This is a genomic window from Microbacterium sp. bgisy189 (assembly GCF_057707225.1).
Genome location: NZ_JBYIPT010000001.1, coordinates 334,656 through 392,326, shown reverse-complemented (window position 1 = coordinate 392,326; position 57,671 = coordinate 334,656). Strand labels below are relative to the sequence as shown.

The following is a 57,671-nucleotide window of genomic DNA, read 5'->3' as shown; positions in this document are numbered from 1 at the left end:
CCGCAGCAACGCGTCGTCGACTTCGCCGACCTTGGGCGGTGTGGCCTTCTCATTGCGCGCGATGGCGCGAATGAGGTCGCGGGCGGTCTGCGACGGCGAAACGGCGAGGCCTGCCAGGCCGATGCCGCTGAGGCGGTGCCGCACGCCCTCGAGGGTGGAGCGTCGGGCGCTCACGACGAGCACGCGCTTGCCGGCGCGGACGAGTTCGCCGACCGCATTGATGACGGTCTGCGTGCCGCCGGTGCCCGGCAGGGTGCGCACGACGAGCGATTGGCCGGCGACGATGCGGGCGAGCACCGCTTCTTGTTCGGCGTCGGCATCGAGCAGCAGCCGGTCGGATGCCGGGGGCCGTTCGTCGGCCGACAGCGGCTCCGAAGAGCGCACGACGGTCGAGACCCGTTCGCGGTCGGCTTCGTGACCGGCGAGGGCGTTGAGCACGGGGTGGTCAAGGTCGGCGAGGTCGCGTTCGGTGCGCGAGGCGACGTCGGCGAAGGTCGAGACCGCCAGGCGCGGCTGCACCGAGAACGACTCGATGTGCGAGGTGAGGGCCCGCAGGTGGTCGATGACCGGTTGCGGCTTGAAGACGTTCTCGTCGTAGGCGAGCGCGGCGAGCGCGCGGCCGTCGAGGTCGATGCCGTAGTGCACGCGCACGGCTTCGACGAGTTCGGGGTTGATGGTGAACGCGCCGCGCAGCTTGAGATCGAAGTCGGCGTGGTGGCGGCGGATCGCGAGGGGACGCAGCAGCACGGGCGCGGTGTAGGAGACGCCGCCGACGCGCCAGGCGGCGATGCCGACGGCGAGGTGCACCGTATCGAGCCCGCGTGCGGTGCGCAGTTCGACGTCTTTCGCGGCGATGCGTTCGGCGGCCATGCGGGCGGAGCGCAGGGCGACCTCGTCGCGGAACAGGTTCGACAGCAGCGTCGAGCGGCCGGTGATGAACTGCGGCAGGCTGCCGGGGTGGGCGGTCGTGATGTCGATGCCGGCGTCGCCCGCGTCGCTGTAGTGCAGCAGCGTGGAGCGGCCACCCAGGTGCGCGGCTTCGAGTCGCAGGCGGGTGCGCTCGGGTTCGGCGACGTGTGCGACGTGCACGTCGGGTTCAGCCATGTCGAGGTCTCCGGGGGTCACTGAGCGAGCGTGCTCGGCCTCATTCGGGTCGGGCACGGCTTCGCCTTCTGCTCGCCACACACGAGACAGCGTAGGTCGACCGCCTGTCGTTTGCCCGGAGAACGGCAGGGTTTCGCACGATTCACCGCCTCGCCGCCTCCTCCACAGCCGCCCGATCCGGCCTGTTGTCCCCACCTGTCACACCAGTCACAGCGAAGGTCTGCGGCGACCAGCAGGATTGAGCCATGACCGACGCCTTCCACACCGTGCATGAGACCCCGATCGGCGACGCCCTCGTCGTGGTGACGGATGCCGGACTCGTCGCCCTGCACGTGCTCGACGGCCCGGACGATGACGAACTGGCATCCCTCAGCGTGCTGCTGGGCGCGGTCCCCCGCTCGGATGCCGCGGCCACCGCCGCCGTGTGCGAGCAGCTCGATGAGTACTTCGACGGCGAGCGCACCGACTTCGACCTCGCCGTGGACTGGCGGCTCGTCGACGGGTTCACCCGCGCGGCGTTGCAGGCGGTGCGCGAGATTCCGTACGGCCAGACGGCGTCGTACGGCGAGGTGGCGATCATGGCCGGATCCCCCGGCGCACACCGCGCGGCGGGGTCGGCGTGCGCGAAGACGCCGATCTCGATCGTGGTGCCGGCGCATCGCGTCGTGCGATCGGACGGGTCGATCGGCGAGTACGGCGGTCACCCCGAGATCAAGCGGTTCCTGCTCGACCTGGAGGCCAGGGTGGCAGAGGCCAAGGTCGCGACACCGCCGGTCGAAGCACAGACGTCCGGCGGCGAGTAGGCCGCCGCCGGCACAACAAGGCGCGGCCCCGAACCTCCCGCAGTGGAGTGGTCCGGGGCCGCGCCGCGTGCGGCATCCGATCAGTGTTCGGTGGCCTTCTCGGCGCCGTAGCCGGTGAGGGAGCGCACCTCCATCTCGGCGGCTTTGACCGGGTCCTCCTTCTTCTTGGCGGTGACCGACCCGAGCCAGCCGAGGAAGAACCCGAGCGGGATCGACACGATGCCCGGGTTGTTCATCGGCCAGATGGCGGTGCCGACGTTGCGGAACACGCTCGTCTCGGTGCCCCAGAACACGGGCGAGAGCACGATGAGGATGACGGCTGCGGCCAGTCCGCCGTACATGCTCCACACCGCGCCGCGGGTGGTGAACCCGCGCCAGAACAGCGAGTAGATGATCGTCGGCAGGTTCGCGGAGGCGGCGACCGCGAAGGCGAGCGCCACGAGGAACGCGACGTTCTGCCCCTGCACGCCGATGCCGCCGAGAATCGCGAGCACACCGATGACGATCACTGTGCGACGGGCGACCTTCACTTCACCGTCGGGCGGCACGTTGCCCTTCTTCACGACGTTCGCGTAGATGTCGTGCGCGAACGAGGCTGCCGCCGTGATGGTGAGGCCTGCGACGACCGCCAGGATCGTGGCGAACGCGACGGCGGAGATGAATCCGAGCAGCAGCGGTCCGCCGAGGGCGTTGGCCAGCAGCGGGGCTGCCGAGTTCACACCGCCGGGGGCGGCTTTGATGACCTCGGGGCCGACGAGGGCGCCTGCGCCGTAGCCGAGCACGAGGGTCAGCAGGTAGAACAGGCCGATCAGCCAGATCGCCCATACGACCGAGCGACGTGCTTCTTTCGCTGTCGGGACGGTGTAGAAGCGCATCAGCACGTGCGGGAGACCCGCGGTGCCGAGCACGAGCGCGAGGGCGAGCGAGATGAAGTCCCATGGGTTCGCGCCGTACTGCAGGCCCGGGCCGAGGATCGCGTCCTGCGGGTCGGCGGAGGCTGCCGCGACGGCCGACTCGAGCAGGGTGTTGAGGTTGAACCCGTTGATCGCGAGCACCCAGATCGTCATCGCGAGGGCGCCGCCGATGAGCAGGAACGCCTTCACGATCTGCACCCAGGTGGTGCCCTTCATGCCGCCGATGAGCACGTAGACGATCATCAGCACGCCGACGACGGCGACGACGAGGGACTGCCCGATCTGGTCGCTGATGCCGAGCAGCAGCGAGACGAGCCCGCCGGCGCCTGCCATCTGGGCGAGCAGGTAGAAGAAGCAGACCGCGAGGGTCGTGATGGCCGCGGCCATCCGCACCGGTCCCTGCTTGAGGCGGAACGAGAGTACGTCGGCCATCGTGAACTTGCCGGTGTTGCGCATGAGCTCGGCGACCAGCAGCAGGGCGACGAGCCAGGCGACGAGGAATCCGATGGAGTAGAGGAATCCGTCGTAGCCGTTGATGGCGATCGCGCCGACGATGCCGAGGAACGATGCGGCCGACAGGTAGTCGCCTGAGATCGCGAAGCCGTTCTGCGGGCCGGTGAACGAGCGGCCGGCGGCGTAGTAGTCGGCGGCGGTCTTGTTGTTGCGGCTGGCGCGGATGACGATGAACAGCGTCACGGCGACGAACGCGCCGAAGATCGTGATGTTCAGGATGGGGTTGTTCTCGACGGTGGATGCCGCCGCTGCGAGCGTCGTCATGCGGTGGGCTCCTTCGCTTCGAGCTCGTCGCGGATCTCGGAGGAGATCGGGTCGAGTTTGCGGTTGGCGAAGGCGACGTAGCCCATCGTGATCGCGAAGGTGGTCACGAACTGGCCGAGGCCGAGCAGCAGGCCGATCGTGATGTCACCGCTGACGCGGGTCGCCATGAACTCGGGGGCGAATGATGAGAGCAGCACGTAGGTGAAGTACCAGACCAGGAACGCGACGGTCATGGGCCAGACGAAGCTGCGGTGTTTGCGTTTGAGTTCTTGGAACCGGGGGGATTCTTCGACCTCGACGTAGTCGATCGCGCCCGTGGGGGCGGAGTGCGATCCGGACATGTGGCCTCCTTGCCTCATGAGATCTCGCGCACGCCGACGCTGGCGGACGCGATGGTACCGTTGACGATACGAGTGGGGGCGTCGTAGGAGTCACCCCCGGAAGTAGGTACGCGATGGCGACGAGCGGCCTCGCATCCGATGCCGACCTGCTGGCCCGCGCTGTCGGCGCGATGGCCACCCGCACCGGTTTTCCGGTCGCGTTCGGCGGATTCGAGCACGATGACACCGTTGAGGTGACGTCGGTCGCCGGTGCCCGCACGCCGTACATCGACGGCCTCGTGGTGCATGCCACGCGTGGCCTGGGCGGTCGGGCGCTCGTGGAGCACCGCCCGCGCCTGGCGCTCGATTACAAGTCTTCGCGGCACATCACGCACGACTATGACCGCGCGATTCTCGGTGAGGGCATCTCGACGCTGTTCGCGGTGCCCGTGATGGTGGCGGGGCGCGCCCGCGGCGTGCTGTACGCCGGTGCGTGGGGTCAGACGCAGTTGGGTGATCAGGCGGCGCGCAGCGCGCTGTCGGTCGCGTCGGACTTCGCGGTCGAGTTGCGGGTGCGCGATGAGGTGCAGCGCCGGTTGGCGCTCGTCTCCCCCGCGGCGCCCGCACAGACGGTGCTACCCGGTTCGACGCAGGAGTCGCTGCGCGAGCTGTTCGCAGAGTTGCGTGGCATCTCTGCCGATGTGCGGGATGCCGGCATCCGTGCGCGCCTGCAGCGTTTGGAGCGCCGCATGGCGGGGCTCACGCAGGAGGAGCCGCCGGCCGATGAGCTGCTCGATGTGCGGTTGTCGCCGCGCGAGGTGGATGTGCTGGCGTGTGCTGCGCTCGGTTCGACGAATGCCGAGATCGCCGCGACGCTCGTGCTGCGCGAGGGCACCGTGAAGTCGTACCTGCAGTCCGCGATGTCGAAGCTTGACGCCTCGACCCGCCACGCCGCCGTCGCCAAGGCCCGCCGCGCCGGCCTCCTCCCTTAACCGGTCGTTGAGCGCTCGAAGCGAGACGAAACGCCCCACCCCCGGTGGTCGAGTGCCGCAGCGAAGCTGCGGTGTATCGAGACCCACCCCCCCCCGCGCCGCGCTGGACTTCCGGTGGTCGAGTGCCGCAGCGAAGCTGCGGTGTATCGAGACCCACACCCCCCACGCCCTGCCCGTTGAGCGAGCGAAGCGAGACGAAACGCCCCACGATCAGTAGTCTCAGAAAATGGCCCGCAGAATCGTGCATCAGCTCGTCGACGACCTCGATGGGACCGTGCTGGAGGTCGGTGAGGGTGAGACGGTGTTGTTCTCGCTCGATGGCACCGCGTTCGAGATCGACTTGACGGATGAGAACGCCGCGTCGTTCCGTGACGCGCTCCAGCCGTATATCTCCGCCGCGCGCCGTGTCTCAGCATCCCGCCCATCGACACCGCGAGCATCCGGTTCGGGCAGTGGCCGGGTCCAACGCCGCGCCGGCCAGCGCGATTACGCGCCGATCCGCGTGTGGGCGGCGGAGAACGGCTACACCGTGTCTGAGCGGGGACGGGTTCCGGCGGCGGTGCTCGAGGCGTACGACGCGGCGCACTGACACCGGCGGGCGCGTGTGCCACGATCGGAACATGACACGCATCATGGTGATCACGGCATCCGTTCGTCCGGTTCGTCTCGGTGAGCCGATCACCCGGTGGGTGCTCGATCGCCTGGCAGAGCGTGACGATGTCGAGGTCGATCACGTCGATCTGCGCGAGTTGGCGCTGCCGTTCATGGATGAGCCGAAGCATCCGAGCACCCACGAGTACACGAAGCCGCACACGATCGCGTGGAGCGAGCGTGTGTCGAAGGCGGATGCCGTGATCGCCGTGACGCCCGAATACAACCACTCGTACGCGCCCGCGCTGAAGAACGCGATCGACTACCTCGCTCGCGAGTGGAAGCGGATGCCGATCGGCTTCGTCAGCTACGGCGGGCTCTCAGGCGGCACCCGCGGCGTCGTCGGGATGCTACCCGTGCTCGCCGTGCTCGGCATGGTCAAGACCATGCGCAGCGTCGAGCTGCCATTCGCCGCGAAGCAGGTCGTGGACGGGGTGTTTCAGGCCGAGGCGCGACAGGATGAGTCGCTGGATGGGGTGGTTGAGGAGTTGGTGGGGCTCGTCGAGACGCTGCTCGCGGCCCGCTCGTAGGCACAACGCGTCGGCATCTCGAACGAGGCCCGGTCAGCCTTCGGATTCCACCGACGAGTTTCCGTCACCGCCGGCACCAGATCGCTTGAGGCGCGCAGCCACACCACCTGCGATCGCCGACGCGGACTTCTTCACCCCGGCGAGAGCTGTGGAAGCACGAGACGGATCGGCGATGCCGTCCCCATCGAGGTCTACCTCGCGGAACACGCCGGCGACCCGATCGAGGGCTTCCGCGCCGGCTCGCCCAGCTGCCGAGGCGCCGCCGGCAACCGTGGTCAGAATCTTCTCGCCGGCCTCGCTCGCCGCCTGGTGCCATCGCTTGGCCTCGAGATCTGCGTCCTGCCCTTCGAGGCCGAGGCGGGTTCTGAAATCCAACAGTCCGATAGCGACCTGCTTGCTCGATCTGACCGCTGCTGGCGAATCGAGGGGGTTCAGCAGCATGCGACCGTTGGCCGCGCGGACCGTTTGTTCCATTTGTGCGATAAGTCTCGCTGTGCTCCGCCCGACGAGATCGAGCCGCTTCTCTCTCGCGGCCATCACACCAAGTCGGTGATCGTCGAGTTCCTCGGGAGACGCGTCGAAGACCCTGTCCAGTTCGAGCACGCCGACGCCATCCTGCAGCTGAAACGTGCGGGCGAGCACCGCCAACCACTCCCGCACCTGCGGTTCGGCAGCACGCGTGGCGAGGGCGACATCCCCGAAGTCCGACTTCTTCTTCAGTTTGTCAGCGATCGCATCGAGTTGGCGCAGTGCGTAGGCCTGTGTGCGCGCGATTGTCATGCCTGTCGCCTGCACCTTGGACCACGTCACGTCGGAGACGCGGCCCACATGACCGCGAACGGTCAAGGCCTCTTCGATGATGAGGTCGACACCGATCATGTCTGCGAGCACCGCGTCCTTCTGGGCGCGCAGGATGTCATCGACCTTCTCGTTGAGTTCATGGAGGTACTCAACGATCTCATCCATCTGACGCTGCATCGCCTGCTGCTGCATCATCGTGGCGATCGCAGTCAGTGCGAATGGCCCGGAAAGGAGCCCAAAGCCGACCATGTCGATCTGCAGCCACTTCTGGACCTCTCCGGGCTTGCCGATCATTGCGTGGCTCACACCCGGGGCCTTGGTCGGCATCAACCCGAACTCCTTGACTGCCTCGGCCGATTCCTTGGTGAGCTTCACCCATCGACCGGAGTTGGCAGCGGCCTCGGAGCCGACCTGCACGACTGCCCCGGCACCGCTTCCGAGCGCGTTCACCCGATGCAAGTCGAGCTTACGCCCGGGCAAGTTGGCAAGCCCCGACGAGAGCATGAAACGCTCGACATCGTCAGGCTGGCCCACGATCGCGAGGCTCTGACCGTCGCTGACAAGCTCAATCGCAGTCTCCATAGGTGTCCATTCCGCTCTGTTTGCGCATCAATGTTGTGCGGACCACCGCCAGACGCCCTCGATACGGTGACCGATGTTCGCCCGCTGAATGACGGCCCCCGCGCGCTGAGCCTCCGGGCGGCACGTCGCCCCCTCCCCCTGTGTCAGCGCACGTTCTTGGCGTCGCTGCTCTGTTTGAGAACTGTGTCCACAACGAGCGAGGCCGACACGACGAGGGACAGGAGAGGATCCTCGAGTGATCTGTAAATCTCCAACACATAGTTGTCCGCTTTGGTGAAGTTCTCCCGACCGAATCCCGCCCACGATTTCGTGATGCGGGCGAGCTCGTCTCCGTGCGGGTCCTGGATGCTGAAGTCCCACGCCCGCCAGTCCTCGGCGTTGATTGAGCCGATGACCTGCCCCGCGGACTCCATCCGGAATCGGACGTTGAAACGGCCACCGAGCACTGATGCCATGACGCCCAGGTTCTCCTGCGTGATCTGTCCCACCGCCGAGCCGTCGTCGCGCATGACCGTGACCTTGGACTTGAGCACGGTCGCGGGTCGCGTCAATGTGAGCACCGACCGTCCATCGCGGTCGACGATCTGGAAACGCTTCGTCGCGTTGTCGCGTCCGACAGCCATCCGCGACATGCTCCGCCCGAATTCTCGGACGCCGCCCACGCGGTGACCGTGCTGATTGAAGACCGTGTACTCGGCCTTCCGTTCGAACAGCTTCGCCTTCTGGTTCACCACGAGGACCCGCTCGGTGAATAGTGTGCCTCCGCCGGAGACGCCGGAGTCGCCCACCCCGAGCTTCTGCAGTTGTCGTTGAATCTTCCGATTGGCGAGGGGAAGCGAACCGCCAGCCTGATGGTTCGCCGCCGCCGCCTGGGGCACCACAGCAGACGGCGGCGGGATGACAGGAGCATCGACCGACTGGCGGCCATGGGAGCCGACATGTTCAGTCCACTGAGCTCCGTCCCAGTAACGGTGCTCGTGTCGCCCGAAGGGATCAGGGAACCATCCCGCCGGCGCATGTTCGGTCATGAGTGGAGGCTAACAGCGACTTGCGAGTTCATCGGGTTCAATCATGTGTTTCGAGGTGCGCGCGTCACTGCCCGCCATCAGCGCCGACCAGCGTGACGAACGCGCTCAGTTCCTTGAGCCCGTCGATACTCGCCGGCAGGTGTTCGAGCAGACCTGGTGAGTAGATGAGGACCGACGCCCACTGGGCACGCGAGATCGCCACGTTGAGTCGGTTTCGGTTGATCAAGAACTCCATACCTCTCGGCGCATCCGTTGCGGATGACGCCGACATCGACAGAATCGCAATCACCGCTTCGCGCCCCTGGAACTTGTCAACGGTCCCTACCTCAACCCCGACGTACCCAGCTTGCGCAAGTTGTGCAAGAACGAGCTCGCGCTGCGCGTTGTAGGGCGTCACCACGATGATGTCCTCCGCCCGGAGTGGGTCCGCCTCGCGTCCTGCCCCGAGGTCCGTCCACGGTGATCCCACGAGCGCGCGCACCTGGTCGACAACGGCTCCCGCCTCCTCGACCGAGGAGACGGCGTTCCCACGATGAGCGACCTGCTCAACATGGAGTCCCGACTTGACCCCGGAGAGGTGTCGGCCGGCATTGCCGTCGTACGCGTGCAAAGCCCCCCGATACGACAGGTGCGAGACATGTGCCGTAAGCGCCGCGTCCATCCTTCGGGTGAGCGGGAGGAAGTATCCGAATCGCGCCGGCAGCACCGACTCACCGCCCGCGATCCATCCGAGCGCGGACTCATCGATCGGCTGAGCGTGCACGCCCTGAGATACCTGCGGAAGCTGTTGCGGGTCACCGAGGAGCAGCAGCCGCTGGGCGGCGACCGATACCGCAATCGTGTTCGCGAGGGAGAACTGCCCCGCCTCGTCGACGACCAGGAGGTCAAGCTCGCCGCGCGGAACTTGATTGGCGTTCGAGAAGACCCAAGACGTCCCGCCGATGACGTATCCCGCAGGTTGGTCGGCCGCCCACCCCAAGATTTCGGCCGACTTCACCGCTGTCGAACTCTCGCCAGCGACGTGGGCGATTGCATCGACGTCCGCCCCGGCCCTGACGACCGCGTCGAGGAAGTTGTCGATCACCGCGTGCGACTGCGCCGTGACACCGACTCGCCATCCCGACTGTACGAGTTGCACGATCGCGTGAGCGCCGACATGCGTCTTCCCCGTTCCGGGCGGTCCCTGCACCGCCAGGTAGGAGCGGTCGACGCTTCGCAGGGCCGTCGCGAGTGTCGCGGCATCAAGAACGTCCGCTTGCGGAAGCGCCTCCGACGTTGTCCGCGGCGGCACTCGACGAAGGAGGTCGGATGCCGCATCCGCCGGCCAGTCGGGCAGATCGCTCGCGACTGCACGGCACCATTCCGCGATCGCCTGGCGTTGCACCTTGGTGTCGATCGGCGGCCCGGGCGTCAGCGCGATGGGGAGATCCGAGAAGGGCTCATCGTCCTTGCCCAGCACCTCGGTCACGGTCAGCCAATCTTCACCGACCGCGTCGATCGCGACCTTCCGGGCGACCCTGGCGCCCGGGTCGTCGAAGTCGGTTCGCGGCGCGTCGGAATCTACGTCGTACAGGAGGTACGAGTTGGGCTGAGTCGACGCCTTCAACAGAGACCCGGGCGCCGCTTGGCCCGTCAGCCGCAACCGACGGCGCAGGTTCCGTTGCCGACCTTCCTTGTACCAGTCGCGTTCAACTTCCGTGCGCTGCACGTCGAACACGCCGCGCTGATCGATCCATTCGTCGACGGGGGCGAGGAGCCGGCCGAAGTGCTCCCACCACGTCTTCTTGTCTTCCCGGGCGTGGTAGCCGACGGCAGCTGCGGCGAGCGCGATCGGCATCCGCTCAGGGTCCTGCTGCGCCGTCACGGGGTCGCCCGCGAGTGCGAGAAGCTCATCCGCCAGCTCGATCGCTTCGCGGGCTTGGTCCGAAAGCACTCGCGGCTCGGGGGCGGGCGACGGCTGCGTGCGGTCGCCGATCGGCGTCAGCGCGAGAAGCCAGTCACGCAACCGCAGCGTCGACCGGCAGTCATACGCGTTGTAGTCCTCGATGCTGCGGAGCTTCTGTGCATAGGCGTCCAGGTCGCCCGCATCCCGAAGCTCGACAGCGTGCGCGTATTCGACGATCGAGTCCCCGGCGTTCGTGACGCCATCGTCGTCGCGCAGATCGTCGCCCATGTAGAGCGGCTCGAGCTTCTTGATCGAGTACGACGGCGACCCCACCCTCACCGACGAGCGGACCACCGGGTACAGGTCGACCAGCACGTGCTGCCGAAAGAGGTCGTCGACGATCTCTTCGCCATAGCCGTGGCGAATGGCCAACTCCGCGAGGTGTGTCCGTTCGTAGGACGCGTAGTGGTAGACGTGCATCTGGGGGTGTCGCCGGCGCCGCTCGGTCAGGTACTCGAGGAACTCACGGAGCGCTTGCCCCTCTTCGGCGAAGTTGTGTGCCCAGAACGACCGGAACGTCCCATCCGCCTCCACGAGGCCGAAGAGGTAGTCGAGTCCCCATGCTGCGCCCCCGCCCTCGGTATAGAGGGGGTCGCCTTCGAAGTCGAAGAAGATGTCCCCCTCATTGGGGGCGGGCAGCGAGTTGATCGAAGAGGCGTCGACGAGGGAGAAGGGAGGAGCTTCGCCCTCGATCGCTTGCAGTTGGAGCGCGGCCTGAGCTCGCAAAGTCGCGAGCGTGCGCTGGCCGATCCCGTCGACTGGCCCGGAGCTCACCGCGAGGTCGTCGATCGTGCGGATGCCGGCGGCCAGGAGCCGCTCGCGTTGCGCGCGTCGAAGATTGGCCACCAGAAGCACGTCACGGTTCGTCGCGATCTCCGCGGCGCAGTGGTCACAGGCGCCGCAGATGGAGAATCTGGAGTCTGCCCAGGCCACCGGCGCACCGTCGCTGCCGGCAGCCTCGCGGTCGCGGAGCCGGATGAGCTCGAGCAGCCGTCGACGGCGCAGCCGGTACACCGGCAGCAGGTCATCGACGCGGTGCTCCGACGGGGTACCGTCGCCGAGCAGGAGGGAGACCGTCTCGTCGACGCGCACGCCGCAACGACTCAACTGGTCCGCATAGGCTGCGAGTTGCAGGACCGCCGTCACCTTGGGCGACCGGGCGAGCTTCGTGTCTTCGATCCGATAGGTTCCGTCTGGCTGGCGCACGATGAAGTCCGCGAATCCGACGAAGGCTGTGTTCGCGGCAGGGTCGAGATCGAACATCGTCGCTTGGAAGACGACGTCCTTCCCGCTGGCGAACGCGCCTAGGCTGGCGGAGGCGGCTTCCGACATCGAGTCGAGGGTCAGCGGATCCGGTCGCTCGATTTCAGCAACCCCGTCACCGAACTGCGCGCGGTATGCCTCGAGTACGCGCATCTCGTGTGCGCCGCCGAGCGCCGCCGTGCGGTCCAGGAGGGCGTCAACCTTTGCATCGATTCGCTCGATGCGGCCCCGGAGTTGATCGAGTCTGCGTAGGAACGCGAACTCGCAGTTCGACGCCAGCGTCAGGTCGCTTGCGCTTGTCACGAGGGTGCCGTCAGGCAGGAGAAACATCGCCATCCTTCGGTCGGACTACAGGAACGAGCACGGCTGTCGCCGAGCCCCAATCTGCCAACTTCTTTCCGATTGCATGAGATCGTCTGTTCTGAGAGCATAGATGCATGCCTTCTGACAGCCCCGAACCGCGCGCAACAGGTTCCTCCCCACGCACCGGGGATCTCGCGCTCGGCAAACGCATCGCGGCGCGGCGCGAGGAGCTCGGAATGAGCCGCAAGGAGCTGGCGGAGGCCACCGACCTCTCGTACCCGTACGTCGCGCAGATCGAAACGGGGTACCGGCTCCCATCCGCGAAGCACCAGGTGACGTTGTCGCGTGTGCTCGGGATGTCGCTCGACGACTTGTTCGACACCGCGGAGAGCCTCCCCACCATGCGCTCCGCTGGCTCCCCTGCCCGAACGGCTCCAACTTCGCTCGACGAAGCGATCGACGGGGCGGTCCACGCGCTGGAGTCACTCCCCTCCTCCGTGCGGATGGAGGCGCTCAACAAGGTGCAGACCCGGGTGATGCAGGGCGTCGTCGAAGACCGCAGCCGCACACAGCGCTGAGGCAGTCGGCTCACCCGGCGACCGACCCGTCGGCATCGGTCGCATCCGTGCGACCACGCTTGCGGTTCATCTGGTGGTACGACGACCGGCTGAGCTTCGACATGTACTGCGTCGACTGCTCGGCTGCCATAGCAGTCATGCGGTCGACCGATGAGATCTCGTCCCTGATGCCCAGCGCGGACTCCGCCGGCGCCAGCTCCAGGGCCCGGCTGAGGTGGGACTTCGCCTCGACGAGATGTGCACGGGCTGACGCGACCTGGTCGCGCTCGAATGCCTCGGAGGCGAGCTTCTTCGCCTGCTGCGCATCCTGAAACAGCTTCTCGGACTCGACCACCGGGTGAGCAAGTCGCCTCGCAGCCTCATCGCCGGGGACGACATTGACCACGACGGGCAGTTTCGCGGTGTACTCGACCATGGCGGAGAGTTCGACGTACGCGACCTCCAGCGACGCGATCTTCGCCGCTCCGAGTTCGGACTTGCCGGGCACCTTGAGCTTGATCAGGAGACGACGCTTCTCCTCCGCGTACAGGTCGCCGATCTCGATCATGATGCGACCGTCCGCAAGCGCCTGGCTCGGAAGGTCGTTGTACAGCCGCACCATCGCCACCGCAGGCTCGAGAACGAGGGTGAGCGTCACGGCCTGCGCGACCTTGGCCAGCAGGCCGTCGACCTCGCCGGCGATGGCAGCTCCCGCCGCGTCCGGGTCACTTGCGAACACGTGGTTGCCCGCACCGGAGCGCGCGAGCGCCGAAAGCAGCGTCTCGTCGTAGTGCTCTCCGTAGCCCAGTGTCGAGATCACGACGCCGGCCTCCCGCGCGTGCTCGGCGACCCGCGCGAAGTCGTCGACGTCGCGAAGCCCGGCGTTCACGTGCCCATCCGAGATGACCAGCAGTGTGCCGCCGTCGCGGGCGACTCGCTTGAGATCGCGCAAGCCCCTCAGCAGCCCCGACCCGAGGTCGGTTGAGCCACCGGGAGATAGGCTCCGGATGCGCGCGATCGCGTCTTCCTTGTCGAGCAGCGGTCCCGCGGCAACGACGATCTGCGCTTCGTTGTCGAATGCGACCAGACCGAAGTTGTCCGACGGCTCCAACCGCCGCACCAGGGCGATCAGCGCGTCCTTCGCTCCCTGCAACGGCGCACCCGACATCGAACCGCTTCGGTCGAGAACGACCTGCAGCGAGGCGACGGAGCGGGATCGCTGCGCATCGATGGCCGGCGCGTCGATGTCAAGCATGATCGTGACGTCGTCTTCGACGTCGAGCGCGACGGCGTTGACATCGAGTTGGGTGTTGAACTTCATGGTTCCTCGCATCGCAATAGGGGAGTTATGCTATCAGCATAGCTCATGCTCCCTGCGATGCGCAAGCACTAGCCTATGCTTTGCGAATAGAGATGTCACCGACCCGAGCACCGACACAAGAAACCCACCGCATCTACTCGGGCAGACTGCGGTAGACCGCGGAGAGCCGTGCCTTCACCAGAGCACCCAAGCGGACGATCCCGAAGACCTCCGCGGTTCGGCGAAGGACTCCTTCGTCGTCCAGCGTCGGTGCGAGCTGCCGGACTGCGATCATCGCGTTCCTGATTTCTTCAGGGGCGACTTCATCCAGTGACCGTGAGCCGTCCTTGTCGGCGCTCCGGTAGCCCTCCCACGTTTGCGGGTCGAGCACTTCGGGCCATGCGAATGCCCCCAGGCGGCTCTTCTTCAGGCGGTCGCGCGGTACGAGCCGCGCGATCTCCTCAGCGCGCGCTGCGCGGACCGCGTTGAGCCCGAACCGTCGAGCGACGATGCGCGTCAGACGAGCGAGTTCGACCGGACCCTCGGAATCGATCACATCGAGGATCTGCGCCCGAACTGCCGCGGCCGAGGAGCGCCGGGGCAGATCGTCGAGAACTTCGCGTGAACCGACGACGTTCGCGTGCGCGGGGACGAACACCCCGTCTCGACTCGCTCGAGCTGATTCACCTGATCCGCTACTCGAGGATTCATCCGCGACCGCTGGCTCGGCTACGTCGGGAGCCGGCTCGTCTGCGACCGGCTTGATGGGACGCACGAGGTCGACTCTCGATACGCCGACATCTATCGACCTGAACTGCGTGGGCTCCAACGCCGTCTCGTCAGCAGACACGTCCGCAGCGGGCTCCGGAGTCGGCGCAACGGGCGGAGCGGGGTTCGCCTCTGCATCCACCTCCGCGACGGTATCCGGCGTAGCGAAGGCTTCTTCGGCAGCATCCATCTGCTCGAGAATCTGTGCAACCACGGTCTCGCGGTTCTGCATCCACATGGGCCACCAGATGCGCGCAACCGCGGGCCACCCCATGAGGCCGCGCAGGACTTCCAGCGGCAGAACGTCACGATCCGACACGGTGGAGCGACGCGTCCAGCTCTCCCCGTCGAGGAGCACCGGGAGAACCGGCCGGTCGGGCGACTCGGGCCGTGCGAGCACGAGGTCGAGCCGGAAGTTCGACATTCCGACATCGGTCATGACGTGAAGTCCCGCCGCGCGTAGCGCCTCCGCGATGTCGTCACGGTGACGATCGCGAATCGCAACCCGACCGGGCGCCTCGATCGCGGCGCCTCCAGAGCGGGCCGCATCGACCAGGAAGTCCTTGAAGTGCTTCGGACCGTCGTATGCGGAGCCTTCCACGTTCAGGTCTGTGGGGTCGAAGCTGCAGAAGACGATGTCCTTCCGCCGCGCTCGCGTCACCGCGACGTTGAGGCGCCGCTCACCTCCACTGTTCGAGAGCGGGCCGAAGTTGGTCGGGATCCGGTTGCTGGGCTTCTGCTTTGAGAACGCCACCGAGAAGATGATGATGTCGCGTTCGTCGCCCTGCACCTGCTCGAGCGCCTTGACGAACAGGACGTCGTTGCGACCCATCTTCTGTTCGTCCATAGCCGCACGGATGCCGCGGTCGTTGCTCTGGATGAGCAGGTCTTCAATCAGTTCCCGCTGGCGCTCATTGAACGTCACGATCCCGATCGATGGCTTGCGCTCTCCCGCCGCGGCGATCAGTTCGCGCACGGCATCGACCACAGCGAACGCCTCTGCCGGGTTGGTGTTCGCTCCTGCCCGGATGCCGCCCGCCAGTTCGATCATCTTGCTGCCGGCGCGGAGGTAGCGACCGTCTTCGAAACCGGCGGGCACAGTGGTGTACCCACGTGCCTCGGCGTGGGCGTCCGGGCCGGGCATCGCCACCCGGCGGAACTCGATTCCCGTCTCGGATGACAGCAGCGTCGGCGTCGGGAAGCTCGACAGATCGCCCTTGTAGTACTTCCGGTTGCTGAAGGCGATGAGCTGCTCGTCCTGGCTGCGGTAGTGCCAGCTCAGGCTCAGCGTCGGGACGCGGGCGAGCTCGCACTCCGACAGGATCGATTCCTGATCTTCGAGGATCTCATCGGCGTCAGCGTCCTCGATCTCCTCGTCACTCGCGCCGCCACCCACACGACGCGTGGGCGGCATCTGCTTGCTGTCACCGACGATGATGGCCGCACGAGCTCGACCGAGTGCGCCGATTGCTTCGGGCACCGTGATCTGCGAAGCCTCATCGAAGATGACGAGGTCGAACTCCATCAGCTGGGGGTCGATGAGGTCGACCACCGACGCGGGGCTGGCGAGCACGAGCGGGGTAAGCTGCTGCACTGCGTCGCCGAACTTGCGAAGAATCGCCCGCGTCCCGAGCCGACGAGTCGTCTTCTCGAGCTCTCGCTCCAGCCCACCGGTGTGTGCGCCGCGACCGCCGCCCCCACGACGCTCGAGCATCGTATTCGGGGCGTCGGTGACCCACTGGGCGCGCACCTCCGTCTGTGCGGTGGCATATGCCTCGACGCGGTCGTCGTGAGCGACGGCGTCGAAGCGATCCAGCCCCGAGGTACGCGTACGTTCTGCCAGCGAGGCGGCCGCAATGCCGCGCGCGAGCGCGTCTTCGACCCCATCGGCAGGCAGTTTGCCGTTGAGCAACTGCGCGCGAGCATCCTGCAGCCTCGCGGCTCGCATGCACTCCAAACGCCTCACGAGCGCGCACCACTGCTGCAGACCCAGGAGCCGCTCGTAGTCGGCGTCGCGCTTCCACTCGTCGGCGTGGCGGCGTGTGGCCGCGCTCAGAGGCTCGCCGGACAGCCACTCTGCGAGGTCATCATCTTGAACGACGAGCTCGCGTATGACCGTCGCCCACGCGTCCGCGAATGCCCGCAGGTGCTCGAGCTGACCGTCGAGCTGGCCGGCCTCAGCGAGCGCGCGCACGCGTAGCGTCCAACCGTCCGATCCGCGAAGGCCGGAGGTCGCAGCAGCAAGCTCCGCGAGGCGCGCGCGCGCGCCCCCGAATGCACCAGGCGCGAAGGGGTTCGAGGGCACCACATTTGCGAATCCGGGGATCGCCGCGAGCGAGGCGCGAATCTGCGCCGCAGTGTCACGTGCGGCAATGAGACCTTTGAGCAGGTCGGGCGCGGACGCAGCGGTGACTTCGAGCCCGGCCGGAGCGATCGCCGCCAGAGGCGCGAGCGCGGCCGCTTGCCGCGCCTTCCGCCCCATGAATCCCGAGGCGGTCGCCGCTTCGAGCGCTGATGCGATCGAAGGAAGGTCGAGATCGATCACCCCGTGCGGGAAGCCTCGCAGGCTGGGGCGCCACCCCTCAACTGCCTGTTCGCACCCTGAGAGGGTGGACGGGGCGCCATCGACCCACTGAGGGTCGAGCACCCAACCAAGCTCTGCCCCGCGCGGCAACGCAGGGTTCGCGGCAAGCACGAGAGTCTCGAACTGACGCGGGTGCGTGATCTCCTCCAGCGCCGCTCGGAGGTCACCCTGCGCAGTATCGGCCCACCGGACACCGGCGAGGATCTGCTCGAGCGCACCGCGAACCAGATCAACATCGAACGGATCGCCCGCGCCCACTCCGGCGAATCGCCAGGGGTGGTGCGGCCGCACCCGCGCTGCACTCGTCCATCGCTGCACGTCATGGAACGTCTCGCGCACCGCTCCCAGGCTCTCCGCGTGGTGCGCGACCGACTCGATCGGCACGGGGATGACTGCGCCATCGCCGAGGACGAGGAGCTCGTCGCGAGCGCTGTACGCCGAGTGACCTGCCGCATTGCGCGCATGAAGGGATGCCGGGTACTGGGTGAGTTCGAATCGAGCGTTGCGGAGTCGGCGCCGCGCGCCCTCCATCGCCAGCGCATCGGGGTTCACGCTTGCGTTGAGCGCGCGCTGCAAAGACGCTCGCACTTCGACCGAGTTCGAGCCCTCGTGGTGCAGATTGAGCGTGAAAGGGCTCAGCCCGATGTCATCGAGGCGGCGTTGCACGACAGCAAGGGCCGTGCCCTTCTCGGCGACGAACAGCACCCGCATGCCGGATAGCACACACTCGGCGACCATGTTCGTGATCGTCTGCGACTTGCCGGTGCCGGGAGGGCCCTGCAACACGAACGTCCGACCCTGTTTGGCCCAGAGAACGGCGCGCTTCTGCGTCGAATCCGCGGGAATGGGGGTCTCGAGCTGCTCCACCTCGTCGACCGACGGATCCGCGGACGCCGCAGCGGCGGCATCCTGGAACTCCTCGGTCGGCGTCTCGACAAGGTGACGGATCATCGGTCGCTCGAGGTAGCGGTCCGCATGGGTGTTGAGGTCTTGCCACATTCGGAACGCCGAGAGGTCGAGCGTCGCGAGCCGGGCTTCGGCGAGCACCTGCGCCTGGAGCGTGCCGCTGTGCCCGAGCAGCGCATCGCGAACGTCCGCGATGACCGCCTCGACGTCGATGCCCGCTCGGTCGGCGATCGGCTCTGCGAGCCCCGGGATCGTCAAGCCGTGTTCGCGGCGCAGCCATTCGATAAGCGCTGCGTTCGTCGTCGTCTGCTGTGTTGCGTCGAGCGACAGCGTGAACTCCTGACCACCGCGGGTACCTACCAAGTTGACAGGAACCAGGATCAGAGGCGCGTCGGCACTCTTGCCCGGCGAGTGCTGCCACCGAAGGATTCCGATGCACAGGTAGAGCGGGTTCATGCCGCGCTCTTCGCGAGCGGTCTTGGAGTTGTGGGCCATCGTGCGCAATTCGCGGACGGTCGGCGTACCTGTCACCCGGTTGTCGACGATGCGAGTCCGCTGCACGTACAGCTTTCGATCCCGCATGGCGCGGGTGAGGTCGGACTCGTCGTCCGAGTCACCGGAACGCAGCATGTTGTGGGCATTCACTCGCCCCTGAGCAAGCCAAACTTCCGGCAGGTCTGAGCCACCCCGCACCGTGAAGGTCTTGTCCTGGTTGAGCATGTCCTCGAGCTCGCCGAGTGCCGCTGCGGGTACCGCGACCGGCTGCACGCGTGCGTTGCTTCCGAGGTTCAACAACGCGTTCGTCGCGTTGAGACTGAACAACGACGACTTCCAGGTGCGGTAGCGCGGCGGGTGCGCGTCAATGCGGCGCTCCCGGACTGCCGCCTCGGGAGCGTCAGCCTCAACGACGGTGACGGCGGCGGGGACGTTGACGCGGTACTCATATATCTCCGTGTCCCCGTCGGGCCGTTCGATCACGGCAGGGAGCGGTGACACGCCGAGCCCGCGCGCCAACGCGACATCGATGAGCGTCACGTCATCCGTCGCGATAGCCATCCGCGCTTCGGTACGCGCGGCCGACGCATCGAGGTTCTTGCCCACGGTGAACGCAGTGGTCTCGATCACGCCGAGGTATCCAGAATCGACGAGGTTCGTGATTCGAGAAGCGTCATCGACGATCGCCTGACCTGGATACCACGGGGGCACACCGTTCTTCCCGCTCGTTTCGGGATCGCGTCGCCAGAAGCCGACGAAGATGTGCCCGGGTACAAGCAGGAGGACAGGGTTGAGGCCGACATCCTCGATGACTGCGGCAGTCAACACGGTACTGTCCATGCACGTCGCCAAACCTCCGTGCGCTACATCGCCGTGGTCTCGGATCCGCTGACCGACACCCTTGTAGTCCCAATGGGGCGGAGGTTCTGAGTACGCGATACGGCGCGCGCGAAGCGTCTCGTAGATAGCCGTGATGGACGCGTCTACTGCCCGCGGGACATCATCGCCGATCAGCTGGAAGGCGTGGAAGGATGCCTCGCCTGCTTGACGCCCGCGCAGGTCAGCCGCCTCGCGCGCGAGAGCGGTGATTGAAGGATGATTCGGCCGCACGAACGATGCGAGAAGAGATCGCGCGAGCCCGCTGCCGCGCACCCGCCCTTGCCGTGCCCGAAGCGGATCCCCACGCCAGTTCCACAAGTCGCGCGGCTGAACGTCGACGGCTTCGTCGATACGAGCGACCGGTTGATCCTCAACCTCGAGAACGATCTCGCAAATGGCGCCGCGCCGGTCATCGACCTGCGACATCACTCTTGCTGACAGAGGTACGCACACGTCGCGGACTCGAACGGCGCCCGCCGGCAGCTCGCCATCGTGCACAACCGTGGTCCCAAACACGATGTCTGCATCGCGAAGCGTCACTGTGAGCCGAGCGTGTTCCGCGGGTTCCGCGAGCTCGACGACGACATCGGCGATCTGCGGGATGCGAGCATTGGCCGAAGCCCACGACCACTCCGGACTGATGTCCGCACGCAGTCGCGCGATCGTGGCGGGCTGCGGGACCGAAGGGGCCTCGGTATCCGGCGCTGTCGAATCCGTGACCACCTCAACGGCGGCAGGCTCCGTCGAGGGCGCGTCGACCTCGGATCGGGCAGAAGGCGACGCCGGCACGACTGTCCGGTACCAATGCTCGCGGGCACGCTCAAGGCATTCATCGATGAACCGCGCGCTCTCGAGTTCGCGCGCCGCAGTTCCATGGATCACGATCTCGTAGGAACCGTCGAGCCAGGACTCATCGATCGACTGAACGAAGGGCAACGCGCGCGCCACATCGACGTCGCCAAGGAACGGCAGGACCCGCAGTTCATCGCCCTCGACTTCAGCGAAGGCGAAGGTGCTCTGCGACTCCTCGAGAGCCATCCATCCGCGCGCGTCATCGCTGACCACGTCGACTTGACCGGGGCGCGAAGCCCCGAACTCGAACACGCGGAGCGCGAGCTCCGGGTTCACATTCCCTGTCACGCGCTCCGCCTCGGTCACTGGTCTCCCTCAGCGCTTCCCGAAACCGCCATCCAGGCGATCAAGCGAATGTCGTCGAGCTCGATTACGGGCAGAGGCTCCACCTTCGCCGCCGGCTGGATGCCGAACTCGTCGAGCACACCGATGATCCGGTCGACCTTCTCGGCGTTCGTGCCGCTTTCCTGCAGCACGTTGCGCATGCGGTTCTTCGCCTTGGTGCTGGGCACGGAGTTCAACCGTCGCAGCACCTCTCCCTGCCTCGCCGCACCAAGGTGCTGTCCATGCCGGAGCACGAGACCGGATGCCTCACGGAATGCCCGCGGAATCGCGCCGGCGATCGCATTGGGGTCCGTGCTTCGCATCCACTCAAGGTGCGCGTCTTCGCGAGCGACTGCCCATGCCTCGTACGCGCCGCGGAACGCTTGGTCCGTGAGTTCGCGCTCCCGGTCGGGCCGCCCGGGGTCAGCTGAGTCAAGCGAGCGCAGCGTGTCGTCCTCCACCCGCAGATTGCCGTCTTCATCCACGGCCACGTTCCAGGCGGGGTCCGCGTAGACGTTGCGGAACCACACGCGTGATTCGCCTCCCTCGCCCATGCGCATGCAGAACACATAGACGTTCTCGGCGGCCTTCGGGTTCACGAATCCGCTGCCAACGCCGTGCGGAAGGTCCTCCAGCTGTCCACGCAACGCAGGGTCCGCGGCGAGCGCGTTCGACAGCCGACGTCGATACTCCTCGCCGGATCCAGCGGCCGAACCGCCGCCCTCGTTGACCAGCACCTCGATCTCGTGCGCGATCAGGTCGGGATCGTAGTGATCCCTCGGAGCGAATGCCGACACTCCGGGCAGGACAACTCCCGTGCCCACGGCTGCATCCGCTTGCTTGAGCTTGCGGGTGAGCGTCTCTTCGAGGTGCAGGAACTCATCGAGATGCTCGGCGGGGAAGAAGACACCGAGATGGATCTCAGGATGCTGACTGCCGATGCGATCGACACGTCCGTGTCGCTGAACAATGCGCATGGGGTTCCACGGCAGGTCGTAGTTGATGATCTCGGCCGCCTGCTGCAGGTTCACGCCCTCGGCGAGGACATCCGTGGTGAGAAGGATGTCGTACTTGTCCGCGTCGCGCGGGTTGCCCTCGTCATCCAACCGGCCCGCTGTACGCGGGGCGAATCCGGCGATCGCCGCGGCTCGCGCGATCTGGCTCACTCCACCGGTCTTGCCCGAGGCGTACTCACCGATGATTGCAGGGGCGAGCCGGCCTCGGTAGGGCGCCAACGGGTGCTCGTCGCCAATGTTGTCGAGTGTCTCGGCGAGTCGATTGTGAACATCGCGGATCGTGTCGGCATACGTCGAGAAGATGATGACCTTGCGTCGGTCCTCGGACGAGATACCCCGCGGGCTGACCGGCGCTGCTGCACTGGCAATCACACCGAGCTCGTCGAACAGCCGCTGCGCCTTCGGCTCCTGGCCGTGCGCGGCGTCGAGCGCCAAGCCTCGCAGCTCACGAATGAGCGTGAGATCTCGCTCGACATCGTCACGCAGGAGGTCAGCGTGGAAGTCGGATGCGGGGGTTGCCTGGTGTTCTGCGTCGGAGTCGAGCCCCTCGACGATCTCGTCGAGGTCTTCCGATTCGGAGTTGACGTAGTCGCGCAGGGCACCTCCGATCAGCACGTATCCCTTGTCGAGCGCCGAGAGGAAGGACTCGTGCGTGGCGATGAGCACTCCGAGCGTGCTCGCGAGCGCTCGGGGCGAGGACTCGAGACGCTTGAGCAGCGCGGATCGCAGAAGTCCCATGTTCGTGACCTGGGTGCCGTCAAGCTGCTCCGACTTGAGGTAGGCGCTCGGCGCATAGCGCGAGAGCAGCAGCCGGCGGTCGTCGGCGCGGCGCACGGTGAAGGACGCCGCGTGCGCTTCCGCCTCAGGGATGTGGAGCCCGTATGTGACGGCGTCCACCAGGGCTTCGCCGGGCGCGTCGAGTTCGTAGTCGACCCGGCGAACCACCGCATCGGGGAACTCGACGGCGATCTTCTTGCCCCCGGGCCCGGCGATGGTCTCGCCGCGATAGTTCTCCTTCACGAAGCGCCGCGTGCGTCGCACCGCGACCTGGTCCATGAGGTCGAACAGATGGCCCGGAGTGAGAGCGTCCGGGTCGAGCTTCTGCGCGTGCCTGATGTACTGACGAATGGACGGGATACCGATCGAGGCGAATCGCGCGTCGTCACGGATGAAGTACTTGACGAGCGTCTCGAGGTCGATGAGCGAGTTGTTGACGGGGGTCGCCGTGAGCAGCACGACCTTCTTCGGATGCTTGCCCGCGAGGATGATCTTGTCGAGCGCTTCTGAGCGAGCGGCGCTGGCGTTGCGCAGGTTGTGCGCCTCATCGACGATGATGAGGGCGGCATCTTCCGCACTGTCGGCGAACTCGTCGTGCCGCGGGTCGTCCGGGTTCATCCGGTTGCGGATCTCTTCGTAGGAGTACGCCTTGACGCGTCGGCTGAGGTCATAGCGATCCAGGATGGGCTCCCACACACTCGACTTGAGCGCGGCCGGTGCGGCGATCAGAACGCGCTGGCGACGTTCCTCGGAAGCGGCGGCGATGACTTCGAGAGCGAGGTATGTCTTGCCGAGACCGACCTCATCCGCGACGAGCACACCGCCGATCTCGTCGAGAAGCCGCTTCATGCGCTTCACGCCATCAGCCTGGAACCGGGTGAGCTCGAAACGCGTCGGCCCCGGCTTCTCTTCGTCGAGGTGAGCGCCATAGCGCTCCCACAGCATTCGAAGGAACACCGTCCAGGGCGTGTGAGGCGCCCAGAGCGACTCATAGAGAGCCGCAAGGTCGTAGTCCTCGGCATCGGCCCAGCACTCCTCAAACCAGTCGATCACCTGAGGGGTCGACCCGTGCGTGCCCGATGCACCGACATTCAGCTCGGCGTTGCGCGTGAGACCGGCGAGTGTGAGGTTGCTGGATCCAGCGAGGAACGCCGGGTGCGTGGGATGCTGACTGATGAAGGCCTTTCCGTGAAGGAACCCGCCCGTGAAGCGACGGATCTCGACGACGGGCTCGCCCTTCTCATCCGCAGCGCGCAGCCACGAGACCAACCGCTGTGCGGAAGACGTAGCTTTCAGGTCAAACCCGAGAGAATCCCGCTCGGCCTTGAGCCAGCTGTCGTGATCTGCCAGTGCCGATCGCAGCCGGTGCGTGGCGGTCTGGTCGGGTTCGAGACGGATCTGAGGATCGGGAATGGGTTCCGCTCCGAGAAGGATGCGGATGCGCGGAAGCCTCTCGAGCTCATCCGCCAGGAGGAGAAAGCCTGCGGGATTGAGGTATGCAGTGGCGATCGCGGCACTCGGAGGTACGGCGAGCGCATCACGATTCACGCGGAAGAGTCGGCTGATCTCCTCGCCGACCGTCATCTGCGGCGCGATCCGATTGGTCGCGAAGACGGGAAGCTGCTCTGTCACTCTCTCAGCCCTTCTCTGCCCGTGCACGTTCGTACTCTTGCGCCTGGATGGCGGTGTCGGGTCCCGGCCAGATAGCGATGATGTCGTCCGTGAGCGCTTTCGACCGCGCAACGATGTCATCCTCAGTCCACTCAGCTGCGTGGTCGTCGACGATCTCCTTGTTGAGGACCAGCAGGCTGAACGACTGCAGCAAGGCGCGCTTTCCCCTGCCCGCCTGCCCTCCCTGGCTCATGCCCTCCGCCGCAGCGTCGGTCCACGGACGATTCGACAGCGAGCTGTTGAGCGATTGCGTCGTCAATGTCAGGTTCCCGAGCCGGTTCACGCGATGATCGCGCTTCTGCGCGGCCTCCTGGTCGAGCTTCGGGTCGGAGTCCCAGTTCGATCGCCACTCCTGCGGCATCACATGCTCGATGGACAGACCGCTCGGGACGGGGACGCTCTCGTGCATAGGGGTGAGCGACCGCCGGTGGTGTTCGATCTCTCCGAGCACTGCCCGCAATCGGGACTGCTTGATCTGTCCGTAGATCTTCAGTGTCGGGAGCATCTCCGCGAGCTCCTCATCGGAGGGCCAGAAGCGCGAGTCAGCCGTCTGGGCTGACAGGTAACGGTGAAGTGTCTGCCCGGACTCGGCGGGGTCGACGGCGGCGAGTTCCTTGAGGATGGCGATCATCAGCCGGTTGACGTCCTTCGACGTCAGGCGCAGTAGAGTCCGGCGGATTGCCCAGCTCGAGAGTGCTTCGAGCCCGAGCGCAACCTGTTGGTCTGGGATGCCGTGATTCTCGGAGATGAACCAGAGGAAGACCGGCATCGTGGCGGCGAGCTCCATCGCCTCGATGACCTGGATTCGGAATCGACCCGCAGCCGTGGCCGCCTCGAGCGCAGCAAGGTTGCGATAGGTGTCGGCGTCGGCGCGCAGTTCGCGGAGGAAGGACTCGGCGCTGTCGACGTCCTTCATGCGGCTCGACGCGTAGTCGGTGAAGAGGCGGAAGACCAGGTCGGATTTCACCTCGTCGAGGGTGCGCATTGTCAGCCAGTACTGAAGGAAGATGTCGACTCTCGAGCGCACGAGACGACCTTGAGCGATCTCTGCGCGCCACCACTCGGTGTCGAAGTCATCCCAAACGTTCGAGGCCCAATAATCGACATCCGCGCCGATCTTCTTGCCCTCGCGGAACACCCAGTTCTTGATCAAATCTGCCTTGAGGAGCGGCGTGCCCCGATCGTTGAGCGTCTCGAAAATCAACTGGGAGTCATCCTCTTCGCTCAAGTCGATCGTGATGAACATGAGTCGACGCGAGAGCGTCTCGCAGAGCTCGGCTGCGCGCATTGCCTCGTCCCCTGGAGGAAGCTCTCCCATCTCATCCGGCGCCCCAGACACCCAGCGCTCGACCTCGGCTACAAAGAATCGGTGCGCCTTCACTATCTGGTGCGAGGTATCTGCCGGCGCACCCGTCGGATCCATCGCACTCTCAAACGCGGATCGGTCAGCACGCGATGGCCAGAGCTTGAACCGCTCCGGCGTGCCCTTATAGCGCGGCTGGCTATTGAGGATGAGATCGCTCAAGACCTCAGACTCGTCTTCGAGCGCTCGCTCCGCCATGACCTGCTCGGCGGCGTCGAGCAGGATCTGCAGCGTTGTCAACCTCTGCTGCCCATCGATGACGTCGTAGTGGTCGATCCCCGCGGCGCGCGCTTCTGTCAGCTCAAACACGACCGCGCCGAGAAAGTGCGACGCAGTAGGCGTGCGCTTGTCGTCGTCAGTACGGATGTGACTCTCGGCAACACGCACGATGTCGTCCCAGAGCGGCGCCCACTGCTCTTCCTCGTTCCATACGTACGGGCGCTGGTAGGGCGGAATCTCGTAGTGGACCTTGCTGTCGAAAAGGTCCTTCGCGCTGGCCTTGTCTGGCTTCACCATGTCAGCGGTCCTTCCATGCGGCGTAGTGCGCGAGCACAGCGTCAAGGCGAGGTTGATAGTCCCATCCGCGGTGGAATGTCTTGAAGATGTGCTTCACCTGGTCCTCCGTAAGGCCGTATAGCAGAGAGACGAGGGCGTCAAGTTCGGCGATCAGATCGGACCTAGTTGGCGCATCGTTCGCGGTGCCAACTTCGACCCCGACCTCATTGGCCCACGTGCGGTATCGCTCATCGACGGCTGCGAGACGCCCAGCAATTTCGACCACCCTGCGTGCCCAGAGCGATCCGTCCGGTCGCGACGGTACGGGAAGCGCGTTGAAGATGTGCAGGTTCATGTGCAGCTCGACATACTTGCGGGCATACCAATCGAGCGGAACTGTCGACAGCACCGCCAGCAAATATGCTTCGGCACGCGCGTCGCCGTCGTATCGGAATACGTACGGAGCTGCATTTGTCAGGAGCGTATTCGGCGGAACAAGTGCGGCGATGCTTGTTCGCGTGTTCGTCGCATTCGTTACGTCCCGGAACGCGATCCGCGGGGATCGAAACGGGAGCGTCGCAGGGTCCGATGACCAGGTCGACCCCTTCCCAAAGAACGCCGACGACTTGAGCCCCACCTGACGCTGGCGCTTGGCCTGAAGTGCGGCCTCGACCGTGGCGGGAGCCGACCATGCGTACACTTCGGTGGTCTCAGGGGTCCACAGGTCGAAGCCCGCACCGCCACGAACTGGTAGCTTGCCGGGCGCGAATTCTCCGTCGTCGAATGTCGAACGATCGTTTGTGGCATGGAACTCAGCGACCGGTCGGAAGTCCCACCCCGTCCGCCGTGAATCCAGACGAGGCGAGGTCCGCAACTGCGCGAATACCTCGACGCTTGCCGGATCTGGAAGGTTCGGCAGCGCCGCCGTACCACTAGCTGCCGTGAGCGCTTCGAACGTCAGCTCACCGAGCCCGTCTCTTTGGCCGATGAACTCCGATTCTGAGTAGAACGGCCCGGCCATTCGGATGATCCCCCCGGTGCGTTCAGCCCTTTGGATGGCGCTAAGCGCGAAGGAGTATCGCCCATCGACATTCTCAAATACCCAGTTCCCGCTGTTCGTGAGCGTCACGACTTCGGTGATCGCTCGCGGCATGACCGCAGCACGCCAACGTCCATTGCCTGCGGCATTCATGAGAGAGCGCGGAGTCACCAGGGCAAGAACTCCCCCGTCCCTCAACAACTGCCAGAATCGCCATGCGAACGCCTGGTAAAGGTCCACATCCCCAGTGCCGAGTCCCGGATACGGCCCTGACAGCAGGACCTTTCGCAACGCGTCGACCGCATCGACCTCGCGCTGTAGCTCAGCAAGCAGATCTGCCCGATCGACACGCAGCCGCGCGATCTCGGCCTTCAGCTCAGCGGGCTTGAGTCCAAGAAGCCCAGGACGAACGCGGAGCCAGAATTTCGGCTCCTCAACCATGACCTCTTCCCAAGGGGGGTTGCCTACCAGCACATCGAAGCCCGCGTTGTCGCGCAGAAATACCTCGGGGAAGAGATACGGCATGTGTGCGGGGCTCAGCCGAGTGGCGGTATCCGCCACTGCCGGGTTCGAGACGAGGTCGTCGAGATCGTCGGTCGTGAGGATCGCTTGCGCCGGCACATCCCCGATCCGGACCGCGACTGCTGCGTCGAAGATGCGGCGCACCGTCTCACTCGCTTCCTTCGCTTCTGCGAGGAGCTTGGCACCGGCTTCTACCTCCGACTTGTCGGCCTCGCTTGCGGCAGCGAAGTCAGCCAGTCGGGTTTTAGCGCGGGCAAGCTCGTCGAGAATCACGTCGTCGAAGAACGTCCCCTGACCGGGAGCGCGCTTCGGGTCGAGAGCGTCGAGCGCCTCTTCGATCGTGCCGATGCCAGTCAGAGAGTTGCCGAGCACGAGTCCGTGGTCGAGGCTCGACATCGGGAGTCCCGGAACGAACGTGTGGATCCACAGCGCGAGACGCGAGAGCTCGACGGCGAGCGGGTTGATGTCGAGTCCGTAGATGCAGCGGCGCGCGACCTGGCGGCGAAGCAGCTGGGCCTCGGTGATCGCCCCGGCCGCTTCGACGTCATCGCCGAGCGCCTCTCGCGCCTTGTCGGCGAGGCGCGCCAGCTCGGCACGGACGCGCGGCATATCGGTGACGGTGAGGAAGTCGCGCATCCCCCGCTCGATCTTGTCGACGGCGGCCACGAGGAAGTGGGCGGAGCCCATGGCGAGGTCTGCGACGCGGAAGTCCCAGAAGAGATTCGCGGCCTCGCGCTCCTTGCCCTCCTCAACCAGTACCTTGACTTTCTGGAGGTGCGCGCCGAGCGCGGGTTCGACCGAGCGCTCGATCAGGTGGTCGACGACGATCTTCGGAGTGAAGTACGACCCGGTCGCCTTCCGCTCCCCCGATGCCGAGTGGAAGTACGGAGTGCCCGCGAGTGCCGAGATCGCATCGCCCTCCTTCGCAGGCACGAAGGCGCCCTTTGCGTCAACCGTCAGGTTCACCTCGGCAAGCGACAATGACGACTCCAGCAGTCCCTCGTAGATCGTGCCGAACTCGCGCACCTGCAATGACCGGAAATCGACGGGTCCGCGGGTTCCGTCCTCGGTTACTTCGGTGAGCATCGCCTGAAGTGCAGGACCAAGAACCGAGTCGGGTAGCGAGAGCTTCGTCAGGAGCTCCCCTTCCTCGGTCGCAGGGTCGAACAGACTCCCTCCGTAGGCGGGCACCTCCCACTGCTTGTTGCCGTTGAAGATCGCATCCCAGACCTGCACGAGGTCGAGCCAGACCGAGGAAGACGAACCGAACTCGCCGGCATCCGTATCCAGGTTCTCTTTCACGAACTTCTGCAACGAATTCGCGTCGTAGTTGGGGTTGCGACCTGCGGGCAGGAGCTCGCTGTCTTCGCCATAGGCCTGGAAGAGGATCCGGAAGAGGATCCGAAGTGTCAGGGCGTAGGCGACCTTCAGCCCGTCCGCGTCGATCCGAAGCCCCAACTGCGGCAAACGCTGCGCGATGGCGATCGAGAGCGCAGGAACCACGCCCTCGTAAACACGATCGCGAAGGTTCGCCCCCAGCTCGGCCGCGTAGCGTCCGGAGCCGTCCAGGATCTGGTCGGCGGACCCGCCCTTCTCAAGCGCGTCAGCCGAGAAAATTAGCGGGAGCAGTGCGGAGAAGGTCGGGTCGAGGAGCGCCAGATCGAGCTCGAAGTAGGTCTCCGACTGACCGCGCTGGCCGACACCGACCCCGTCACGCCCGGGGTACAGTCGCAACGTCGATTGGCGCATGACGACCAGCCACGGCACCTCCTCACGGCCCGCCAGCTCCAGACCATGCGCGACCGGGGACAGCTGATACGCCGGGCTCTTCTGGTCGAAGTTCTCGCTCTCGTCCAGCAGCACCGCGATGGCGCGTCGAGAGCCAGAAGCGGCACGGAGCACCAGCGCGCTCCCCGACGCATTGCTCACCGGGTCGGCGGTGAAGCCCAGCGCTGAGATGAGTTCCTTGCCCTGCTTGGATAGCATCGGCTCCGCTGCTGCCTGCGACGCAGCCCAGTCGGCGCGCCGCGGGACGTTCACCCGAAGGTGGTAGCTCGCGAACAGGAACTGGTTCGAGAAACCGACCGCCTCGCCCGAGCTGAGGGCCCGCTCGACGGTGTTCAGGCGAACCTGCGCAGCCATCACGTTCGGCTCGTCGAGCACCGACTGCAGCTGCCGCGTCGCAGACCCCACCGGTGCGGGGCCGAGCACATCACCCGAGCCGGGGTATACCCAAGCTGACTCGCCCTGCACCGCGACGACCAGCACGGGCATCGCCGTGTTCGCGCCGCGTGTCTTCCACGCGGCATCCATGAGCGCCTTCGTCGGCCGCGCAGTCGCTGTCGCGACCGCGACCTGCACCTCGCCCACGTCGCCCGTGTCGTCCTGACCGAAGACCACCTCGACCGGCGTCAAGCCTTCGGGCAGCTTCGTCGTCCATGGAATTGTGCGCGCGCCAGTGAGCTGCACCGCTGCTCCCCCAGTCATCTACTCGATCTCTCCTAGCCCAGGTGACCCGGGAACCACGTCTTCGGTGTCGCGACTGCGATGCGCGACGTTCCGGTCTCGTCGAGGTACAGCACGTCGCCGTAGTTGGTCACACGGATGGTACCCCCAGGCTCCATCACTCCGACCACGGCGTCCTCGATCTCACGCGCCTGCGCGGCGCACTCCGCTCCCACCGTATCGCTGAGGAACGCTCCCGAATCGATGTCGACGAGCCTGTCGTCGCGGACGTCGTAGAACCTCTTCACCAGGAATCCCCGGGCGGTCTCCCCCGCGGGATCCTCGCCCGTGTAGCCGAGGAGGCGCTCCTGTCCTTCGACGAAACCGCCGATTGCGCCATCGGACGCGACCCACAGGTCACCGAGCGGACGAGGAGAGGTCCACTGGCGCACCTTCTCGCGGAGGTCGCCGGCGATCTCGTTGCGAAGCGAAGCCCCCGTCGAGATGTCGACCACGTCGCGAGTCTTGGTCACGCGGACACGCCGGTCGGGGAGGTCGCCTCGCCAACGTGAGCCGATCGGCGGCCGGGGCTCGTCCGCCAACGGTTCAAGCGGGATCTCAGCCGGCGGCTCGGCCGCGTCAGAGACCATGGGATTCGCGATAACGGCCGGATCCTCGGCGCCTGCCGCCTGGTACTGACCCGTGCGGATCCGATCGATCCGCTTGATCATGCGAGTTGCCGGACCCGCAACCCCCATCGAAGACTTGGCTCCGAAGTCACGGAGGTATTCGGCAGCCTCCCTCAGCTGCAGCGCCGTCGGCTCGTCACCGAAATGCATCCATGTGTTGCGGATGTCCATGAGCTTCTTCGACAGATTCAGCAGCTCGAGGGTGGCGGGTATCACGTCTCGATACACGCTCTCAGGAGCGAGCCGGAACTCCTTGAGGAAGAAGCTCGGGTCTGCCGGCGACAGCCTGCCCCTGACGTGGACCGGGTCCTCCGCCTTGCGCCGCGCGACGTACTCCTCGAACCACCGCGCACCGTACGTCGGTGAGAGCGTCGCGTGGCTCCGGTTTGCGAACTCGAGCCCAAATCCCCGCATGAGCGAGAAGTAGCCCTTCATCACCTCGCCGTAGGTGTCGCGCTCGGGGTACTCCACTACATATGCACCCATCAGTGAAACGCCTCCACTCCACCCTCACGGCCGAAGCCCTTCATGATCGGGATCACCCGTGTAATCGCGAATGCGGCGAAGACGGCTTCGAGCCCATCCTCCGCCACCGCGAAAGCGGGGTGCTCGCGGTACTGGCGGGGCTGCGGCCTCAGGTCTTCATATGCCCCGACCCGAGCGCCGTGAGACAACAGGAGGTCGGCAGCATCCGTGCCCGCCAGTTCACTCAGCTCCTCCCAGGTGACCGACGCGAGCGACGGGTAGCCGCGATCACCGTACTTGAGGGTGCGCAGCAACGCCACTCGCGTGCCGGCGCCGGCATCGGTGAGCGTCATGCGCCCAGCAGCCTCAAGCCGGCGATACGCGTCCGGGCCGGCGAGGAAGTCGAGGGGCTGGACGTCGGCAGAGCCGTCGTCCCACACCGCGCATCCGATCGTCATCCGCAGCCCGTCGCTCGACTCGATGACGGCCTCGCGAAGCTTGCCGTTCTGCTCGGCGCCGCCGCGCCCGGCTGAAACCGGGACGCCGCGGAAGTCGACATCCTGGCCGCGCATGGTGATCGCGACCAGGCCGACGTTGAACTCGATGTCGTCAGTCATCAGGCGGCCTCCCCCGTGTTCGCCGCGAGCAGCAGCGTCGTGTACGTGTCACGCACCATGGTGTACGCAGGCCCCGACTTTCCGACCTTCTGCGGGTCGAAGTCACCCATCTGCATAATGCCCTTGAAGCGCTTCGCGATTTCGTCGAGGTTGTCGTTGAGGAACTCCGTCGGGTCGGTCTTCCACGCTATCGTGCCGTCCTCGCGCCGCTCGAGCAGCGCCGACAGACCGTACACGAGCGGGACGATGAAGCCCTCCGGGCTCGCGTACTTCGCATCCTGGTTGGTGAACCGGGTCTTGTGAGGAGCCTTCGCGTTGGCGGGGTTCATCTTGCTCACCGCAGTGATGCGGCCGTACTTGCCGTCGTTCTTGTTATAGGCATCCGGGAACTTGCGATAGATCAGCTCATACAGCTCCGGAATCTGACCGGCGACGGCGAGCGCGCTGAACACGGGGACGTTGTGGAGCTCAGCGACGGCGCCATGCTCCTTGGTGACCACCGGCGAGCTCATCAGGCGCTCGAACCGCACCACGCAGTCGCCCTTATTGCGGTAGAGGTTCTGCGGAAGAGGTGCGCCGACGGGCTTGCCGTCGTCGGCCGCCGGCATCGGATCCAGCATCCCGAGCGGAATCCAGGCGAGAGCGACGATGTCGGCCACCTTGATCGGCTTGGGGTCGCCCTGCTGCCACTCGACGCGCTCGCTGATGTAGGACGGCAGCGTCTGCTTGAGATCGTCGAAGTATCCGCGCTTGTTGGCCTTCGCCTCGACCTTCAGCTGCACGTTGTTGTTGCGCGCCGCGCAGATGTCGAGGAGAGACGCCTCGAACTCCTCGGTGACGACCTCGTCGTCGGGGTCCGAAGGCACGATGAGCTCGACGGGGATGAGGAAGTCGAGGTCTGTGGTTCCGCCGTCGCGCACCTTGGCCCGCAGGGCATCCACGGCCTCGGCCTGCTCGTGCCACAGGGTACGGAAGTCGTCCCACACCTTGACCTTCTTGATCGCAGCGTCCGGCACGCCCGCCTTGGCGAGAACATGGAGGCCGATCGCCAGCGTGTTGTGGCCGCCGTCGAGGATGCCCTCGATCTTGCGCTTCTCGAAGTTCACGCCGATGCGCTCACGGTCGAGCCGGCGATAGCTCGACGCACCGAGGAGGATGCCCTTCGTCTTGAAGGGAAACTCGCTCGGGGTGTTCTCGATCGACTCGCGGATCGCGGCAGTGACCTGCCCCACCTTCGAGGAGCGCGGGTTCGCCTCCAGGTCGATCACATCGATGACGGGCACGAAGTGCCGCGCCGGAACGAAACCCGAGAACCGGGTGATCCGCTCGACGGTCTGCTCGACGAGCTTCTCGAACTTGATGACCGCGTGGAACGCGGAAAAGGTCGTTGCGTCAGTGGTGTTCATTGCTCGTCCTCTTTCGTTGAGGAGAGCCTCTGGAACAGAAAAGCCGGCTCGAGGCCGGCCTGCGCTGCTGCGAGTCGATGGTGACTCTCCAGAAGCCCTGCCGGGTTTCTTGTGTGGTGACGCGGCTCCGTCCGGAGTCGCCATGTGGTGCTTTCCGCCGGGCGTTTCGGCCCGACGAGTTGAGCATGACACACACAGCGCTCAATGCACAAGTAGTATTTTGCTCTGCGCATAGTCTATGGTGATGCCAGACGTTATCGACCAACCCGAAAGCAGCACGCGATGAATACCCTCAAACCGATCACCGATCGCAATCAGCGCATCCTCGACCGGTACGCGGATGGCGCGACATTGCAGGAGATCGGCGCGGAGCTTGGCGTGACGCGCGAACGAGTGCGTCAGATTGTCGTCAAGCTCGGTGGAGCCAACGCCGAGGCATCCCGCGCTGCGCGCCAGGCCGCGAAAGACGCGGAGGCCGGGCGTAGGCGCGACTCGTTCCTCGACCACTTCGGCGAGATCGCGTCTGAGCTCGCGCACCAAGGGTTCACGCGCACCGAATCCATCTCGCGGCTTGCGGTGCTGTTCCCGGCCATGGATGTGGATCTGGCGGAAGACGCGCTCCGAGAGTCGGACATCGTCTTCGATCAGAACAACGACGCCGACATCTTCTCCAACGTGGCCCTCGAGGCGGGCGTGTGGTTTCTGCTCAGCGCCGAACTTCGACTCAAGCCCGATCACGCGTGGGCCGCCGCGAACCTTTCCCAGGACCTGCTGGACGAGCTCGGAACGCACCTCGTCGAAGCCTCGGTGACGCGCGAAGAACTCGCGACGATTCTGGCGCGGATCGGCGCAGCTCAGCGTGCGGCGCTCGAAGATCCGACTCTTACGATCACCGGCGCTCGCTACAACGAGCTGCGAGGCGAGTTGCTCGACGCCATGGGATTGACCTCCGCCAAGGGCGCTAAGCCATGGCCGCCCACTCGTCAGACGATCCAGAAGCGCTATGACGGTTGGAACGATGCGCTCGCATCCATGGGTCTCGCGACGGCGAAGAAGGGTCGACAGAAGGGGCTCCTCACCTTCACCGAGGAGGACTACGCGCAGTCGATCACCGACTTCATCGCCGACGCCACGGCGTCCGGCACCCAGCAGACATTCGCGAACTACGACAAGTGGGTCAAGAAGCAGGGTGCGGCCGGCATCCGTCGCCCCTCGCCGGCATCAATCCGCAACTTCTACGGCGCCTGGCTCACGGCGCTTCGGAGGGCATCGCGGTCCGTGCCGGCCTAACCGGGGCCAAGCAACCGACGGGGCCGTCTACTTGGCCGCTGCGGCCGCACCCTTGAGCACCTCTAGATCGGAGCGCAGCGCCTGGAGAACGGAGCGGGTGACTGCGACGACTCGCGAGGGCGCGTCGAGAAGCGCCCAGACAATGTCTGACGTCGGCCGCGCGATCGCTTCGCTGATCTCGAAGACCGACATTCCGTTCAGGTACATTTCGTCGACCGCGTCGAACGCGGCGTCAGGTTCGAGCACCATCGTGCTCTCGCTGGCGGCATCCACGCCATCGTCGGGGACTCCGAGCAGGTGGAAGCCGATCCGGTGAGCCGCAATCCTCGGAGTGACGGTGACCGCGCGTGCGATCGAGGCGACGTCCAACCCGACCATGTACAGACTGACAAGCGCATAATCACGCGCTACCGCGTCGAGTGCGGCTGTCGACTCGAGCCGCCCCACCGCACTTTCGGCCGCAGAATCTGACTCGCCTGGCGTCGCTGCCGCGGCGACACCGGGGCTGTCGCCCGGCTCCGCTGAAGGCGCAGGCACGGCTTGCTCTGGGATTGCAGGACCGACGACGATCGCAGGCTCATCGCCGCGGCCGCCGTCGTCAGCCGGCGGCGCACTCGACGATCCGGCGAGGTGGAGAACTCCCCCGAGCGGCGCTGCACCGAGGAGCGCACCGTCATATCCCTCAGCCCGAAGCATTGCCCGCGCGTCTGCCTCGCTTGACGTCATGCAAGCGACCTCGCCAACACGGCCGTCGACGTCGACGGTCTCGAAGACGAATAGCTGGCGCATCAGGACTCCACTCTCGCAGATTCCCAGAAGACGGCGGAATCGTAGACTCGATCCGTGTCTGACAAGCCGCTCGTCGTCTTCGCCCGTCGTGATCCGTCTCGCGTCGGCAGACTCCTGTCGAAACCCGGAAAATCCCTCGACGTGCGGTGGGAGGACGGCTCGACCGAGACCGTCGTCTCGGGCGAGTTTCTTCAAGCGCCGCTCGGAAGCTCGCGATTCATCCAGCATGTTGTGCCCGAGCGTTGGCAGGAGCTGTGGTCGCAGGACGAATCAGCCGCCGATGTGCTTGTGGTGATGCTCGCGGAACAGCCGAGCTCGATGGAGTGGACCGACCTTCGCAAGAAGGCAACCGACCTGCTCCCGCGCGGCGCGATCGATCAGAAGCGATGGGATCGGCTTCGCGGCCGTCTGCGGAAGCGAATCGGTCTCGGGCCTGGACCCGCGTCGAAATTGCGTCTCGGGCCCGACGTCGAGGTCCCCTCTCTCCTCCCGGCGGATTGGCGGGACCGTTGGGGTCACGTCCTGAACGACGACGCGAGTCCGAACCAGGCAGGCGATCCAGAAGTCACTGCAGTGGCGCCTGCCGTCGAGCAGAGCGGCGCCGATGACGCCCGCGATGCGGACGCTGACCGCAAGGACGAACCCGACGCGGTGTCGGTTCCTTTGACGGGCACGTCGGCGCCGACGGCCGATTCGCCTGCCGATGCTGAGTCGAGCGACGAGTCCGTCGCGACCCAGACCAAGCCCACACGGAAACGCTCCCGCAAACGGCGTGCGTCGGGCACGGACGACACATCAGCGGAGCCCGCGGCTCCGGAGACTGTTCCCGCCCGTACGTCTCGCCCTGCATCCGAGGTGCTCGCGGAGCTCAAGAAGGCGACAACCGACGGAGACGCGCGCGAAGGTCTCCTGCGAGAGTTGCGGTCGACGGATGTGAGCCCGCTCGACGCCTTTGCCGCTGAACTCGTCTTCGGCGGGAGCGTTGCGAGCGGCCTGGCCAAGACACTCTTCGATCAGCCCGCCGAACAGCTGCGACCGCTGACACTCTCCGCTCAGTCGGTTCGCGCCGCACTCGGCAAGCTTGACGCCGCTGACCGTCGCAGGGCTTGCACGTCGCTGCTCCTCACCGCGGACCTGCTGTCCAAGGATTTGCTTGCTGAGTGGGTCACTGATGAAGAGAGCGTCAGCGTCCTGAATGCGCTGTCACGGCGCATCCGCGATCTGTCGTCGACGGAGCGCCGAACAGCGCTCCCACACTATGTTCGAGTCGTGCTAGCGCTGGCCGAGAGCGCACCACATGATCGCCTCCTCGAGGCGAGCCCGGTACTAGCGCTTCTTGCAGAGAGCAGCCCCGAATGCACACCTGCCGCGGATAGCCTCGCTCACGCGATGGCGCGTGCCTTGCGGAAGCACGCCGCACCCGTCGAGTCGCTCGCTGCGACGAAGGAGCCCCTGTCGCTCCTGCCGCTCACCGCCGAGAGCGGCCGGTTCCGGTTCCTCGTTGCATTGCCCGCCGCCGATCCTGCGACCTCATCCGAAGGTTGGCTGCGGGGCGTGGGCGCAGACGACCTTCTTGCTCTCCCAGATTCGGAAGCATCTCGGCTCACCCGAGTCGATTCGTGGCGAGCGCGGATTGGCGAGATTTCCGAGGAAGCAGTCGCGTCGGCCTCAACCCGTAGTCGACTGCTGCGCTTACTGTCCGTGAGAGCCGTCGCGACAACTGTCGACCCCGCCATCGCGGTGTCCGCGATTCGCCGCGTTGCAGGTGTCGATACTTCGGTGATGGCGTGGCTTAACGGACTGATTGAACGCGAGCAGATCGAGGGGCTGAGAGGCGAAGTTGCACAACTCGAGAATGCGGTCGAGGCCGCCTCTAGTGAACTCGCCGCCCAACGTGCGCGAGCCAACCAGGCGACCGAACGCGCGCAGGCCCTTCAGTCGCAGCTGACCGATGCCATCCAATCGCAAGGGACTGCCCACGATGCGGTGATCGTTCAGGCCGAGCGCGACGCGTACCGTGCGCTGGCACGCATCCTCGCGACTGTCGGAAGCGAAGCGCGCCGACTGGACGCGGATCAGTTGATCACGCGACTCCAGCAGCTCGTGAGGATTCAGGGAATCGAGCCGATCGGCGCAGCCGGCCAAGAACTCGCCTTTGATCCCGCGCTGCACGACGCGCCGGGCGGACGACCCGCCCCCGGTACCAGCGTTCATGTCGGACGGCCCGGGTACAAATGGATTCGCGAGGACGCTGAAGAAGTCCTCGTGAAAGCGCTGGTCGCGGTCGATCAATAGGCTCAGGAACTGGGGACTTCATCAATGGGTGACATCGTTGGGGTGGATTTTGGAACGTCCACGTCACTTCTGGCGGTGTCGACCGCCCGTGGCGCACAGACACTCCCGATCGGCCAGACCAACAAGTGGATCCCATCCATCGCGGGCCTCAGTGGAACGACGTGGTCTGTCGGCGACGACGCCGCGAACCTCGACGAACCCTCGATCGTCCGTTCCATCAAGCGGGCGATCACGGACAATCGGGAGCTCGTCACCCTTTCAGACGGCGCCCGCACGACGATCCTCAAGGCGGACGATGTCATTCGCGACATCCTCGGCGAGATCGTGCAGCGCGCGGCGTACAACGCCGTCTCGGTCTCGGACGAATCCGCAACAGTTCGGCTCGGGTGCCCCGCGATGTGGACGGGCCCGCAGCGGAAGCGTCTCATCGAACTCGCGAACGACGCGGGCGTCCCCGTCAGAGACTCGACGCTCGTCGATGAACCGATCGCCGCCGGCGTCGCGTGGATCAACGGGCAGCTCGCCAAGGGCAATCGACTCGACGGCAAGGTGCTCGTGTACGACATGGGCGGCGGAACCCTCGACATCGCTATCCTGCGAGTCAAGGCGAACGCCGCCGCGTTGTCGAGCCGCGCAGACATCGCCGTGCAGGCCGCGAACGGTAACGAGATCGCGGGTGACCTCGTCGATCGGACGCTGCTTGAAACCTTGAAGACGCGTCTTGCGGAGGCTGGATTCGACGCCGATGCGCCGGGCCATGGCACGGATCTGGCGGGCTGGCTGCTGCGCGCCACTCGCGAAGCCAAGGTTCAACTGTCGACCCTCCACGAGACGATCGTCGTGGTTCCGCATCCCCGAATCTCGATCCCAGCCGTGGAGCTCCGCCGAGAAGACGTCGCCGAGGCGATCGAGCCGCTGTTGAGGCGGTCGATGGATCGTGTGTGGGAAGTCGCGCGCGCTGCTCTCATGAGCCAAGTCGCCGGCTCCACCGAGGCGCAGACGCTCACTCCCGAGCAGGCCCGCCGCCTTGGTGAGGACGACCTCAAGGACGGCATCGGATACGTGCTGCTTGCCGGAGGCATGTCACATGTCCCGGCCGTTGGCGAGTTCCTGGGCGAGGTGTTCGGGCACGACCGCATCTACCGTGACGGCGACCCTGAAGAGTTGATCGTCCGCGGCCTCGGAGCCGATGAAGCATACGAAAGCCTCAACCTGCACCGACCCGGATTCGACTTCGTACTCGAGTGGACCGATCAGACAGGGACGCACGAGCGCGCTGTGTACGAGGCCTACACGCCTTTCTACGACCGCCTGCAGGTGCTGTCGACCGGCAGCGTTAAGTACATGCGACGCTTCAACGCCGACCAACGGCTCCCTCGTCATGGGAAGGGACTCGTGCGAGCGCGATCCGTTTCCGGCGAGACGATCCCACTGACGATCGATGGCGAGCACGTGGAAGGCATCCCGTTCGACTTCGGAGCGGATCCGAACGCGCACATGAGCATCGAGCCGAATGGTCGCGTTCACCTGCGTGATGGGTTCGGCCGTGTCTCCGAGTGGTTCATCGCTCGCTGGCCAGTCATCAAGGGTCGCGGGAACGAGGCCGTGCATATCACGCGCACGCGCGAGGCCTCCGCGCAGAAGGAGTGGTACTACGACCGCTCCGGGGACTGACCGCTAGGCGAAGACCTCGAGGACGGCGACCTGGCTGTGCGAGAGGACCAGGTTGCGCTTGGGCTCCAGTTCCTGTCGGACGGCGTCGAGCTCTGCCTGCAGGCCGCGGAGCCGGCCCTCATGAAGGCGGATGATCCTGTGATCGCTTCGTTTCGCCGCCATCTCCTGAAGTATCCGATTCTCGTTGTCGATCTTGATCTTGAGTGTGTGCTCCTGCGAGCGGATGCGGGCATCGACCATGGCTTCGTTGTCGGCCGCGCGCACAGTGCGGGCGGCACTGATCCGTTCGCCTTCGATCCGCGACAACACGCCGAGATGCGCGCGCAGCCGCTGGGGCCGGTCCTCTGCCGAAGGGTCCGCCAGTTCACCCTCGGCGAGTGCACGCAGGACACCCTCCTCGACAGCCTCGTCGCGTTCGCGCGACTCGAGGTTGACCGCGGTGACCCAGAGCTCGCGGGTGTTTGAGAGCCCGGTCCCCTCGACAAGCGTCACCAGCGCGAGGAACGCCCTTCGACCGCCCGACAATGCAACCCGGCCGAATTGCGGCCTCGAGAGCGGTTCACCGGCAAGCTCCGCAACCGCGAGACGGATAAGAGGGTGGCGCGCGCTGATGAGGTCGACGTCCGGCAGCTCGACGGGGCGATACGAAGCCCTCACCGGATCGCCGTCCCGAAGGCGCCAGAAGAGGTCAGCCCCGAGCGAGGATCCGGCGGTGGCGTTTGATACCGCCCTGCGAAGCGCCACGGTCAGCTCAGGCGTTCCCGTGATCGTGACAATGCCCTCGGACTCTCGCGAAATCCGACCCCCGTGCTTCGAAACGATGAACTCCAGCAGCGAGCGGACTTCGCTCGCTCCGATGTAGCGGCCCGAGGTGGGGCCGGAATCGGTGAGGCCGTCGATCTCGACGGAGCCCATCGAGGCGAGAAGCCCACTGTTCTCTTCGAGCTTCTTCACATCCGCCCGGTTGCGCGCGACGGCCTGTGCCTGGCGCTCGAGTTCACGCTCGCGTTGCTCGGGCGAAAGTGTGACGTCCAGAACATTCCGCTCAATCTCCTGCATCGTCTGCCGCATGATCGGCTCGAGGTCTCCGATCGACTCTGTGAACAGATCGATGCGGCTGTACAGCCGGCCGATGATGTCGGTCTCGATGGTGCCGGGGATCGACATGTTGAAGATGAAGATCTTGGGACTCTGCTGGAGGATTCGGTCGAGACGGCCGATTCGCTGCTCGACCTGCATCGGATTCCATGGAAGGTCGTAGTTCACGAGCACATTGCAGAACTGGAAGTCGAGGCCCTCAGACCCGACTTGGTTCGCAATGAGGATGTCGAAGGTTCCGCCGCGGAACCGCTCGATGACCGCTTCCCGGTCGCGCATGGGCACGCCGCCGTGCAGGTACTCAGTCCTGAACTCCCGACCGAGCTGCTCCGTGAGGTACTCCACCGTCCCGCGGAAGTACGAGAAGATCAGCACGCGGGGCATCACTCCTGCGGGCTGGTTGCCGCTCGAGTCGCGCAGCTGCCTGAGCTTCGCGCGAAGTGCTTCGAGCTTCGAGTCGCGGCTGAGCGAGGGGACGGCACTCTGCCACTCTGGAAGTCCCGCCGTGGCATCAGTCGTGGGGCCTGCGACGTCGGCCTCAGGAGTTGAGTCATCCTCCCAGTACTCAGAATCTCTCTCGTCTGCGCCGAGCCAGCCCGCCTTCCTGAGCATGCGATCGCGTGCCACGGGCAAACAGCTCGTCGCCTGGCGCAGCGGCATCTGCATGATGAATCCGAGTGGCATGCGCGAACGTCGTGCGCGCTCGAGGTAAAAGCTCTCGATCTCGTCGTAGAGGTCTCTCTCCATGCCGGTCCACTCGACTTCGATGTTGTCGACGACGCGGAGCGCCTTTTCGTCCTGAACGTCGACTTTCCGCGTTCGGTTGAGAACGCTTCCGAGCGTGTTCAGATCCGCGACGAGGCGCTTCACCGACGTCACCTGCTCGGCGTCGAACCCGTCGGAGGCCGCGAGGATCTGGCGCAGCCGGGCGAAGTCCGAACGGCGACTGAGGGCGTCTCCGTGAGCCATCTCGGGGATCTGGTCGAGGAGGGCAAGTGCGTTCCTTTTCGAGCGCGTGCCTGGGTCGGAGACCTCGCGCGCGATCCGGTTCAAGTTGCGGTTGGGTTCCAGCTGCGCGGCGAACACCTCGCCGTCAGGGAATGCGTCTGCGTCGAGAAGGTGCATCAGATTGAAGAGGTCATGAGAGCCGAGGTTCAGCGGCGTCGCCGTCAGGAGCAGCAGATGGTCCGCCTGATCCGAGAGGATGTCTCCCACGACGGACGTCCGCGTGTTCCGATTCCGAAGGCTGTGAGCCTCATCGACAATGGCCACATCGAACCGCGGCCTGAGCGTGATCAGTTCTTCAAGGATCTCGCGGTACGTCCGAAGCGACTCGAGCGAGACGATTCCGACGAGATCCGGGTCCCTCCCCTGGCGCAGTTCGGTGACGAATTCTGCGAGCTCGGGCTTGCCGAGGACCTTGAGCGGACGCATGAATCGGTCGCGCATCTCTCGCTGCCACTTGACGGTGAGTGAGCTCGGCACGACGATCAGTCCTCGTCGGATCGGTGACCGTTGCTCCAGCTCGGTCCAGATCAGTCCCGCCTCAATCGTCTTGCCGAGACCCACTTCATCCGCAATCAGGATGCGTCCGGTCGATCCCGAGAGGATCTTCAACGCAGGGAGGAACTGGTAGGGCTTGAAGATCGTCCGGGTCGCGGCAAACGAGTAGAGGAAGTCTGTCAGCGGATGATTCAACTTGATCCACGACAAGGTTCGCGCAATGACGTGAGCCGTTGCCGGCTCTTGATCAAGCCAGAACTCAGGGCTGCGCGGGTCGCCGCTTAGCTTGCGAAGGTCGGCCTCGGAATAGCTCTGGAGAGTCCCGGCGACGTCGACCGTGATCGTGTACCCGGACGCGTCGCGTCGCACATTCACCACCCGGCCGATCTTCTTCCGGCCAACGATCTCGACGACATCGTCGATGGTGAAAGTCGACGCCCCGAGGAATTGCCCAGACGTGTGCCAGTGGTCGTCGTATACGTCGAACGCAGCGGCAAGGTGGCTGTGGTCGTAGTCGATGCGTCCGGTCGCTGGCGACGTTGAATCCTTCGCGCCCCGAACCACGATCAGCGCGAGACCCTCGACAGAGTCGAGCACGGCATAGGTTCCGTTATGCAGCTTTCGAGCAGCTGAGGGGACCTGGGCAATCCGAGTCTCGGCGCCGAGGAGCGACTCGACATATCGGGCGGTGTCATCCGTCGCGGGGCCGACGACGAGAACTCGCGCGACGTCCTTCCCCAGGCTCGAGGCATTGATGTCCGATGGCCAATACGCCAAGTCGTCCTGTGAACCGAGCATCCGGCCGCTCCCCTGCGTCTTCGGTCGTTCGCGTCGAATGCTATCAACGTCGTAGTCGGCTCTCCGAATGGCGTCACCCTGGAGACCGCGTCGCGCACGCGACGCCGCCCAAGACGAAATGATGCTCTCTGAATAATGCTGCTTGCGCTTTGCGCGCTTCTTGGCTATGCTCCAAGCATAATCACTCGCGCACCCAAAGCATAGGACGCGGGTGGGACTTGCACAGTGTTGGCTCGACATCTGCTCGCTCGCATTCAGTGAGGCGAGCCACTCGACAGGGAGGAATCATCCATGAACGAAATCAAGTGCCCCCACTGCGGAACGGTGTTCACAGTGGATGAGGCGGACTACGCCAACCTCGTCAATCAGGTGCGTACGGCGGAGTTCGAGAAGGAGCTCCACGCGCGTCTCGCGGAGGCGGACAAGGCCAAGCTGGCCGAGATCGCGCTCGCTGAGGCCAGGGCAACCCAGCAGGGCCAGCTGGCCATCGCGGAGAGGGAGGCCGAGATCCAGCGACTGAAGGCCGACCTCGGCGGCGCGGATTCGGCCCGGGAGCTGGCCGTGACGAAGGTGGCCCAGGCCGCACAGGCGGCCGCCGCCGAGAAGGATGCCGAGATCGAGCGGCTGCGGACCGACCTCAAGGGTGCCGAATCCGCCCGTGCGCTCGCGATCGCACAGCTCGCGCAGGAGGCGCAGGCTGCCGCCGCGGAGAAGGATGCTCAGATCCAGCGCCTGAATGGCGACCTCGAGAAGGCCGCCACCGCCGAGGAACTCGCCGTCGCCAAGGCGGTGTCGGACGCCGAGCGGAGACTCACCGAGACGAAGAACCAGCTCGCCCTCCAGTCTGCGGAGCACAAGGTCAACGAAGTCGCCCTCAAAGAGTCCCACTCGAAGGAACTCGCGCTGAAGGACGAGCTGATCGAACGCTACAAGGACATGAAGGCGAAGCTCTCGGTCAAGCTCCTCGGCGAGACGCTCGAGCAGCACTGTGAGACCGAGTTCAATCGCGCGCGTTCGCTCGCATTTCCGGATGCGGCGTTCGGCAAGGACAACGACGCCTCGGGTGGCACGAAGGGCGACTACGTCTTCCGAGATTTCAGCAACGACGGAGTCGAGTACATCTCGATCATGTTCGAGATGAAGAACGAAGCCGACGCGTCGACGACCAAGAAGAAGAACGCCGACTTCCTCGCGAAGCTCGACAAGGACCGCAACGACAAGGGCTGCGAGTACGCCGTTCTCGTGTCGATGCTCGAGGAGGACTCCGAGCTGTACACGGGCATCACGGACGTGTCCCACGAGTACCCGAAGATGTTCGTCGTCCGGCCGCAGTTCTTCCTCGCCATCATCGCTCTGTTGCGCAACGCCGCCCAGGACACCATCCTCGTGAAGGCCGAGCTCGAGCAGGTCAAGAAGCAGAACATCGACATCACGAGCTTCGAGTCGGACCTCGATGAATTCAAGTCGGCGTTCGGACGCAACTACGACGTCGCCAAGCGCAAATTCGAAGCGGCGATCAAGGACATCGACGCCGCCATCGATCGGCTTCAGCGGGTCAAAGAGAGTCTGCTCGGGTCGGAGAACAACCTTCGCCTCGCGAACGACAAGGCCACCGCCCTCACGGTGAAGAAGCTCACCAAGGGCAACCCGACCATGCAGGCGCGGTTCGCCGAGCTCGAGTCACGGGACGAAAAGCCCGCGGCCTGATGCACGGATCGATGGCCTCCCCGCCACCATGATTCGACGTCCGCCGTCTCTTATCCGCAGCTCGTATCGAGCTCATTGACGACGTTCTGTCGATGTCCGACACTGGCGCGACACTGACGCTGGCGTCGACGAAGTCAGCGAGGTAGCGACGGGCACGATCACGGTGTGCGACACGGTGAAGGGCCGCCGCTACCGCGTGCGCTACCGGGAGAACGGGGTGCTGGTCGGGTGGGAGGTCCACGTCGGCACAACCAAGACCCACGAGCGGCGCTCGGTGCCGTACCCAGAGCGGCTGGCGCCGCTGATCGACGTGGCCTGTGCGGGCAAGGCACCTGACGGGCTGCTCTTCGGCAACGGTCACACGCACATGAAGAACGAGTGGGATGAGCGAGGCTGGTTCGCGACCGCGAGCCGGCGCGCGCAGGCGATAGACCCGTCGATCCGCCGGGCTCACGATCCATGACCTGCGGCACACCGCCGCGTCACTCGCGATCGGCTCCGGCGCGAACGTGAAAGCGGTGCAGCGGATGCTCGGTCACGCCCGCCGCGATGACGCTCGACACGTACGCGGATCTCTTCGATGACGACCTCGACGCAGTCGCCGGCAGCCTCAATGTCTCGACGAGTGCGATCGCCTTGCCGACGTCCCTCAGCGTCCCGACAGGCCGCCGCGCGTACTGAGCGAATTGCTCAGGCACCGAAATCGGCCACCCGCAACACCCTACTAATGGCGCCCCTTGATAGACACCCGGCACAGGCACCTCACGGTGCCGAGATCCCAAAAAGTGTGGGCAGAATGTGGGCAAAAGCCGAAATCGATGGGGCCGGACCTCAGTGAAACACCAGATCAAAGCGCAAAAAAACGGTGCCCCTGGAGGGACTCGAACCCCCAACCGTTTGCTTAGGACGCAACTGCTCTTCCATTGAGCTACAGAGGCTGGCCCATCGAGTCTATCCGCCGTCGTCGTCCGCTCACCCCGCGGCCACCAGCATCCGCCCCCACGCGCAAGGCGTTCCAGCTCGTCGGCCTCGGCCGCGCGCACTGCGGCCGTGCCCGAGTCGAAGAGGGTCAGCTCGGGCACTGACGTCGCGAAGTAGTCGACGGCATCCGGTGCCGCACGTAACTCGGCCGCGCGGGCATCCAGCGCGCGCCACACGACCTCGGCCGCCGACTCCTCCCCCAGCGACACGAACGCGACGCCCTCCCAGAACGTGCGCGCATCGGCGGGGCGCGGTGCGACCGCGAGCGGCGTCGACGCGACAGCTGCGCGCCACGCGGCGGCTGCACCATCGGCATCCCCCATCGCAGCGCGCGCCCGCCCCAGCAGCACCCACCGCTGCACCGGATGCTCCGCCGGGTGCCGGCCCTCGCCGAGCGTCATGGGCGGCACGAATCCGGACTCGAGCAGCGCCGCGGCCTCGGCGGGCGCCTCGGGCAGCAGCCGCTCGGCGAGCGCGCACGACGCACGGTCGAACGCCGCGATCACCAGCCCCTCGCCACCCTCGAACGGGCGGAACCGCCTGGTCGTCAGCAACGTCCACGCCGCATCGACCCGCCCGACATCGAGCAACAGGTTCGCCCAGCGCACGGCCAGATCATCACGCTCCGCAAGAAGATGCCGATGCCGCTCCAACAACGCCAGCCGCTCCCACGGCCCAAGGCCACGCCGCACCGCCAGCACGTCACGCTCGAACACGAGCCGGGCATCGTCGCGCAGCTCGAGGGCATGCACGAGCGCCGCATCCGCCGCCTCATCGTCACCGTCCGCCGACACGAGCGCGATCGCCAGGTTCCGCCACACGACCGGATCGGTGGCACCGGCATCCGTCGCGGCGCGCAGCCGGTCGAGCGCATCGACGTGGCGTCCGGCGTCGAGCAGCCACATGCCGAGCAGGCCTGCAGCCACGGCATCCGTCGCATCCGCCTCAACCGCAGCGACGAGCGCGTCGTATTGATCCAGCCCCGCGGGGAAGGCGAGGGCGGCCGTTCCGTGAGGCGACCGGCGGCGGGGTGCTCGCGCATCACACGGCGCTGAAGATGGCGCGTGCGCGGTCCGTGTTGGATACGTCTGACCTGCCCGTGGCTGAGGTCGGGCGGCTCGTCGGGATGGACGATGCCTTCTACTTCTCGCGGCAGTTCCGGCGAACGCACGGGATGAGCCCGCGCGCGTATCGGGAGATGCGGAAGGGCTAGGTTCTCCGGTGGTGGCCTGTGGACAACCCCGGCTTGCGTGCACGCGGGTGGGTACCGTGGGGTGCATGACGCGGCGCACTCCCCCTGCTCTCGCCCTCGCGACCATTGCCGTTGCGATGCTGGCGACCGGCTGCACGCCCACCCCCGAACCGACCCCGACACCGACCGGGTTCGCGAGCGAAGAAGAGGCCTTCGCGGCGGCGGAGGAGACCTATCGGGCCTATGTGGATGCCGTCAACGACGTCGACGTCTCGGACCCAACGACCTTCGAGCCTGTGTTCGCGTTTCTGTCGGGCAACGCCCTTGAGGGGACGAAGAAGGCCTATAGCCAACTCCACGCCGATGAGATCACCATGGAAGGCGACTCCATTCCAACGAGCGTCGAGATCCTTTCCACATCAACGGTGGCGGAGGCCACACTCGACATCTGTCTTGATGTCTCGCAGGTGACCGCAGTCGATCCGGACGGCAACAGCATCGTGAGTACGTCTCGACCGGATATTCAGCCGCTGCGAGCGACACTCGAGGCGCATGAGGCACATTGGCGTATAGAGGCGCTATCCGATCGCGATGATGGCGCGTCATGCGAGTAGCGGTCTATTTGGCCAGTCTGGCACTCGCAGCATCCGCAGCCACGGGGGTCTCGCCTGAATCTACCTGCAATATCCCTGGCGTGGGGTGCAGCAATTCATTGAATACGCAATCTGGGACCCTGGACGTCGCTGGCAGTCGAACTGAGGAAGCGATTACGCCTTCATCAAGAGACGGTGAATGGGCGCCGCGTCTTGTGGATGACTTCCAGGCGGGCGGCGGCAGCGATGCGTTCGATAGCTCGACCAACGCAGACGAGACAACACCCGACTCCCTCTGCTGGCGCGTCGACAGCGGTCGCATCGAGGAGCAGCTCGACGACTGCGACGCCGCACCCGAAGACCCCGACGAAGACGAGCCCGCCGAAGACACCGTCGAGACGTTCTCGGTCACGATCACCGATCTTGTCTCGTTCGCACCGCGCGGGGTGACGACGATCGTCGAACCCGACGGGCTCGGCCTGATCGGCATGCCCGTCAACTTCGTCGCCCCAGCCGACGTGCACACTGCGACGGGGCAGCTCTTCGGCTTCGACATCGCGGCCCGCTTCACGCCGGTCGAGTTCGTGTTTGTGTACGGTGACGGCACGTCGCAGACGACCTCGGCATCCGGCCAGAGCTGGAACGCGCTCGGCCAAGCCCAGCTGACCGCGACAGACACGAGCCACGCCTACGCCGAACGTGGCACGTACACGGCGCACACCGTCATCCGCTATTCTGCTGAGGTCGACCTCGGCGCCGGTTGGATTCCCGTGCCCGGCACCCTCGACATCCCCACCGCCGACGTCGACATTCAAATCTTCGAAGCCCACACCGCGCTCGTCGAGCACACCTGCGAAGAGGACCCCACCGGCCCCGGCTGCTGATCGTCCCTTTCAGCGAATGTCGGAACCCCTCTCTAGGGTGAAGATATGAACATTTCGCCGAACGCGTGGGGACCCGATGCTCCCCTCAGCCCCGATCCGCTCGCGGATCTGCTGGGCGATCCCGCGTTCGTCGAAGCACGGTTCGCCGAACTGATGCGCGCCTACGAAGCCGGCGAGTGCGACGACCTGGATTGCTTCAGAGAGCCGTTCCCTCCTGCCGTCGAGCAAGAACTCCTCGATCACGATCCCGTCGCCGAACTCGTCCGCCGCAGTCGCGCGCTCGTCGCCGAGCAAGACCGCACCTTCAACGACCTCCTCGTCGACGCAGCCGCCGACCCCGACCCGTGGGTCGGCGCGGACCCCACCCACGACCCGCTGTGGCAAGATCCGCGCGGACGCTCCGCCGCAACCGTCCGCGCCGAACGCCGCGACTTCGCCATCCGCGCAGCAGCCGCCGACCTCGCCGTGCGCGTGCAACTCTCCGAGCAAGCGGTGCGTGGGCGCGCCCATCGGGCAGGCGTGCTTCGCCAACGGATGCCGCGGCTCTGGGCCGCATACACCGCAGGCGACGTGTCCGAGCAGAACGCGGCATCTGCTGCCTCCCTTGCCGACTCGCTCCCCGCCGACGCCGCCGGCGCGTGGGAGGCATTCGACGACGCCATCACCGACGCAGCCACACGGCTCGCACCGGGACGGTTCCGCACCCGCGCACGCGCCGCCCGCGAACGCATCCACGCCGAATCACTCGACGTCCGCCACGAACGCGCCGCAGCCGATCGCGACATCTTCGTCACCCCCGACCTCGACGGCATGGCCACCCTCAGCGCATTTCTGCCCGCAGCCAGCGTCCGCATGATCGAAGAAGAGCTCGACGAGCGAGCCCGAGCCCTTCACAGCGCACCCGACGAGACCCGCACGCTCGCGCAACTCCGCGCCGACGCGTTCGTCGACCTCCTCACAGGCACCGATAGCGACCCCACCCGCTCCCGCGCCACCGTGTTCCTCACAATCCCCGCGCTCAGCCTGCTCGGCCAGGGCGACGAGCCCGCCATGCTCGACGGCTACGGGCCGATCCCACTCGACGACGCTCGCCGACTCGCCGGCGACGCGACGCAGTGGATCCGCGTGCTCACCGACCCCATCACGGGCACCATGCTCGACGTCGAACGCACCACCTACCGCGTTCCGAAATCACTCCGCCGCTGGCTGGCCGTCCGCCGCGGCACGTGCATCTTTCCCGGATGCGGACGCTCCGCCCACCGCTGCGACATCGACCACCGCATCCGATGGACAGACGGCGGCCACACCAGCGCGCACAACAACGATCCGGTGTGCGAACCACACCACCGGGTGAAGGAAGAGACACTCTGGGCGCTCGACCGAGACCCGGCGACTGACGACCCCGTGTGGACCAGCCCGACCGGTTTCCGCTGCACCGCGGACCCGCCGCCCTTCTGACACCCCCACGCCACAGGCGGAATCCCCTCACCCACCGGCACCCGGAAACACCGACGCGTCACCTCACCGACCGCCGCGATCGCGAGCACCAACCCGCCGATGACACCCCACGTGACGGCATCCACCGTCCCCGCGATAACCGCGCCCGCAAGACTCGTCCCAAGCGGCACAGCCAACAGCGTCTCAGCAAGCAACGCGTTCGCGTGCCCCGCGATCGTCGGATGCAAGAAGATCGCGTACAGCACCCCCACCACCGGGGCCTGCCGCGGTCGTCAGTCGAAGAGGCGACGCCACACGTTGGTGTCGGCCAGGTCGAGCAGCTCATCACCGCGGCCGCTGAGCACCGTCTTCAACGCCCACACCGTGAACCCCTTCGCCTGCTCGAGTGTGATCGACGGCGGCATCGACAACTCCTCGCGCGCCGTGACCACATCCAGCAGCACGGGGCCGTCGGTGGCCAGCATCCGCTCGATCGCCGGACGCAGGTCGGCACCCTGTTCGACCCGGATGCCGGTGATGCCGACCGACCGCGCCACATCGGCGAAGTTGGGGTTGTCGAGGTCGGTGCCGAAGTTCACGATGCCGGCGGCCTTCATCTCGAGTTCGACGAAGTTCAGCGACGCGTTGTTGAACACCACGATCTTCACCGGCAGGTCGTTCTGCCGAATCGACAGCAGATCGCCCATGAGCATGGCCAGTCCCCCGTCGCCGGCCAGCGCCACCACCTGCCGCGACCGGTCGATCGCCTGGGCGCCGAGCGCCTGCGGCATGGCGTTGGCCATCGACCCGTGGATGAACGAGCCGATCAGTCGCCGCTGCGGCGTCATGGTGAGGTACCGGGCGGCCCAGATGACCGGGCTCCCCACATCCGCGGTGAAGACGGCGTCGTCGTCTGCGAGCTCGTCGAGCAGCTTCGCGACGTACTGCGGGTGGATCGGCGCCTTGCCGTCATCGACGGCCAGCTCGTCCAACCCCTTACGGGTCTTGCAGTAGTGGGCGACGCTGTCGTCGAGGTGCTTCGAGCTGCGCCCCTCGGCGATGCGCGGCAGCAGGGCGGATGCGGTCTCTTTCACGTCGCCGACGACGCCCAGGTCGATGGGGGTACGCCGCCCGAGCTGTTCACCGCGCAGATCGACCTGCACGATCTTCGCCTTCGCCGGATAGAACTGCCGGTACGGAAAGTCGGTGCCGAGCATGAGCAGCGCGTCGCACTTCTCCATCGCGCGGTACCCCGACGAGAACCCGAGCAGCCCCGTCATGCCGACATCGAACGGGTTGTCCCATTCGATGTGCTCCTTGCCGCGCAGCGCGTGCACGATCGGCGCCTGCAGCCGTTCGGCGAGCGCGATCACCTCGTCGTGGGCGCCGGCGACGCCGGCTCCCGCCAGAATCGTGACCTTCTTGGCATCGTTCAGCAGCGCCGCCACCGCATCCAGCTCGGCATCGGCGGGCAGCACGCGAGGCGCCGTCGCGCGGATCGGTGCGGTCTCGCGGCGCCCGGGCGCATCGCTGAAGAACACGTCGCCGGGCACGACCACCACCGCGACGCCACGCTTCTCGACGGCGGTGCGCATCCCGGTCTCGAGCACCCACGGCAGCTGCGACGGATCTCCCACCAGCTCGGCGTACACACTGCACTCGCGGAACAGTTCCTGGGGGTGGGTCTCTTGGAAGTACCCACTGCCGATCTCGGCCGACGGGATGTGCGAGGCGATCGCGAGCATCGGCACCCGGTTGCGGTTCGCGTCGAACAGGCCGTTGATGAAGTGCAGGTTGCCCGGGCCGCACGACCCCGCGACGACGGCGAGTTCGCCGGTGAGTTCCGCATCCGCCCCCGCCGCGAACGCGGCAGCCTCTTCGTGGCGTGCGTGCAACCACCGGATGCTGCCGTCGCGCCTGAGCGCGTCGGTGAACGCGTTGAGCGAGTCGCCCGGCAGTCCCCAGATGCGGGTGATGCCGGCACGGACGAGGGTGTCGACGAAGAAGTCGGCGATGTTCGACATATCGGTGTGCTCCGTTCTCAGAACTCTTCGTATTCGGCTGGGTCTTGCGCGGCGGTGCGCCCGTCGGGCGGACGGAGTGTGCGGATGCGGGTTCGCCGCGTCAGGCCGGTGGCGGTGTCCACAGCTCCACTTCGCTGCCCGTGCCGTACCAGTGGCCGCCGGGCAGGGTCTGCAGCTCGATGATCGACCCCCACGGGGCGCGCAAGTACACGCTGGCGTTTCCGGGGGTGTCTTCGTGCCGGCAGTTCGGGTGCGGTTCCGACAGCGCGTGCGCGCCGGCGGCAACGGCCCGCCCGGTGACCGCGTCGATGTCGTCGACCAGCAGCGCGACGTGTCCCCAGCCGAGATCGGCGAGTCCGGTCGCACCCTGCCGCTGCGGCGTGTGCACCTCGAACACCTCGAAGCCGGGACCGGTTCCGATCTGCAGCATCCGCTGCGCGACGATCTGCGCCCCGGCAGGCAACCCCAGTTGCCGCTCCACCTCGGCGCCGCCGCGCGGCTCGTCGTCGGGGGTGAGACCGTCGTAGGCGACCCGCGCACCGAACGCCTCGCGCAGAAACACGGTGGCCGCCTCGATGTCGGGCACGGTCACCCCGATGTGGTTCACCCCACGCGGCAACGACGGGTCCGCGGATGCCGCGGCGGCAGCATCCGATCGGTCGATCGCGATCAGTTCGAGGCCGGTGTCGGGGTCGCGCTCTTTGCGCACGCTCGCGGGCGTCTCGATGAGCGTGACTTCCATCGTCGGGAACACGTGCAGTTCCGCGATGTGGCCGGCCAGCGCGCTGCCGTCGCGGCGCCCGAGCACACCGTGCGCATGCAGTACCGGACCATCCGCGTCCCAGGCGATATCGCCGACGAACGACCCGATCTCGACTTGTTCGTCGCGCGTGGTGAACTCGTACGCTTCGCTGCCGGGTGCGAGGAACCCGAGCACGCTGCGCGATGCGGCACCGATCGCGGTGAGCGCAGCGGAACGGATGCCGCGGTCCCGCGCGAACCCGGTGATCTCAGCGCACGCCTCGTCGCCCTTGTCCATGACGAGCAGATAGCGGCGCAGACCCCCCTGTTCGTAGAGTCGCATCGATTTCACTGGAGCGCTCCTCCCTGCCGCACGTTCGGCCCGACCCGCTTCACGTTACGCCGATCGGCGTCGACACGAGTGGCCTGCGCGGCGGCCGAGTGACCGAACCTCCGTATCCGGTGTGAGAACCACCCCATGGTGTGTCACAGGTTGCATGCCCGCGCCGGGTTCGGAATCGTGGCCCGTCCGCAGCAATCCACGGAAGGAGAGCACCCATGCTCACACTCACCGAGAACGCCACCAGCGCCGTCAAGAACCTGGCATCGCAGATCCCGACCGAAACCGGCGGCCTGCGCATCAGCGAAGCGGCAGCCCCCGAGACCGGCTACGCGCTCAGCCTCGCACCGTCCCCCGAACCGCAGGACCAGGTCGTCGAAACCGACGGCGCCCGCGTATTCGTCGACGAAGCCGCCGCCGTCGCACTCGACGACCGCGTGCTCGACGCACGCGTCGGCGAAGACGGCTCCGTCGGCTTCGCGCTGGCCCAGCAGGCCTGACGCCCCACGACGTTCGAGGCCCCGACCGGATCCGTCCGGGTCGGGGCCTCGTGCGTTCACCGGAAGTCACGAGACCGATGCGGCATCCCCACCCGCAGATCCTCGAACTTGTCGGCCAACAGGTTCGTCACCCCCTCGGGCGAACGCTCCAGGATGCCGCGGACGACCAGCGCCGGACTGTCGCGCAGCACCCGCCGATACCGCCCCCACACCCCCTGTGAGCAGATCACGTTCACCAAGCCGTGCTCGTCCTCGAGGTTCACGAACGTGACACCGGATGCCGTCGCCGGCCGCTGCCGGTGCGTCACCAGCCCCGCCACCTCCACCCGCCGGCCGGTCTCGTGCGAGCGGAGTTCTTGCGAGGTGAGCACGCCCCTGGCATCCAACTGCGCCCGGTAGTGGGTGAGCGGGTGATCGTCTGTCGAAATGCCGGTCGCCCACAGGTCGGCGGCCAGCACGTCGTAGCTGGTCTGATCGGGAAACAGCGGCGGCTGCACCGACACCATCGAATCGGGCAGGTACTGGGCACGGTCCTGCGACGCGGAACCGGCCAACCAGATGCCCTCACGCCGCGTGATCCCGAAGCACTCGAACGCACCCGCCGTCGCCAGCGACTCCAGCTGCGCGGTCGTCGCATCGGTGCGGCGCACCAGGTCGCGAAGGTCGCGGTACGGACCGTTCGCCTCACGCTCCGCGACGATCTTCTCCGCCATCGCACTGCCGATACCGGTCACCGATGCGAGCCCCAGCCGTACCGCGAACGCGCCGTCGCGACGGTGCGCGGCGGACTCGTCGGGTGCGGACAGGTCGAACGGCGGGACGGGCGGCTGGCGGCGGTCGGCGCAGGTGGGGAGGCCGGTGGGTGGGCGCAACCCCTCCCCAGCAGCATCCACCGGTTCGAGGGTGGCGTCGGCGCGGGAGGCGTGGAGGTCGGGACGGCGCACCTGCACGCCGTGGCGGCGGGCGTCGGAGGTGAGGGTCGCGGGCGAGTAAAAGCCCATCGGCTGCGCGCGCAGCAGCCCCGCCAGGAACGCGGCGGGATAGTGCAGCTTGATCCAACTCGACGCGTAGACGAGCAGGCCGAACGACAGTGAATGGCTCTCGGCGAACCCGAAGTTCGCGAACGCCTGCACCTTCGCATAGATGTCCTCGGCGACCTCACCCACCAGACCGTTCGCCGCCATCCCGTCGAACAGTTTCTGCTTGAGCGACTCGATGCGCTCCACCCCGCGCTTGGAACCCATCGCGCGGCGCAACAGATCAGCATCCTCACCGCTCAGCCCACCCACGGCCATGCCCATCTGCATGAGCTGCTCCTGAAAGATCGGAATGCCGAGGGTGCGCTCCAGCACCGGCTTCAGCTTCGGGTGCGCGTACGTCACCTCTTCACGGCCGAGCTTGCGCCGCACGTACGGGTGCACCGCCCCGCCCTGGATGGGCCCCGGCCGGATCAGCGCGATCTCGATCACCAGGTCGTAGAAGCGGCGCGGCTGCAGGCGCGGCAGCAGCCCCATCTGCGCGCGCGACTCGACCTGGAACACCCCGATCGAATCGGCCCGGCACAGCATGTCGTAGACCGCGGCCTCCTCCTTCGGCAGCGTCGACAGCTCCCACCGCTCCCCCGTCGCCCCCGCGATCAGATCGAAGCAGTACTGCAGCGCCGCCAGCATCCCGAGCCCGAGCAGATCGAATTTCACCAGGCCCATCCACGCGGCGTCGTCCTTGTCCCACTGGATGACGGTGCGATCCTGCATGCGCGCGTGCTCGATCGGCACCACCTCACCCACCGGCCGATCGGTGAGCACCATGCCGCCGGAATGGATGCCGAGGTGCCTCGGCGCCTTCAACAGCTCGGTCGCATACGCGATCACCCGCTCGGGGATGTCGTTGTCGCCGGTGCTGTAGCTGCCGTCCCACCGTTCGACCTGCTTCGACCAGGCGTCCTGCTGTCCCGGCGAATGCCCGAGCGCCTTCGCCATGTCGCGCACCGCGTTCTTCGGCCGGTACTGGATGACGTTCGCGACCTGCGCCGCCCGATCCCGCCCGTACGTGCGGTACACCCACTGGATGATCTCTTCACGCCGGTCCGAATCGAAGTCGACGTCGATGTCGGGCTCCTCATCGCGCAGCGCCGACAGGAACCGCTCGAACGGCAGGTCGTACGCGATCGAATCGACCGCCGTGATGTCGAGCAGGTAGCAGACGGCACTGTTGGCCGCAGACCCGCGACCCTGGCACAGGATGCCGCGGCGCCGCGCCTCGGCCACGATGCCGTGCACGATGAGGAAGTATCCCGGAAAGTCCTTCTGCTCGATGACGCCGAGCTCCTTCTCGATGCGGGCGCGGTCGGCGTCTGAGGCATCCGGATACTTGCGCGGCACCGCCTCCCACACCAGGTGCCGCAGCCAGCTCATCGGCGTGTGCCCGTCAGGCACCGGCAACTTCGGCAGTGCAGGCTTCGCACGCCGCAGCGGGAATGCCGTCTCGTCGGCGACGGTCACGGTACGCGCGACCGCACCGGCGTATCGGCGGAAGCGCCTGGCCATCTCGGCACCCGATCGCAGGTGCGCGCCGGCATGCGAGGGCAACCAGCCGTCGATCTCGTCGAGCCCCCGGTTCGCGCGCACCGCGGCGACCGCTGCCGCCAGATGCACCCGCTCGGGCACGGCGTAATGCACGTTGTTGCTCGCCAGGATCGGCAGCCCCCGGTCCCGAGCGAGCCCGGCGAGGATGTCGTTGTCACGCGAATCACGCGGCCCGCCGTGGTCGAGCAGCTCCACCTCGACGGCATCCCGGCCGAACCGCGAGACGAGCAGGTCGAGCTGCTCCCCCGCCGCGGCAGCCCCTCCCGCGGCGAGGGCCTGCCGGACGGCGCCCTTGCGGCATCCGGTGAGGATCGTCCACGCGCCACCTGCCTGCTCGGCGAGCTCGTCGAGGTCGTAGCGCGGCCGGCCCTTCTCGGCGCCGGCGAGTTGCGCGTGGGTGAGGGCGGCGGCCAGCCGGTGGTAGCCCTCCTCACCGCGCGCGAGCACCAGCAGATGGGAACCTGCAGGATCCGGTTCGCCGTTCTGCGGCTTGGGCAGCTCGAGCGACAGCTCGGCGCCGAACACGGTCTGCAGCTGCACCGCCTCTGCCGCCTCCGCGAACCGGACGATCCCGTAGAACCCGTCGTGGTCGCTGATCGCCAGGGCGTGCAGCCCCAGCCGTTCCGCCTCTTCGACAAGGTCCTCGGGCGACGACGCGCCGTCGAGGAACGAGAACGACGAATGCGCGTGCAACTCGGCGTACGGCACGACGTTCTCGGGCCGTACGATCGGCGGCGGCACGTACGGCCCGCGCTTGTGCGACCAGGCGGGACCGTCCCCGCCGTCGGCACCGGGCGGGGCAGACGGTTTGCGCCGCCCGCTGAGCAGCCGCTCCATCTCGGACCATGAGACGGACGGGTTGTTGAAGCCCATCAGTCGTACTCCTTTCGTGCGCTCTGGGACGTTTCGTCTCGCCTTCGGCTCGCTCAACGACCGGGGTCAGTCGTACCGCCCCTCGGCCTGCCAGGCGCCGTCTTCGCACACCAGCAGCCAGGCGGTCTGGGTGAGGTCGACGATCTGGAACCGGTGGGCGTTTCGGGCACGCTCGGGATCCCAACCTCGCTCGATCACCGGCCACGGCCCCGCCCACGTCTCGATGCGACGGGTGCGGCCCGACTCGACCAGCGCGACCGGCTCGGCGGTCGGCTCGCCGCGCTCATCGACGGCCACCATGTCACCGTCACGGTCGATCACGGCCACCGCGACCCCGGGCGGGAACACGGTCGCCGGCAGCGGATCGGGCAGACTCCCCGGCCACGGTCGCCGCCGGTCGTGCGTCGTCACCACCCGGTCGCCCCACGGCACGAGCTCCTGCCGTTCGGCCAGCCACCGCCCGCCGCCGACCACCGGCGTGACGACACCCCGGTGCCCGAGCATCGCCTGCACGCGCGAGAGCGCATGGTGTACGCGTTCTTCGGGCCCCGAACCGAACAGGGTCGCGGTGTGGTGGGATGCCGCATCCACCGCCTCGGGCGCGATCCGCACCCGCACCACCCCGCTCGACAGGCGCTGCTCGGCCAACTGCCACCGCACCCGGTCGACGACCGCCGCCGCATCGAACGCCCCCGGATGCAGCCACACCCGGTCGCTGTGCTCGCCGCGGTCACCGGTGATCTGCACGCGCAACTCGGTGCAGACGAGATCCACCGCGCCGAGCCCCTCGACGAACCGGTCGGCGTCGACCCGCACCCCGAACGCGACCTGTTCGGCGAGCTCGAGCGGTGGTTCGAACTCGATCGTGCGATCCAGCTCTGGCGGTGGCGTGCGCGCAGTGACCGGCCTGGCGTCGCGCCCCGCGGCGAGCGCGTGCAGCCGTGCGCCGCGCGGTCCGAACCGGTCCACGAGCAGCGACGGTGCGATCTCGGCCACCTGCCCGAGCGTCTGCACGCCGAGCCTGGCGAACAGGTCGACGACATCGCCCTCACCGGCGCCGCCCGCCGCCGCGGCGAGCACCGCGACCGACAGCGGCGCCAGGAACGCGGCCGACGCCCCCTGCGGCACGATCCGCAACGGACTGTCTGCCGCCGTGCCGACCCGCGCCGCCTGCTCGGCGGTGA

The 57,671-nt window shown here is 66.4% G+C and carries 37 protein-coding genes and 1 tRNA gene (2 of these 38 cut by a window edge); 17 read left to right on the top strand and 21 right to left on the bottom strand.

Annotated features, from left to right (window positions below):
* Positions 1-1,104: the 5' portion of an AAA family ATPase gene (locus tag AC3ENX_RS01890; protein WP_434810374.1), read on the bottom strand. 2,538 nt of this gene lie to the left of the window's left edge; 1,104 of the gene's 3,642 nt are visible here — the first part of the coding sequence; the start codon lies at positions 1,102-1,104; its stop codon lies beyond the left edge, outside the window.
* A 245-nt stretch (positions 1,105-1,349) separates the two neighbouring features.
* Here AC3ENX_RS01890 and AC3ENX_RS01885 point away from each other — a divergent pair, with 245 nt between their 5' ends.
* Entirely contained in the window at positions 1,350-1,907 is a 558-nt protein-coding gene (locus AC3ENX_RS01885) for a methylated-DNA--[protein]-cysteine S-methyltransferase (protein WP_434810145.1), read from the top strand.
* 80 nt (positions 1,908-1,987) lie between these two features.
* On the opposite strand, the gene AC3ENX_RS01880 is transcribed toward AC3ENX_RS01885, so the two are convergent.
* Positions 1,988-3,598, bottom strand: coding sequence for a solute symporter family protein (locus tag AC3ENX_RS01880; RefSeq protein ID WP_434810144.1), 1,611 nt, complete (start codon positions 3,596-3,598; stop codon positions 1,988-1,990).
* Positions 3,595-3,939 (bottom strand): DUF485 domain-containing protein, encoded by a 345-nt coding sequence (locus AC3ENX_RS01875; RefSeq protein ID WP_434810143.1) that lies wholly within the window; start codon positions 3,937-3,939, stop codon positions 3,595-3,597. Before AC3ENX_RS01875 ends, AC3ENX_RS01880 begins: the two co-directional genes overlap by 4 nt.
* A gap of 113 nt (positions 3,940-4,052) precedes the next feature.
* Between AC3ENX_RS01875 and AC3ENX_RS01870 the strand changes: the two genes are divergently transcribed.
* The 3 genes from AC3ENX_RS01870 to AC3ENX_RS01860 all read left to right on the top strand — a co-directional run bounded on the left by AC3ENX_RS01870 (position 4,053) and on the right by AC3ENX_RS01860 (position 6,091).
* A complete protein-coding gene (locus AC3ENX_RS01870; RefSeq protein ID WP_434810142.1) occupies positions 4,053-4,910 on the top strand; it encodes a LuxR C-terminal-related transcriptional regulator in 858 nt (285 codons plus the stop codon).
* Between the two features lie 226 nt (positions 4,911-5,136).
* Positions 5,137-5,499, top strand: coding sequence for a histone-like nucleoid-structuring protein Lsr2 (locus AC3ENX_RS01865; RefSeq protein WP_434810141.1), 363 nt, complete (start codon positions 5,137-5,139; stop codon positions 5,497-5,499).
* A gap of 31 nt (positions 5,500-5,530) precedes the next feature.
* Positions 5,531-6,091 (top strand): NADPH-dependent FMN reductase, encoded by a 561-nt coding sequence (locus tag AC3ENX_RS01860; RefSeq protein ID WP_434810140.1) that lies wholly within the window; start codon positions 5,531-5,533, stop codon positions 6,089-6,091.
* A 33-nt stretch (positions 6,092-6,124) separates the two neighbouring features.
* Here the strand turns inward: AC3ENX_RS01860 and AC3ENX_RS01855 are convergent, their stop codons facing one another.
* From AC3ENX_RS01855 to AC3ENX_RS01845, 3 genes are all read right to left on the bottom strand, one after another.
* Complete coding sequence (locus AC3ENX_RS01855; RefSeq protein ID WP_434810139.1) at positions 6,125-7,474, bottom strand: Clp protease/crotonase-like domain-containing protein; 1,350 nt, start codon at positions 7,472-7,474, stop codon at positions 6,125-6,127.
* 143 nt (positions 7,475-7,617) lie between these two features.
* A complete protein-coding gene (locus tag AC3ENX_RS01850; protein WP_434810138.1) occupies positions 7,618-8,502 on the bottom strand; it encodes an LURP-one-related family protein in 885 nt (294 codons plus the stop codon).
* 64 nt (positions 8,503-8,566) lie between these two features.
* Positions 8,567-12,040: a TM0106 family RecB-like putative nuclease gene (locus AC3ENX_RS01845; RefSeq protein WP_434810137.1), complete on the bottom strand. Its 3,474-nt coding sequence runs from the start codon at positions 12,038-12,040 to the stop codon at positions 8,567-8,569.
* 107 nt (positions 12,041-12,147) lie between these two features.
* Between AC3ENX_RS01845 and AC3ENX_RS01840 the strand changes: the two genes are divergently transcribed.
* Positions 12,148-12,591, top strand: a complete 444-nt coding sequence (locus tag AC3ENX_RS01840; protein ID WP_434810136.1) for a helix-turn-helix domain-containing protein — start codon at positions 12,148-12,150, stop codon at positions 12,589-12,591.
* A gap of 10 nt (positions 12,592-12,601) precedes the next feature.
* Here the strand turns inward: AC3ENX_RS01840 and AC3ENX_RS01835 are convergent, their stop codons facing one another.
* The 8 genes from AC3ENX_RS01835 to AC3ENX_RS01800 form a co-directional block, all read right to left on the bottom strand.
* On the bottom strand, positions 12,602-13,891 hold the full coding sequence (locus tag AC3ENX_RS01835; protein WP_434810135.1) for a vWA domain-containing protein: 1,290 nt from the start codon (positions 13,889-13,891) through the stop codon (positions 12,602-12,604).
* A gap of 133 nt (positions 13,892-14,024) precedes the next feature.
* Positions 14,025-19,448 (bottom strand): DUF4011 domain-containing protein, encoded by a 5,424-nt coding sequence (locus tag AC3ENX_RS01830; protein ID WP_434810134.1) that lies wholly within the window; start codon positions 19,446-19,448, stop codon positions 14,025-14,027.
* Positions 19,449-20,656: 1,208 nt separating this feature from the next.
* Complete coding sequence (locus AC3ENX_RS01825; protein WP_434810133.1) at positions 20,657-24,103, bottom strand: SNF2-related protein; 3,447 nt, start codon at positions 24,101-24,103, stop codon at positions 20,657-20,659.
* A 4-nt stretch (positions 24,104-24,107) separates the two neighbouring features.
* On the bottom strand, positions 24,108-26,066 hold the full coding sequence (locus tag AC3ENX_RS01820; RefSeq protein WP_434810132.1) for a DUF262 domain-containing protein: 1,959 nt from the start codon (positions 26,064-26,066) through the stop codon (positions 24,108-24,110).
* Positions 26,023-30,048: an Eco57I restriction-modification methylase domain-containing protein gene (locus AC3ENX_RS01815; RefSeq protein WP_434810131.1), complete on the bottom strand. Its 4,026-nt coding sequence runs from the start codon at positions 30,046-30,048 to the stop codon at positions 26,023-26,025. The genes AC3ENX_RS01820 and AC3ENX_RS01815 overlap by 44 nt, the downstream gene beginning before the upstream one ends.
* A 14-nt stretch (positions 30,049-30,062) precedes the next feature.
* Positions 30,063-31,181 carry a hypothetical protein gene (locus AC3ENX_RS01810; protein WP_434810130.1) on the bottom strand — a complete coding sequence of 373 codons (1,119 nt, stop codon included), beginning with the start codon at positions 31,179-31,181 and terminating at the stop codon, positions 30,063-30,065.
* On the bottom strand, positions 31,181-31,777 hold the full coding sequence (locus tag AC3ENX_RS01805) for a hypothetical protein (protein WP_434810129.1): 597 nt from the start codon (positions 31,775-31,777) through the stop codon (positions 31,181-31,183). Before AC3ENX_RS01805 ends, AC3ENX_RS01810 begins: the two co-directional genes overlap by 1 nt.
* Entirely contained in the window at positions 31,777-33,183 is a 1,407-nt protein-coding gene (locus AC3ENX_RS01800; protein ID WP_434810128.1) for a hypothetical protein, read from the bottom strand. Before AC3ENX_RS01800 ends, AC3ENX_RS01805 begins: the two co-directional genes overlap by 1 nt.
* A gap of 282 nt (positions 33,184-33,465) precedes the next feature.
* Between AC3ENX_RS01800 and AC3ENX_RS01795 the strand changes: the two genes are divergently transcribed.
* Positions 33,466-34,473, top strand: a complete 1,008-nt coding sequence (locus AC3ENX_RS01795; RefSeq protein ID WP_434810127.1) for a sigma factor-like helix-turn-helix DNA-binding protein — start codon at positions 33,466-33,468, stop codon at positions 34,471-34,473.
* A 27-nt stretch (positions 34,474-34,500) separates the two neighbouring features.
* Here AC3ENX_RS01795 and AC3ENX_RS01790 read toward each other — a convergent pair whose 3' ends face one another.
* Positions 34,501-34,851, bottom strand: a complete 351-nt coding sequence (locus AC3ENX_RS01790; protein ID WP_434810126.1) for a hypothetical protein — start codon at positions 34,849-34,851, stop codon at positions 34,501-34,503.
* A gap of 465 nt (positions 34,852-35,316) precedes the next feature.
* Here AC3ENX_RS01790 and AC3ENX_RS01785 point away from each other — a divergent pair, with 465 nt between their 5' ends.
* Both AC3ENX_RS01785 and AC3ENX_RS01780 read left to right on the top strand, forming a co-directional pair.
* Entirely contained in the window at positions 35,317-37,557 is a 2,241-nt protein-coding gene (locus AC3ENX_RS01785; RefSeq protein ID WP_434810125.1) for a nucleotide exchange factor GrpE, read from the top strand.
* 24 nt (positions 37,558-37,581) lie between these two features.
* Positions 37,582-39,231: an Hsp70 family protein gene (locus AC3ENX_RS01780; RefSeq protein WP_434810124.1), complete on the top strand. Its 1,650-nt coding sequence runs from the start codon at positions 37,582-37,584 to the stop codon at positions 39,229-39,231.
* 3 nt (positions 39,232-39,234) lie between these two features.
* Here AC3ENX_RS01780 and AC3ENX_RS01775 read toward each other — a convergent pair whose 3' ends face one another.
* Positions 39,235-42,870 carry a DEAD/DEAH box helicase gene (locus tag AC3ENX_RS01775; protein WP_434810123.1) on the bottom strand — a complete coding sequence of 1,212 codons (3,636 nt, stop codon included), beginning with the start codon at positions 42,868-42,870 and terminating at the stop codon, positions 39,235-39,237.
* A gap of 51 nt (positions 42,871-42,921) precedes the next feature.
* On the opposite strand from AC3ENX_RS01775, the gene AC3ENX_RS01770 reads away from it, so the two are divergent.
* From AC3ENX_RS01770 to AC3ENX_RS01760, 3 genes are all read left to right on the top strand, one after another.
* Complete coding sequence (locus tag AC3ENX_RS01770) at positions 42,922-44,337, top strand: DUF2130 domain-containing protein (protein ID WP_434810122.1); 1,416 nt, start codon at positions 42,922-42,924, stop codon at positions 44,335-44,337.
* Positions 44,338-44,500: 163 nt separating this feature from the next.
* On the top strand, positions 44,501-44,800 hold the full coding sequence (locus AC3ENX_RS01765; protein WP_434810121.1) for a hypothetical protein: 300 nt from the start codon (positions 44,501-44,503) through the stop codon (positions 44,798-44,800).
* A complete protein-coding gene (locus tag AC3ENX_RS01760; RefSeq protein WP_434810373.1) occupies positions 44,793-44,921 on the top strand; it encodes a hypothetical protein in 129 nt (42 codons plus the stop codon). Before AC3ENX_RS01765 ends, AC3ENX_RS01760 begins: the two co-directional genes overlap by 8 nt.
* A gap of 282 nt (positions 44,922-45,203) precedes the next feature.
* Here AC3ENX_RS01760 and AC3ENX_RS01755 read toward each other — a convergent pair.
* Positions 45,204-45,275, bottom strand: a tRNA-Arg gene (locus tag AC3ENX_RS01755).
* Positions 45,276-45,683: 408 nt separating this feature from the next.
* Here AC3ENX_RS01755 and AC3ENX_RS01750 point away from each other — a divergent pair.
* The 5 genes from AC3ENX_RS01750 (at position 45,684) to AC3ENX_RS01730 (ending at position 49,445) form a co-directional block, all read left to right on the top strand.
* Entirely contained in the window at positions 45,684-46,373 is a 690-nt protein-coding gene (locus tag AC3ENX_RS01750) for a hypothetical protein (RefSeq protein WP_434810120.1), read from the top strand.
* A gap of 2 nt (positions 46,374-46,375) precedes the next feature.
* Positions 46,376-46,531 carry an AraC family transcriptional regulator gene (locus AC3ENX_RS01745; RefSeq protein ID WP_434810119.1) on the top strand — a complete coding sequence of 52 codons (156 nt, stop codon included), beginning with the start codon at positions 46,376-46,378 and terminating at the stop codon, positions 46,529-46,531.
* Between the two features lie 65 nt (positions 46,532-46,596).
* The gene (locus tag AC3ENX_RS01740) at positions 46,597-47,124 is read left to right on the top strand and encodes a hypothetical protein (protein ID WP_434810118.1); all 528 of its coding nucleotides are present in this window, start codon (positions 46,597-46,599) and stop codon (positions 47,122-47,124) included.
* A 194-nt stretch (positions 47,125-47,318) separates the two neighbouring features.
* Entirely contained in the window at positions 47,319-47,987 is a 669-nt protein-coding gene (locus AC3ENX_RS01735) for a hypothetical protein (RefSeq protein WP_434810117.1), read from the top strand.
* Between the two features lie 45 nt (positions 47,988-48,032).
* Positions 48,033-49,445: an HNH endonuclease signature motif containing protein gene (locus AC3ENX_RS01730; RefSeq protein ID WP_434810116.1), complete on the top strand. Its 1,413-nt coding sequence runs from the start codon at positions 48,033-48,035 to the stop codon at positions 49,443-49,445.
* 272 nt (positions 49,446-49,717) lie between these two features.
* On the opposite strand, the gene poxB is transcribed toward AC3ENX_RS01730, so the two are convergent.
* Together poxB and AC3ENX_RS01720 are read right to left on the bottom strand one after the other, a co-directional pair.
* On the bottom strand, positions 49,718-51,448 hold the full coding sequence (gene poxB / locus AC3ENX_RS01725; protein WP_434810115.1) for a ubiquinone-dependent pyruvate dehydrogenase: 1,731 nt from the start codon (positions 51,446-51,448) through the stop codon (positions 49,718-49,720).
* A gap of 100 nt (positions 51,449-51,548) precedes the next feature.
* The gene (locus tag AC3ENX_RS01720; protein ID WP_434810114.1) at positions 51,549-52,532 is read right to left on the bottom strand and encodes a PCC domain-containing protein; all 984 of its coding nucleotides are present in this window, start codon (positions 52,530-52,532) and stop codon (positions 51,549-51,551) included.
* A 215-nt stretch (positions 52,533-52,747) separates the two neighbouring features.
* On the opposite strand from AC3ENX_RS01720, the gene AC3ENX_RS01715 reads away from it, so the two are divergent.
* Positions 52,748-53,029 (top strand): HesB/IscA family protein, encoded by a 282-nt coding sequence (locus tag AC3ENX_RS01715; protein WP_434810113.1) that lies wholly within the window; start codon positions 52,748-52,750, stop codon positions 53,027-53,029.
* Positions 53,030-53,085: 56 nt separating this feature from the next.
* Here AC3ENX_RS01715 and AC3ENX_RS01710 read toward each other — a convergent pair whose 3' ends face one another.
* On the bottom strand, positions 53,086-56,487 hold the full coding sequence (locus tag AC3ENX_RS01710) for an error-prone DNA polymerase (protein WP_434810112.1): 3,402 nt from the start codon (positions 56,485-56,487) through the stop codon (positions 53,086-53,088).
* 66 nt (positions 56,488-56,553) lie between these two features.
* Positions 56,554-57,671: the 3' portion of a DNA polymerase Y family protein gene (locus tag AC3ENX_RS01705; RefSeq protein ID WP_434810111.1), read on the bottom strand. The gene runs 448 nt beyond the window's last position; only the last 1,118 of its 1,566 coding nucleotides appear in the window; its start codon lies beyond the right edge, outside the window; its stop codon occupies positions 56,554-56,556.

Bases quoted from the DNA above. Each gene is read 5' to 3' on its own strand.
- poxB (WP_434810115.1), bottom strand. From the start codon at position 51,448: ATGTCGAACATCGCCGACTTCTTCGTCGACACCCTCGTCCGTGCCGGC.
- AC3ENX_RS01750 (WP_434810120.1), top strand. From the start codon at position 45,684: ATGCTCCGCCGGGTGCCGGCCCTCGCCGAGCGTCATGGGCGGCACGAA.
- AC3ENX_RS01840 (WP_434810136.1), top strand. From the start codon at position 12,148: ATGCCTTCTGACAGCCCCGAACCGCGCGCAACAGGTTCCTCCCCACGC.
- AC3ENX_RS01860 (WP_434810140.1), top strand. From the start codon at position 5,531: ATGACACGCATCATGGTGATCACGGCATCCGTTCGTCCGGTTCGTCTC.
- AC3ENX_RS01745 (WP_434810119.1), top strand. From the start codon at position 46,376: ATGGCGCGTGCGCGGTCCGTGTTGGATACGTCTGACCTGCCCGTGGCT.
- AC3ENX_RS01850 (WP_434810138.1), bottom strand. From the start codon at position 8,502: ATGACCGAACATGCGCCGGCGGGATGGTTCCCTGATCCCTTCGGGCGA.
- AC3ENX_RS01770 (WP_434810122.1), top strand. From the start codon at position 42,922: ATGAACGAAATCAAGTGCCCCCACTGCGGAACGGTGTTCACAGTGGAT.
- AC3ENX_RS01815 (WP_434810131.1), bottom strand. From the start codon at position 30,048: ATGACTGGGGGAGCAGCGGTGCAGCTCACTGGCGCGCGCACAATTCCA.
- AC3ENX_RS01865 (WP_434810141.1), top strand. From the start codon at position 5,137: ATGGCCCGCAGAATCGTGCATCAGCTCGTCGACGACCTCGATGGGACC.
- AC3ENX_RS01730 (WP_434810116.1), top strand. From the start codon at position 48,033: ATGAACATTTCGCCGAACGCGTGGGGACCCGATGCTCCCCTCAGCCCC.
- AC3ENX_RS01775 (WP_434810123.1), bottom strand. From the start codon at position 42,870: ATGTCGAGCCAACACTGTGCAAGTCCCACCCGCGTCCTATGCTTTGGG.
- AC3ENX_RS01870 (WP_434810142.1), top strand. From the start codon at position 4,053: ATGGCGACGAGCGGCCTCGCATCCGATGCCGACCTGCTGGCCCGCGCT.
- AC3ENX_RS01885 (WP_434810145.1), top strand. From the start codon at position 1,350: ATGACCGACGCCTTCCACACCGTGCATGAGACCCCGATCGGCGACGCC.
- AC3ENX_RS01715 (WP_434810113.1), top strand. From the start codon at position 52,748: ATGCTCACACTCACCGAGAACGCCACCAGCGCCGTCAAGAACCTGGCA.
- AC3ENX_RS01835 (WP_434810135.1), bottom strand. From the start codon at position 13,891: ATGAAGTTCAACACCCAACTCGATGTCAACGCCGTCGCGCTCGACGTC.
- AC3ENX_RS01800 (WP_434810128.1), bottom strand. From the start codon at position 33,183: ATGAACACCACTGACGCAACGACCTTTTCCGCGTTCCACGCGGTCATC.
- AC3ENX_RS01740 (WP_434810118.1), top strand. From the start codon at position 46,597: ATGACGCGGCGCACTCCCCCTGCTCTCGCCCTCGCGACCATTGCCGTT.
- AC3ENX_RS01795 (WP_434810127.1), top strand. From the start codon at position 33,466: ATGAATACCCTCAAACCGATCACCGATCGCAATCAGCGCATCCTCGAC.
- AC3ENX_RS01875 (WP_434810143.1), bottom strand. From the start codon at position 3,939: ATGTCCGGATCGCACTCCGCCCCCACGGGCGCGATCGACTACGTCGAG.
- AC3ENX_RS01805 (WP_434810129.1), bottom strand. From the start codon at position 31,777: ATGACTGACGACATCGAGTTCAACGTCGGCCTGGTCGCGATCACCATG.
- AC3ENX_RS01780 (WP_434810124.1), top strand. From the start codon at position 37,582: ATGGGTGACATCGTTGGGGTGGATTTTGGAACGTCCACGTCACTTCTG.
- AC3ENX_RS01880 (WP_434810144.1), bottom strand. From the start codon at position 3,598: ATGACGACGCTCGCAGCGGCGGCATCCACCGTCGAGAACAACCCCATC.
- AC3ENX_RS01855 (WP_434810139.1), bottom strand. From the start codon at position 7,474: ATGGAGACTGCGATTGAGCTTGTCAGCGACGGTCAGAGCCTCGCGATC.
- AC3ENX_RS01845 (WP_434810137.1), bottom strand. From the start codon at position 12,040: ATGTTTCTCCTGCCTGACGGCACCCTCGTGACAAGCGCAAGCGACCTG.
- AC3ENX_RS01810 (WP_434810130.1), bottom strand. From the start codon at position 31,181: ATGGGTGCATATGTAGTGGAGTACCCCGAGCGCGACACCTACGGCGAG.
- AC3ENX_RS01720 (WP_434810114.1), bottom strand. From the start codon at position 52,532: ATGCGACTCTACGAACAGGGGGGTCTGCGCCGCTATCTGCTCGTCATG.
- AC3ENX_RS01710 (WP_434810112.1), bottom strand. From the start codon at position 56,487: ATGGGCTTCAACAACCCGTCCGTCTCATGGTCCGAGATGGAGCGGCTG.
- AC3ENX_RS01790 (WP_434810126.1), bottom strand. From the start codon at position 34,851: ATGGTCGGGTTGGACGTCGCCTCGATCGCACGCGCGGTCACCGTCACT.